General features: G+C 54.9%; 58 protein-coding genes, 2 tRNA genes and 1 pseudogene (2 of these 61 only partly in view). 27 read left to right on the top strand and 34 right to left on the bottom strand.

The annotated features are described in order from the left end of the window. Positions 1-438, top strand: partial view of a ribonuclease T gene (rnt, locus tag AC2FAK_RS07780; protein WP_013096924.1) — the 3' portion only. Its footprint begins 213 nt before the window's first position; 438 of the gene's 651 nt are visible here — the last part of the coding sequence; its start codon lies off the left edge, out of view; it ends in the stop codon at positions 436-438. Between the two features lie 44 nt (positions 439-482). Here the strand turns inward: rnt and grxD are convergent, their stop codons facing one another. Beyond that, positions 483-830 carry a monothiol glutaredoxin 4 gene (gene grxD, locus AC2FAK_RS07775; RefSeq protein WP_003832760.1) on the bottom strand — a complete coding sequence of 116 codons (348 nt, stop codon included), beginning with the start codon at positions 828-830 and terminating at the stop codon, positions 483-485. Between the two features lie 338 nt (positions 831-1,168). Between grxD and AC2FAK_RS07770 the strand changes: the two genes are divergently transcribed. Together AC2FAK_RS07770 and sodB are read left to right on the top strand one after the other, a co-directional pair. Then, complete coding sequence (locus tag AC2FAK_RS07770; RefSeq protein ID WP_029882772.1) at positions 1,169-1,942, top strand: C40 family peptidase; 774 nt, start codon at positions 1,169-1,171, stop codon at positions 1,940-1,942. Positions 1,943-2,064: 122 nt separating this feature from the next. Continuing rightward, positions 2,065-2,646, top strand: a complete 582-nt coding sequence (gene sodB, locus AC2FAK_RS07765; protein WP_013096926.1) for a superoxide dismutase [Fe] — start codon at positions 2,065-2,067, stop codon at positions 2,644-2,646. 35 nt (positions 2,647-2,681) lie between these two features. On the opposite strand, the gene AC2FAK_RS07760 is transcribed toward sodB, so the two are convergent. Both AC2FAK_RS07760 and cydH read right to left on the bottom strand, forming a co-directional pair. After that, on the bottom strand, positions 2,682-3,848 hold the full coding sequence (locus AC2FAK_RS07760; protein WP_023621710.1) for an MFS transporter: 1,167 nt from the start codon (positions 3,846-3,848) through the stop codon (positions 2,682-2,684). Positions 3,849-4,011: 163 nt separating this feature from the next. After that, entirely contained in the window at positions 4,012-4,101 is a 90-nt protein-coding gene (gene cydH, locus AC2FAK_RS07755; RefSeq protein ID WP_020688313.1) for a cytochrome bd-I oxidase subunit CydH, read from the bottom strand. 297 nt (positions 4,102-4,398) lie between these two features. Between cydH and purR the strand changes: the two genes are divergently transcribed. Continuing rightward, positions 4,399-5,424 carry an HTH-type transcriptional repressor PurR gene (gene purR, locus AC2FAK_RS07750; RefSeq protein ID WP_013096929.1) on the top strand — a complete coding sequence of 342 codons (1,026 nt, stop codon included), beginning with the start codon at positions 4,399-4,401 and terminating at the stop codon, positions 5,422-5,424. 16 nt (positions 5,425-5,440) lie between these two features. Here the strand turns inward: purR and punR are convergent, their stop codons facing one another. Beyond that, positions 5,441-6,352: a DNA-binding transcriptional activator PunR gene (gene punR / locus AC2FAK_RS07745; protein WP_013096930.1), complete on the bottom strand. Its 912-nt coding sequence runs from the start codon at positions 6,350-6,352 to the stop codon at positions 5,441-5,443. A gap of 115 nt (positions 6,353-6,467) precedes the next feature. Between punR and punC the strand changes: the two genes are divergently transcribed. Together punC and cfa are read left to right on the top strand one after the other, a co-directional pair. Beyond that, positions 6,468-7,667, top strand: coding sequence for a purine nucleoside transporter PunC (gene punC, locus AC2FAK_RS07740; RefSeq protein ID WP_095454804.1), 1,200 nt, complete (start codon positions 6,468-6,470; stop codon positions 7,665-7,667). A 297-nt stretch (positions 7,668-7,964) separates the two neighbouring features. Beyond that, positions 7,965-9,113, top strand: a complete 1,149-nt coding sequence (gene cfa / locus AC2FAK_RS07735) for a cyclopropane fatty acyl phospholipid synthase (RefSeq protein ID WP_013096932.1) — start codon at positions 7,965-7,967, stop codon at positions 9,111-9,113. A gap of 32 nt (positions 9,114-9,145) precedes the next feature. Here the strand turns inward: cfa and AC2FAK_RS07730 are convergent, their stop codons facing one another. After that, entirely contained in the window at positions 9,146-9,787 is a 642-nt protein-coding gene (locus AC2FAK_RS07730) for a riboflavin synthase (protein ID WP_040023023.1), read from the bottom strand. A gap of 226 nt (positions 9,788-10,013) precedes the next feature. On the opposite strand from AC2FAK_RS07730, the gene mdtK reads away from it, so the two are divergent. The 4 genes from mdtK to AC2FAK_RS07710 all read left to right on the top strand — a co-directional run bounded on the left by mdtK (position 10,014) and on the right by AC2FAK_RS07710 (position 13,414). Next, entirely contained in the window at positions 10,014-11,387 is a 1,374-nt protein-coding gene (gene mdtK / locus AC2FAK_RS07725) for an MdtK family multidrug efflux MATE transporter (protein WP_013096934.1), read from the top strand. 153 nt (positions 11,388-11,540) lie between these two features. Then, a tRNA-Val gene (locus tag AC2FAK_RS07720) sits at positions 11,541-11,617 on the top strand. A gap of 4 nt (positions 11,618-11,621) precedes the next feature. Continuing rightward, positions 11,622-11,698, top strand: a tRNA-Val gene (locus AC2FAK_RS07715). Positions 11,699-11,818: 120 nt separating this feature from the next. Then, the gene (locus AC2FAK_RS07710; protein WP_095454805.1) at positions 11,819-13,414 is read left to right on the top strand and encodes an FAD-NAD(P)-binding protein; all 1,596 of its coding nucleotides are present in this window, start codon (positions 11,819-11,821) and stop codon (positions 13,412-13,414) included. 25 nt (positions 13,415-13,439) lie between these two features. Here AC2FAK_RS07710 and AC2FAK_RS07705 read toward each other — a convergent pair whose 3' ends face one another. Beyond that, the gene (locus tag AC2FAK_RS07705; RefSeq protein ID WP_013096936.1) at positions 13,440-14,075 is read right to left on the bottom strand and encodes a carbonic anhydrase; all 636 of its coding nucleotides are present in this window, start codon (positions 14,073-14,075) and stop codon (positions 13,440-13,442) included. 72 nt (positions 14,076-14,147) lie between these two features. Beyond that, positions 14,148-14,929 (bottom strand): annotated as a pseudogene (locus tag AC2FAK_RS07700) (MBL fold metallo-hydrolase). Positions 14,930-15,054: 125 nt separating this feature from the next. Here AC2FAK_RS07700 and AC2FAK_RS07695 point away from each other — a divergent pair. Beyond that, a complete protein-coding gene (locus AC2FAK_RS07695; protein ID WP_013096938.1) occupies positions 15,055-15,195 on the top strand; it encodes a hypothetical protein in 141 nt (46 codons plus the stop codon). 37 nt (positions 15,196-15,232) lie between these two features. On the opposite strand, the gene AC2FAK_RS07690 is transcribed toward AC2FAK_RS07695, so the two are convergent. The 5 genes from AC2FAK_RS07690 to AC2FAK_RS07670 all read right to left on the bottom strand — a co-directional run bounded on the left by AC2FAK_RS07690 (position 15,233) and on the right by AC2FAK_RS07670 (position 19,526). Then, positions 15,233-15,712, bottom strand: a complete 480-nt coding sequence (locus tag AC2FAK_RS07690) for a GlcG/HbpS family heme-binding protein (RefSeq protein ID WP_095454806.1) — start codon at positions 15,710-15,712, stop codon at positions 15,233-15,235. 90 nt (positions 15,713-15,802) lie between these two features. After that, positions 15,803-16,414: a response regulator transcription factor gene (locus AC2FAK_RS07685; protein ID WP_094084173.1), complete on the bottom strand. Its 612-nt coding sequence runs from the start codon at positions 16,412-16,414 to the stop codon at positions 15,803-15,805. Beyond that, entirely contained in the window at positions 16,407-17,735 is a 1,329-nt protein-coding gene (locus AC2FAK_RS07680) for a sensor histidine kinase (protein ID WP_095454807.1), read from the bottom strand. Before AC2FAK_RS07680 ends, AC2FAK_RS07685 begins: the two co-directional genes overlap by 8 nt. Before the next feature lie 72 nt (positions 17,736-17,807). Beyond that, complete coding sequence (locus AC2FAK_RS07675; RefSeq protein WP_095454808.1) at positions 17,808-19,214, bottom strand: DUF1996 domain-containing protein; 1,407 nt, start codon at positions 19,212-19,214, stop codon at positions 17,808-17,810. Positions 19,215-19,358: 144 nt separating this feature from the next. Next, on the bottom strand, positions 19,359-19,526 hold the full coding sequence (locus AC2FAK_RS07670; RefSeq protein ID WP_038419198.1) for a hypothetical protein: 168 nt from the start codon (positions 19,524-19,526) through the stop codon (positions 19,359-19,361). 244 nt (positions 19,527-19,770) lie between these two features. Here AC2FAK_RS07670 and AC2FAK_RS07665 point away from each other — a divergent pair, with 244 nt between their 5' ends. From AC2FAK_RS07665 to AC2FAK_RS07650, 4 genes are read left to right on the top strand one after another with little or no spacing between them, the layout of a single operon-like run. Then, complete coding sequence (locus AC2FAK_RS07665) at positions 19,771-20,589, top strand: ABC transporter substrate-binding protein (RefSeq protein ID WP_095454855.1); 819 nt, start codon at positions 19,771-19,773, stop codon at positions 20,587-20,589. A gap of 1 nt (position 20,590) precedes the next feature. Next, positions 20,591-21,406 (top strand): amino acid ABC transporter ATP-binding protein, encoded by an 816-nt coding sequence (locus AC2FAK_RS07660; RefSeq protein ID WP_095454809.1) that lies wholly within the window; start codon positions 20,591-20,593, stop codon positions 21,404-21,406. After that, positions 21,406-22,182, top strand: a complete 777-nt coding sequence (locus tag AC2FAK_RS07655; protein WP_095454810.1) for an amino acid ABC transporter permease — start codon at positions 21,406-21,408, stop codon at positions 22,180-22,182. The genes AC2FAK_RS07660 and AC2FAK_RS07655 overlap by 1 nt, the downstream gene beginning before the upstream one ends. Next, positions 22,166-22,852, top strand: coding sequence for an amino acid ABC transporter permease (locus tag AC2FAK_RS07650; protein ID WP_058681472.1), 687 nt, complete (start codon positions 22,166-22,168; stop codon positions 22,850-22,852). Before AC2FAK_RS07655 ends, AC2FAK_RS07650 begins: the two co-directional genes overlap by 17 nt. Here AC2FAK_RS07650 and fumD read toward each other — a convergent pair. The 4 genes from fumD to AC2FAK_RS07630 form a co-directional block, all read right to left on the bottom strand. Beyond that, positions 22,833-23,042, bottom strand: a complete 210-nt coding sequence (gene fumD, locus AC2FAK_RS07645) for a fumarate hydratase FumD (RefSeq protein ID WP_013096944.1) — start codon at positions 23,040-23,042, stop codon at positions 22,833-22,835. The two genes, AC2FAK_RS07650 and fumD, sit on opposite strands and share 20 nt — an antisense overlap. A gap of 109 nt (positions 23,043-23,151) precedes the next feature. Then, positions 23,152-23,964: a MetQ/NlpA family ABC transporter substrate-binding protein gene (locus tag AC2FAK_RS07640; protein WP_013096945.1), complete on the bottom strand. Its 813-nt coding sequence runs from the start codon at positions 23,962-23,964 to the stop codon at positions 23,152-23,154. Positions 23,965-23,988: 24 nt separating this feature from the next. Continuing rightward, positions 23,989-24,657, bottom strand: coding sequence for a methionine ABC transporter permease (locus AC2FAK_RS07635; RefSeq protein WP_013096946.1), 669 nt, complete (start codon positions 24,655-24,657; stop codon positions 23,989-23,991). Then, entirely contained in the window at positions 24,650-25,672 is a 1,023-nt protein-coding gene (locus tag AC2FAK_RS07630) for a methionine ABC transporter ATP-binding protein (protein ID WP_020688322.1), read from the bottom strand. The genes AC2FAK_RS07635 and AC2FAK_RS07630 overlap by 8 nt, the downstream gene beginning before the upstream one ends. A 398-nt stretch (positions 25,673-26,070) precedes the next feature. On the opposite strand from AC2FAK_RS07630, the gene AC2FAK_RS07625 reads away from it, so the two are divergent. From AC2FAK_RS07625 to lpp, 5 genes are all read left to right on the top strand, one after another. Further along, positions 26,071-27,441 (top strand): pyridoxal-phosphate dependent enzyme, encoded by a 1,371-nt coding sequence (locus AC2FAK_RS07625; protein WP_048971213.1) that lies wholly within the window; start codon positions 26,071-26,073, stop codon positions 27,439-27,441. Between the two features lie 10 nt (positions 27,442-27,451). Continuing rightward, positions 27,452-28,597 carry a trans-sulfuration enzyme family protein gene (locus tag AC2FAK_RS07620; protein WP_013096949.1) on the top strand — a complete coding sequence of 382 codons (1,146 nt, stop codon included), beginning with the start codon at positions 27,452-27,454 and terminating at the stop codon, positions 28,595-28,597. A gap of 73 nt (positions 28,598-28,670) precedes the next feature. Continuing rightward, positions 28,671-28,967: a protein YnhH gene (ynhH, locus tag AC2FAK_RS07615; RefSeq protein WP_420909240.1), complete on the top strand. Its 297-nt coding sequence runs from the start codon at positions 28,671-28,673 to the stop codon at positions 28,965-28,967. Positions 28,968-28,974: 7 nt separating this feature from the next. After that, a complete protein-coding gene (pykF, locus tag AC2FAK_RS07610) occupies positions 28,975-30,387 on the top strand; it encodes a pyruvate kinase PykF (RefSeq protein WP_013096950.1) in 1,413 nt (470 codons plus the stop codon). 311 nt (positions 30,388-30,698) lie between these two features. Continuing rightward, the gene (gene lpp, locus AC2FAK_RS07605) at positions 30,699-30,935 is read left to right on the top strand and encodes a murein lipoprotein Lpp (RefSeq protein WP_001082307.1); all 237 of its coding nucleotides are present in this window, start codon (positions 30,699-30,701) and stop codon (positions 30,933-30,935) included. Between the two features lie 61 nt (positions 30,936-30,996). Here lpp and ldtE read toward each other — a convergent pair whose 3' ends face one another. The 9 genes from ldtE to AC2FAK_RS07560 all read right to left on the bottom strand — a co-directional run bounded on the left by ldtE (position 30,997) and on the right by AC2FAK_RS07560 (position 40,077). Beyond that, positions 30,997-32,010 carry a L,D-transpeptidase LdtE gene (gene ldtE / locus AC2FAK_RS07600; RefSeq protein WP_023620680.1) on the bottom strand — a complete coding sequence of 338 codons (1,014 nt, stop codon included), beginning with the start codon at positions 32,008-32,010 and terminating at the stop codon, positions 30,997-30,999. A gap of 97 nt (positions 32,011-32,107) precedes the next feature. After that, positions 32,108-32,524, bottom strand: a complete 417-nt coding sequence (gene sufE / locus AC2FAK_RS07595; RefSeq protein WP_013096952.1) for a cysteine desulfuration protein SufE — start codon at positions 32,522-32,524, stop codon at positions 32,108-32,110. Between the two features lie 14 nt (positions 32,525-32,538). Continuing rightward, positions 32,539-33,759 carry a cysteine desulfurase SufS gene (gene sufS / locus AC2FAK_RS07590; protein WP_095454811.1) on the bottom strand — a complete coding sequence of 407 codons (1,221 nt, stop codon included), beginning with the start codon at positions 33,757-33,759 and terminating at the stop codon, positions 32,539-32,541. Then, positions 33,756-35,027 carry a Fe-S cluster assembly protein SufD gene (sufD, locus tag AC2FAK_RS07585; protein WP_095454812.1) on the bottom strand — a complete coding sequence of 424 codons (1,272 nt, stop codon included), beginning with the start codon at positions 35,025-35,027 and terminating at the stop codon, positions 33,756-33,758. The genes sufS and sufD overlap by 4 nt, the downstream gene beginning before the upstream one ends. After that, positions 35,002-35,748, bottom strand: coding sequence for a Fe-S cluster assembly ATPase SufC (sufC, locus tag AC2FAK_RS07580; RefSeq protein ID WP_013096955.1), 747 nt, complete (start codon positions 35,746-35,748; stop codon positions 35,002-35,004). Before sufC ends, sufD begins: the two co-directional genes overlap by 26 nt. A gap of 9 nt (positions 35,749-35,757) precedes the next feature. After that, positions 35,758-37,248 carry a Fe-S cluster assembly protein SufB gene (gene sufB / locus AC2FAK_RS07575; protein WP_013096956.1) on the bottom strand — a complete coding sequence of 497 codons (1,491 nt, stop codon included), beginning with the start codon at positions 37,246-37,248 and terminating at the stop codon, positions 35,758-35,760. An 8-nt stretch (positions 37,249-37,256) separates the two neighbouring features. Next, positions 37,257-37,625: a Fe-S cluster assembly scaffold SufA gene (sufA, locus tag AC2FAK_RS07570; RefSeq protein WP_008500631.1), complete on the bottom strand. Its 369-nt coding sequence runs from the start codon at positions 37,623-37,625 to the stop codon at positions 37,257-37,259. Between the two features lie 312 nt (positions 37,626-37,937). Further along, positions 37,938-38,666, bottom strand: a complete 729-nt coding sequence (locus AC2FAK_RS07565) for a MerR family transcriptional regulator (RefSeq protein WP_013096958.1) — start codon at positions 38,664-38,666, stop codon at positions 37,938-37,940. Positions 38,667-38,856: 190 nt separating this feature from the next. Then, positions 38,857-40,077: a diguanylate phosphodiesterase gene (locus AC2FAK_RS07560; protein ID WP_095454813.1), complete on the bottom strand. Its 1,221-nt coding sequence runs from the start codon at positions 40,075-40,077 to the stop codon at positions 38,857-38,859. 341 nt (positions 40,078-40,418) lie between these two features. Here AC2FAK_RS07560 and ycgZ point away from each other — a divergent pair, with 341 nt between their 5' ends. From ycgZ to fdhF, 4 genes are all read left to right on the top strand, one after another. Then, positions 40,419-40,658 carry a regulatory protein YcgZ gene (ycgZ, locus tag AC2FAK_RS07555; RefSeq protein WP_013096960.1) on the top strand — a complete coding sequence of 80 codons (240 nt, stop codon included), beginning with the start codon at positions 40,419-40,421 and terminating at the stop codon, positions 40,656-40,658. Positions 40,659-40,662: 4 nt separating this feature from the next. After that, positions 40,663-40,983 carry a hypothetical protein gene (locus AC2FAK_RS07550; protein WP_095454814.1) on the top strand — a complete coding sequence of 107 codons (321 nt, stop codon included), beginning with the start codon at positions 40,663-40,665 and terminating at the stop codon, positions 40,981-40,983. Positions 40,984-41,012: 29 nt separating this feature from the next. Then, positions 41,013-41,291: a biofilm development regulator YmgB/AriR family protein gene (locus AC2FAK_RS07545; RefSeq protein WP_013096961.1), complete on the top strand. Its 279-nt coding sequence runs from the start codon at positions 41,013-41,015 to the stop codon at positions 41,289-41,291. A 175-nt stretch (positions 41,292-41,466) separates the two neighbouring features. After that, a complete protein-coding gene (gene fdhF, locus AC2FAK_RS07540) occupies positions 41,467-43,617 on the top strand; it encodes a formate dehydrogenase subunit alpha (RefSeq protein ID WP_095454815.1) in 2,151 nt (716 codons plus the stop codon). A 171-nt stretch (positions 43,618-43,788) separates the two neighbouring features. Here fdhF and AC2FAK_RS07535 read toward each other — a convergent pair whose 3' ends face one another. Genes AC2FAK_RS07535 through AC2FAK_RS07510 form a run of 6 tightly spaced genes read right to left on the bottom strand, consistent with a single transcriptional unit; the run spans position 43,789 to position 49,805 of the window. Beyond that, the gene (locus tag AC2FAK_RS07535; RefSeq protein WP_013096964.1) at positions 43,789-44,433 is read right to left on the bottom strand and encodes a helix-turn-helix transcriptional regulator; all 645 of its coding nucleotides are present in this window, start codon (positions 44,431-44,433) and stop codon (positions 43,789-43,791) included. A 51-nt stretch (positions 44,434-44,484) separates the two neighbouring features. Further along, the gene (locus AC2FAK_RS07530; RefSeq protein WP_072203700.1) at positions 44,485-44,973 is read right to left on the bottom strand and encodes a fimbrial protein; all 489 of its coding nucleotides are present in this window, start codon (positions 44,971-44,973) and stop codon (positions 44,485-44,487) included. Positions 44,974-45,008: 35 nt separating this feature from the next. Further along, positions 45,009-45,956 carry a spore coat protein U domain-containing protein gene (locus tag AC2FAK_RS07525; protein ID WP_013096966.1) on the bottom strand — a complete coding sequence of 316 codons (948 nt, stop codon included), beginning with the start codon at positions 45,954-45,956 and terminating at the stop codon, positions 45,009-45,011. 1 nt (position 45,957) lies between these two features. Then, positions 45,958-48,495, bottom strand: a complete 2,538-nt coding sequence (locus AC2FAK_RS07520; protein WP_095454816.1) for a fimbria/pilus outer membrane usher protein — start codon at positions 48,493-48,495, stop codon at positions 45,958-45,960. Between the two features lie 44 nt (positions 48,496-48,539). After that, entirely contained in the window at positions 48,540-49,217 is a 678-nt protein-coding gene (locus AC2FAK_RS07515) for a fimbrial biogenesis chaperone (RefSeq protein WP_062934312.1), read from the bottom strand. Positions 49,218-49,274: 57 nt separating this feature from the next. Then, positions 49,275-49,805 carry a fimbrial protein gene (locus AC2FAK_RS07510; RefSeq protein ID WP_095454817.1) on the bottom strand — a complete coding sequence of 177 codons (531 nt, stop codon included), beginning with the start codon at positions 49,803-49,805 and terminating at the stop codon, positions 49,275-49,277. Positions 49,806-50,161: 356 nt separating this feature from the next. Here AC2FAK_RS07510 and AC2FAK_RS07505 point away from each other — a divergent pair, with 356 nt between their 5' ends. Together AC2FAK_RS07505 and AC2FAK_RS07500 are read left to right on the top strand one after the other, a co-directional pair. Beyond that, positions 50,162-50,821, top strand: coding sequence for a helix-turn-helix domain-containing protein (locus AC2FAK_RS07505; protein ID WP_013096970.1), 660 nt, complete (start codon positions 50,162-50,164; stop codon positions 50,819-50,821). 66 nt (positions 50,822-50,887) lie between these two features. Next, positions 50,888-51,517, top strand: a complete 630-nt coding sequence (locus AC2FAK_RS07500) for a helix-turn-helix domain-containing protein (protein ID WP_023620691.1) — start codon at positions 50,888-50,890, stop codon at positions 51,515-51,517. Between the two features lie 44 nt (positions 51,518-51,561). On the opposite strand, the gene AC2FAK_RS07495 is transcribed toward AC2FAK_RS07500, so the two are convergent. From AC2FAK_RS07495 to ydiJ, 3 genes are all read right to left on the bottom strand, one after another. Beyond that, positions 51,562-51,756: a YdiH family protein gene (locus AC2FAK_RS07495; protein ID WP_013096972.1), complete on the bottom strand. Its 195-nt coding sequence runs from the start codon at positions 51,754-51,756 to the stop codon at positions 51,562-51,564. 85 nt (positions 51,757-51,841) lie between these two features. Beyond that, complete coding sequence (gene menI / locus AC2FAK_RS07490) at positions 51,842-52,252, bottom strand: 1,4-dihydroxy-2-naphthoyl-CoA hydrolase (RefSeq protein WP_023620692.1); 411 nt, start codon at positions 52,250-52,252, stop codon at positions 51,842-51,844. Further along, positions 52,249-55,305: a D-2-hydroxyglutarate dehydrogenase YdiJ gene (gene ydiJ / locus AC2FAK_RS07485; RefSeq protein ID WP_095454818.1), complete on the bottom strand. Its 3,057-nt coding sequence runs from the start codon at positions 55,303-55,305 to the stop codon at positions 52,249-52,251. The genes menI and ydiJ overlap by 4 nt, the downstream gene beginning before the upstream one ends. 199 nt (positions 55,306-55,504) lie before the next feature. Between ydiJ and ydiK the strand changes: the two genes are divergently transcribed. After that, positions 55,505-55,532 carry the beginning of an AI-2E family transporter YdiK gene (gene ydiK / locus AC2FAK_RS07480; RefSeq protein WP_013096976.1) on the top strand. Its footprint extends 1,088 nt past the window's final position, so 28 of the gene's 1,116 nt are visible here — the first part of the coding sequence; it begins with the start codon at positions 55,505-55,507; its stop codon lies off the right edge, out of view.

Genomic DNA, 55,532 nt, shown 5'->3' with positions numbered 1-55,532 from the left:
CCAGAGGCGCTGGCGTTTAATGGCATCGATCCGCATAACCCGCTGCGCGGTGCGGTGAGCGAATATGATGCGCTGCACGCCATTTTCAAAATGGTGCGTAAAGGCATGAAAGAGAGCAACTGCAGCCGCGCCATTATGGTGGCGCATAACGCCACGTTCGATCACAGCTTTACGATGGCCGCCGCCGAGCGAGCCTCTCTTAAGCGTAACCCCTTCCACCCGTTTGTGACCTTTGACACCGCCGCACTGAGTGGCCTGGCGCTGGGACAAACGGTCCTGTCAAAAGCCTGTATTACGGCCGGGATTGAGTTTGACGGCACGCAGGCGCACTCCGCGCTGTATGATACGGAGCGCACCGCAGAGCTGTTCTGTGAAATAGTCAACCGCTGGAAGCGTCTGGGCGGCTGGCCGCTGGCGATGGGCGACAGCGAAGAATAAAAAAAAGCGACCTCTTAAGGTCGCTTTTTTATTTGCGCAGAAAATTACTCTGCGTCCGGCTCTTCGGTTTTGTACTTCGCCGCCGTCTCTTTGATCAGCTGCTGCAGTTCGCCGCGCTGATACATTTCAATCAGGATATCGCAACCGCCAACCAGTTCACCGTCGACCCACAGCTGCGGGAACGTCGGCCAGTTCGCGTATTTTGGCAGCTCAGCGCGGATGTCCGGGTTTTGCAGGATATCAACGTAAGCAAAACGTTCACCACAGGCAGACAGCGCCTGAACCGCTTGCGCGGAGAAGCCACAGCTTGGCAGCTTCGGAGAACCTTTCATATACAGCAGAATTGGGTTTTCAGCGATCTGGCGCTGGATTTTTTCAATAGTGGTGCTCATGTCTTGCTTCCTTTAACTTCTGTTACGGCATTAGTCTGACATTGTAGCGGTTCAGACTGGCATCGGAAAATAACATTTTTGTCACGTATAGCTATTTTATCGCGAGTGGCGAAAAGTTGCATTGTAAATGGTGCTTAACCCTGCGGCAGGCAGGGTTTTGCTTAGGGCGTGAACAATTGTGCGACAAATCGATGAATTTTTTTGCACTTGCTAACGAAACAGGTTTTTAGATTGAAAAATGCTATTAACTTCTCGGGTTTTTATGGATTAGAATCGACGGGCTTTGTAAATCACACGCGGGTATTATTGATGACCTGCATTTATCAGGGGACTGCCCAGTGGCGCGGATAAATAAAATCTCGATCACGCTCTGTGCTTTACTGTTTACATCACTCTCTTTCACGCCAGCGGCAAACGCCTCTCAACAGGCGCGGCACTCTGCTGTGCAAAAAACGCATCTGGCAAAAACCACAGAACGTAAAAAAAAGACTACCAGTAAGAACGAAAAGAAAAAAACAACCGCTCAAACGAAAAAGACCGCCTCCAGCAAATCGAAATCAACATCTTCCCGCACTGCCCTCGCATCGAAACGTAAAGCCTCAAAAACTGCTGCCAACCTCGTAACGGAAAAATGCACCACGCGCAAAGGGCATAAAGCCAAATGCACGAAAGTGACAAAAATTGCCGACGCGCATAAGGTTCGGGTACAGAAAGCGCAAAAAACGGCGATGAATAAGCTGATGGGGCAAATTGGGAAACCGTATCGCTGGGGTGGCACCTCTCCCCGCACCGGTTTTGACTGCAGCGGGCTGGTGTATTACGCCTATAAAGATCTGGTGAAATTCCGCATTCCGCGCACCGCCAATGAAATGTACCACCTGCGCGACGCCGCCCCCGTTAACCGTGGCGAGCTGCAAAATGGCGATCTGGTCTTCTTCCGCACCCAGGGTCGCGGTACGGCTGATCACGTCGGCGTGTATGTGGGTAACGGGAAGTTTATTCAGTCCCCACGAAGCGGTCAGGACATTCAGATCACCTCGCTTAGCGAAGACTACTGGGTGCGTCACTACGTCGGCGCACGCCGCGTCATGACGCCGAAAACCATCCGCTAAACCCTGCCCTGCCGTCACCACGGCAGGGTAAGTTCCTCTTTTGCATACCCTTTCAATTTGCTATCCTGTCCTTGTTGTCTGTGTGGTTATTGGCAACGCAAAATACAATAAGGAGAGAAGCAATGTCGTTCGAATTACCTGCACTACCGTATGCAAAAGACGCCCTGGCACCGCACATTTCTGCGGAAACCCTGGAATATCATTACGGCAAACATCACCAGACCTATGTCACCAACCTGAACAACCTGATCAAGGGCACCGATTTTGAAGGCAAAACGCTGGAAGAGATCGTCCGCAGTTCAGACGGTGGCGTATTCAACAACGCTGCTCAGGTGTGGAACCACACCTTCTACTGGCACTGCCTGGCACCAAATGCTGGTGGCGAGCCGACCGGTGAACTGGCTACTGCGATTAACGCCGCCTTTGGCAGCTTTGCGGAGTTCAAAGCGAAATTTACCGATGCCGCAATCAAAAACTTCGGTTCTGGCTGGACATGGCTGGTAAAAGAGGCCGATGGCAAACTGGCTATCGTCTCCACGTCTAACGCGGGTACACCACTGACCACCAGCGCGACACCGCTGATGACCGTGGATGTCTGGGAACACGCGTACTACATTGATTACCGTAACGCGCGTCCTAACTACCTGGAGCACTTCTGGGCACTGGTTAACTGGGACTTTGTGGCGAAGAACTTCGCCGCGTAAGAGAGACGCAGAAGGGTTTCCCCTTCTGCGTTTTTTTATTCGGCAGCACAGGCCGCTTCAGGCTGTTTACGACCCGACATCATCACTAACAGCAGGCCAAGCGCGGCAATAATGGCCCCCATCACCGGCACAAAGCTGTATCCCAGACCACCCGAAATCACAGCACCGCCCGCTGCGGCACCGAGCGCATTGCCCAGGTTGAACGCACCAATATTCACCGACGATGAAAGACCCGGCGCCTCATGCGCGACGCGCATTACGCGCATCTGCAGCGGCGGAACCACGGCAAAAGTGGCCGCACCCCAGACGACCATCGCAATGGCCGCGCCAAACTCATTACGCGCCAGCCAGGGAATGGCAATCATGATGACAATCAGCAGGGTCAGAAAACCCTTCAGCGTTCCGCTCACGGAGCGGTCAGCAAATTTCCCGCCCAGATAGTTACCAATCGAGAAGCCCACGCCAATCAGCACCAGCATCGCGGTGATAAAGATCGGCGTCGCGTGAGTGATGTCATGCAGCACCGGCGAAATATAGGTGTAAAGGGTAAACATCGCCCCGGCACCCAGCACGGTGGTGAGCAGCGCCGAGAGCACCTGCGGACGCATCAGTACCGACAGCTCTTTACGTACCTCAGGACGCTCACCAGCGCTGCCTTTCGGCAGAGAGAAGAACAACGCCACCATCGCGACAACGCCCAGTACGGCGGTTGCGAGGAACGACATACGCCAGCCAATGACCTCACCCAGCCAGGTGGCCGCAGGAACGCCGCCAATGTTGGCGATGGTCAGGCCCATAAACATGGTTGCCACGGCACTCGCCTGCTTGTGTTTGGGCACCACGCTTGCCGCCACCACCGACCCCAGCCCAAAGAAAGCGCCGTGGTTAAGGCTTGTCAGAATGCGTGACAGCATCAGCGTGGTGTAATCCGGCGAAATGGCGGAGAGCACGTTGCCAAGGGTAAAGATAGCCATCAGGAAAATCAGCGCATTGCGGCGCGCTCGGTGGGAAAGCAACAGCGTCATCAGCGGTGCCCCTACCATCACACCAATGGCATAGGCGCTGATTAACATCCCGGCTGCAGGGATAGAGACGTCCACACCGCGGGCGATAACCGGTAAGAGTCCCATAGGGGAAAATTCAGTGGTGCCAATCCCAAAAGCGCCAATCGCCAGGGCCAGCAGGGGAAAATTGATTTTCATGCGTCAACTCCGGATGCCGTGTCATGTGGTGACACAGAACAAAGAAGCCGAAAGCATGACATCAATCACAAAAAATGAGAAGTTAACAAATTGGCAAAAGATTTTTGCCGGAGATGTAACAATCAGGACGAGCGGGAGAGAGCGAACGCCCCCTCCGCGTAAATCAGTGCAGTGCAGCCGTCAGACCTGCAGCAACAATCAGCGCCAGCACAATAACGGTGGTGAACAGCGAAAACTTCAGATCGGAACTCATCAATTTTTCTCCTTTTAATCCCCCCACGAAAAGTGAGCTTGCTCATTTTTACACAATTTACGTCAAAAATCTTCCAGGATTTAAACGGATAACCACTTTAGCTCTTCCCCTTTTCATCAAGATAGGACAAAATTCCACGCTAAATTTATTAGCGTACCGGCCATTGACCCCCTCCTGACGTCCCGTGTCGTTTTCCTGGCGTGCCGCAATTCAAAATTGCGTGATAAGGGTGAGAGAAGGCAAACGTTTACCTTCAAGGTTTTCAGGAGTTTAGGATATGGTCTGGAGTGACATTTAATGGCAACAATTAAAGACGTAGCAAAACGCGCAAACGTTTCCACTACAACCGTATCACATGTAATTAACAAAACCCGCTTCGTGGCGGAAGAGACGCGCAACGCCGTCTGGGCGGCAATCAAAGAGCTGCACTACTCGCCGAGTGCCGTTGCGCGTAGCCTTAAAGTTAATCACACCAAATCCATTGGTTTGCTGGCGACCAGCAGTGAAGCGGCCTATTTTGCCGAAATCATCGAAGCGGTTGAGAAAAACTGCTTCCAGAAAGGCTATACCCTTATCCTCGGCAACGCGTGGAACAATATTGAAAAACAGCGCGCCTATCTGTCGATGATGGCGCAAAAACGCGTGGATGGCCTTCTGGTGATGTGTTCCGAATACCCGGAATCTGTCCTTTCCATGCTGGAAGAGTATCGTCATATCCCAATGGTGGTGATGGACTGGGGCGAAGCGCGCGCCGACTTTACCGACTCCGTCATCGATAACGCCTTCGAAGGCGGTTATATGGCGGGTCGCTATCTGATTGAACGCGGTCACCGTGAAATAGGCGTGATCCCGGGGCCGCTTGAGCGCAACACCGGTGCTGGCCGTCTGGCCGGGTTTATGAAGGCGATGGAAGAAGCGCTGATCACCGTGCCGGAAAACTGGATCGTGCAGGGCGACTTTGAGCCGGAGTCTGGCTACCGCGCCATGCAGCAGATCGTTTCTCAGCCGCATCGTCCAACGGCGGTGTTCTGCGGCGGGGACATCATGGCGATGGGGGCCCTGTGTGCAGCCGATGAGCTGGGCCTGCGCGTGCCGCAGGATATTTCCGTGATCGGCTATGACAACGTGCGCAACGCGCGCTTCTTCACGCCTGCGCTGACCACCATCCACCAGCCGAAGGACTCCCTCGGTGAAACGGCCTTCAATATGCTGATGGACAGGATCGTCAACAAACGTGAAGAGTCGCAGTCCATTGAAGTTCACCCGCGCCTTATCGAGCGCCGTTCCGTTGCGGATGGTCCATTCCGCGACTACCGTCGTTAATCTCGTGTGGAGCCAGCTAAGCTGGCTCCCGTAGCCATTCCCGGTTAAGCGTTTCGCTGTCTCCCAGATAATCCAGTAGCCATGCCATGGCGGGCGACACATCATTTTGTTGCCACGTCAGGCAGCAGGCCGCATCCGGGAACGGATTCTCCAGCGTCAGCTCGACCCATTCACCGGTATCGATTCTCGGCTTAGCGAAATGGACGGGAACCATCGCGACGCACAGCCCGGCGCTGAGGCAGGTCGCGGAGGATTCCCAGTCCGGCGCTACCACCCGCCGCTGGTTATCAAGAAGCCAGGTAATACGTTTTGGCAACGAGCGCGAGGTATCCTCCAGCACCAGCGACGGCCAGTTGCGCAGCGTGTCGTCACTCAGCGGTCCCTCCAGGGCAGCCAGCGGATGATCGTGTGCCACGACGCATTTCCAGCTCAACATGCCCATATCGCGAAACGCATAGCGCCCCCCGACGGGGATCGCCTGGGTTGCGCCAATCGCCATCTCTGCCCTGCCGTCCGCCAGCGCGTCCCAGACCCCGTTGAATACCTCCTGCGAGACACGAAGTTCAACGTCTGAAAAATGGCGATAGAAATCCACGATCATCTGCCGGGTACGCTCCGGCTTAACGATATTGTCCACGGCGATGGAAAGATGTCCGCGCCAGCCGTTGGCGATCTGCTGGCACTGTTCGCGAGTGATCTGCATTTTTTTGATAACAGAACGCCCTTCTTTCAAAAACCACGCGCCAGCAGGCGTTAATTCCACATCGCGATGCCGCCGTTCGAACAGCGGAACCGCCAGCCACTCTTCAAGCTGCCGCACCGTGTAGCTGATAGCCGAAGGGACGCGGTGCAACTCCTGTGCCGCACCGCTAAAGCTGCCGTTACGCGCGACAGCATCCACCACTTCAAGAGAATAATCTGACCACATTTTCTGCCTGCAAAAAATTTGAATGCAACCGCCAAATATTAGCGTTTCACAACCCGCTTTGCACTCCCTACACTCTGCGCCAGTGTCTACCTGCCTCCTCAAGGAGAATAAAACAATGCAACCCAGGAATGGATTTTTAGTCTGGCTCGGCGGTTTGAGCGTGCTGGGCTTTTTGGCCACCGATATGTACCTGCCCGCGTTTGCGGCGATGCAGGAAGATCTGCAAACGCCAGCCGCGGCCATCAGCGCCAGCCTGAGTTTGTTCCTCGCCGGTTTTGCCATCGCACAGCTGCTCTGGGGCCCGCTCTCCGATCGCTTCGGGCGTAAACCGGTGCTGTTACTGGGCCTGGCCATTTTTGCCGCAGGCTGCCTGGGAATGTTATGGGTACGCGATGCGACCTGGCTGCTGGTGCTGCGCTTTGTTCAGGCCGTCGGCGTCTGTGCCGCGGCGGTAACCTGGCAGGCTCTCGTGACCGACTACTACCCGGCCAACCGTACCAACCGCATTTTCGCCACCATTATGCCGCTGGTTGGCCTGTCACCCGCCCTCGCTCCCCTGCTGGGCAGCTGGATCCTCGCGCACTTTGACTGGCAGGCCATTTTTGCCACGCTGTTTGCCATCACCCTGGTACTGATGCTGCCAGCGTTTGCCCTCAAGCCCGCGCATCAAAAAGAGGTGCATGCTGACGCCAAACCGATCACGTTCCTCTCCCTGCTGAGCGCCAAAGCGTATCGTGGTAACGTCCTGGTCTATGCCGCCTGCTCGGCGAGCTTCTTCGCCTGGCTCACCGGCTCGCCGTTTATTCTGCACGATATGGGGTACAGCCCGGCCGCCATTGGCCTGAGCTATGTCCCGCAGACCATCGCCTTCCTGCTGGGCGGATACGGCTGCCGTGCGGCGCTGCATAAATGGGAAGGCCAGCAGATGCTGCCCTGGCTGCTGGCGCTGTTTGCCTTGAGCGTGGGCGCGACCTGGGCCGTTGGGTTTATTCCAGGCGTCGGTCTGGCGGAAATTTTGATTCCGTTCTGCGTGATGGCGGTGGCTAACGGTGCCATTTATCCTATCGTGGTCGCACAGGCGTTACGTCCTTTCCCGCAGGCGACAGGACGCGCCGCGGCGCTGCAAAATACCCTGCAGCTCGGCCTGTGCTTCCTGGCAAGCCTGGTGGTGTCAGCGCTGATTGCCACCCCGCTGTTAACTACCACCAGCGTGATGCTGGTCACCGTTGCGCTGGCAGGCTTAGGCTATCGCATGCAGTCATCAGCGCATCGTGAGCAGAATGAAGAGGTTCAGAGAGAAACATCACATGCCTGATTACGCGGGGAATTATGCTTAAAGCAATTAATTAGCCAGCTAACAATTTTCTGTTGAATCACCAAATTTTAGGCCTATACTAAATTTGGTTCGATTAATTACGATAAATATTAAGTGTTAACGGGAGCCGGAGTGCTCCCGTTTTACCATGGAAGGCATTTCGGCAAGGGATATCTCCCTTCCTCTGTTCTACGTCGGATACTAGCCTCGCGGTATTTACCGTGAGATTTCTCACAAACCATAAAAAGCGTCTACGCTGTTTGAAGGTTCTGATCACAGTAAGGTGATGGAGAAGCTATGAGTTCATCGTGTATAGAAGAAGTCAGCGTTCCGGACGATAACTGGTCCCGGATCGTCAGTGAACTGTTAGGTCGTGCAGGCATCACTATCAACGGATCTTCACCCTCCGATCCGCAGGTCAAACATCCCGATTTTTTTAAACGCGTGCTGCGCGAGGGATCGTTAGGGCTGGGCGAAAGCTATATGGATGGCTGGTGGGATTGCGAGCGGCTGGATATTTTCTTTGCCAGCGTGTTGCGCGCCGGTCTGGAGAACCAGCTCCCCCGCAATATAAAAGATACGTTGCGCGTCGCCTCCGCCCGTTTGTTCAATCTGCAAAGCAAAAAGCGGGCGTGGATCGTGGGCAAAGAGCACTACGACCTCGGTAACGATTTGTTCAGCCGCATGCTGGATCCCTTCATGCAATACTCCTGCGCCTACTGGAAAAAGGCGACAACCCTCGAAGAAGCCCAGCAGGATAAACTGCGTCTGATTAGCGAGAAACTGCAGCTGCAGCCCGGCATGCGTGTGCTGGATATCGGCTGTGGCTGGGGCGGTCTGGCGTATTTTATGGCGAAGCACTACGGCGTCAGCGTGGTCGGCGTAACCATTTCAGCCGAACAGCAAAAAATGGCCCGGGAGCGCTGCCAGGGTCTCGACGTTGATATCCGTCTGCAGGATTACCGCGACCTCAACGAGCAGTTTGATCGCATTGTTTCCGTGGGCATGTTTGAGCACGTGGGGCCGAAAAATTACGACACCTATTTTGAGGTGGTGGATCGTAATTTAAAACCCGACGGCATTTTCCTGCTGCACACCATAGGCTCTAAGCGCACGGACAATAACGTTGACCCGTGGATCAATAAATACATCTTTCCGAATGGCTGTTTGCCTTCCGTTCGCCAGATTGCCAACGCCAGCGAAAGCCACTTCATTATGGAAGACTGGCATAACTTTGGCGCGGATTACGACACCACGCTTATGGCGTGGCATGAACGTTTCCAGCAAGCGTGGCCTGAGATTGCAGACAACTATTCTGAACGATTTAAACGGATGTTCAGCTATTATCTGAATGCCTGCGCAGGTGCGTTCCGCGCGCGTGATATTCAGCTCTGGCAGGTGGTCTTCAGTCGCGGGATTGAACATGGCTTACGTGTGCCGCGCTAAAAAATAACCCCGGATATCCGGGGTTATTTTTTTTATTCTTCTTCGGTGGCCTTTATTATGGCCGCCTCTTTCGCCGCCAGCACACGCTCGACGGTATCCACCACCGCCTGGGTTTGCGGATCGATTTCGATATTCACACGCTGCCCCAGTTTTTTCGCCCCCAGCGTCGTACGCTGTAGCGTTTCCGGAATTAAATGCACGCAAAAACGCGTCGGCGTCACTTCTCCGACCGTCAGGCTAATCCCATCAATACCAATAAATCCTTTATACAGGATGTATTTCATTAATGACGGATCCTGCACTTTAAACCAGATTTGACGGTTATTTTCAGAGGTGACAATTTTCGCCACTTCGGCGGTGGTCATGATATGGCCCGACATCAGGTGGCCGCCAATTTCATCGCTGAACTTCGCCGCACGCTCTACGTTTACGGTATCGCCCACCACCAGTTCGCCCAGGTTGGTGATACGCAGCGTTTCTTTCATTAAATCAAAGCTAATCTGGTTGCCATGAATTTCGGTCACCGTCAGGCAGCAGCCGTTATGCGCAACCGAGGCACCGGTTTCGATGCCATCCAGCATATATTCTGGCAGCTCAACGACGTGGGTACGGAAATTAGGTTTTTCATCAATGGACACCACTTTAGCGGTGCCCTGCACAATACCAGTAAACATGCTTACAACTCCTGTATTTTCCGGACGGTGGTGACACCGTTTAATCCCACCACAATAACAGTTGGAAATACAGGTTGCCAGAGCAGCGCATTTTCTGGCGATTTTTTCACTAGATTAATAGCTAAAGCCCGCTACAATAGCTGGCACCCCCTCTGCTTTTTCTTCTTGCTGCCAGTTACGGCGGCTTTTTTAGTCTCTCATATAACTACAAAATAAAGGTGTTCACGTGCAGAAGTACATGAATGAAGCGCGGCAGTTATTGGCACTGGCTATCCCGGTGATCATCGCGCAGGTGGCCCAGACCGCAATGGGATTTGTGGATACGGTGATGGCCGGTGGCTACAGCGCCACCGATATGGCCGCCGTGGCAATCGGAACCTCTATCTGGCTTCCGGCCATTCTCTTCGGTCACGGCCTGCTGCTGGCACTCACGCCGGTTATCGCCCAGCTGAATGGTTCCGGCCGACGTGAACGTATCGCCCATCAGGTGCGCCAGGGCTTTTGGCTGGCTGGATTTGTCTCCGTACTGATTATGATCGTGCTCTGGAACGCCGGGCATATCATTCGCGCCATGCATAATATCGACCCGGCTCTGGCAGACAAAGCCGTGGGGTATCTGCGCGCCCTGCTCTGGGGTGTACCGGGTTATCTCTTCTTCCAGGTGGCGCGTAACCAGTGCGAAGGCCTGGCAAAAACCAAGCCGGGGATGGTCATGGGCTTTATCGGTTTACTGGTCAACATTCCGGTGAACTATATCTTTATTTACGGCCATTTTGGTATGCCGGAGCTTGGCGGCGTAGGCTGCGGCGTGGCAACAGCGGCGGTGTACTGGGTGATGTTCTTTAGCATACTCACCTTTGTTAAACACGCCCGCTCCCTGCGTGATATCCGTAATGAGCGTTCATTCAGCACGCCGGACTGGCACATTATGATGCGTCTGGTCCAGCTGGGGCTGCCCATTGCGCTGGCACTGTTCTTCGAAGTGACTCTGTTTGCCGTGGTCGCCCTGCTGGTCTCGCCGCTGGGCATTGTGAACGTGGCCGGACACCAGATTGCGCTGAACTTCAGCTCGCTGATGTTCGTCCTGCCGATGTCGCTGGCGGCCGCGGTCACCATCCGCGTCGGCTTTCGTCTGGGGCAAGGTTCAACCCTTGATGCACAAACGGCTGCACGCACCGGGCTCGGCGTGGGTGTCTGTATGGCGGTCTGCACCGCGCTTTTCACCGTCGCACTGCGGGAGCAAATTGCCCTGCTCTACAATGACAACCCGGAAGTGGTGATGCTGGCATCGCATCTGATGCTGCTGGCAGCGGTATACCAGATCTCTGACTCCATCCAGGTGATCGGCAGCGGCGTACTGCGTGGTTATAAAGATACCCGCTCCATCTTCTTTATTACCTTCATCGCCTACTGGGTGTTGGGTCTGCCGAGCGGTTACATTCTCGCGCTCACCGATCTGGTGGTGGATCGTATGGGGCCCGCGGGGTTCTGGATCGGCTTTATCATCGGTCTGACCTCTGCGGCTATCATGATGATGCTGCGTATGCGCTTCCTGCAGCGTCAGCCATCCACGGTAATTTTGCAACGCGCCGCACGTTAAATACACAGTAGCCGCCTGCTGGCGGCTACTTTCTCTTCACTTTGCGCGGTAATGAAGCAATCGCGTGAAATCAGAGAGAAAAATGCATTTTGCCTCTTGCCACTGCGGTGCTGTGCCGCTAATATTCGTCCCCGTTGTCACCGACAACACGTTGCGTTCATAGCTCAGTTGGTTAGAGCACCACCTTGACATGGTGGGGGTCGTTGGTTCGAGTCCAATTGAACGCACCATTCTGCGTCCGTAGCTCAGTTGGTTAGAGCACCACCTTGACATGGTGGGGGTCGGTGGTTCGAGTCCACTCGGACGCACCATTTCAGTCCTGAAATGGTGCAAATCCTCTTCTTGTAGTCTGAATAATCCCAATCGTCTGATTTTTTACGCTTTCTCCTGCTACGCTTTTCATATGACAAAAAAAAGCAGGAACAGTGTCGATGAAAAAAATCGCCATTATCGGCTCCGGCCCCACAGGGATTTATACCTTTTACGCGCTCCTGAAGCATAAAACGCCACTGGCCGTTTCCATTTTCGAAAAAGCCGAGGAAGCGGGCGTGGGCATGCCCTACCGAATTGATGAAAACTCGCGTCTGATGCTGGCGAATATTGCCAGCATTGAAATCCCACCCGTTTTTATGACCTACCTCGACTGGTTAAAAGAGCAGAGTGCAGCCCATCTCGCCCGCTATCACGTCGATAAAGCTTCCCTGCACGACCGGCAGTTTCTGCCCCGAATCCTGCTGGGGGAATATTTTCGCGACAGTTTTCTCAGGGTGGTCAAAGAGGCCCGCAGGCTCGGATTTCAGGTCGATATCCATGAATCCGCCGAGGTGACGGATATCGCCACCGACAAAGACGGCGTTACGCTTTCGGTAAATAACAGCCGCTTACCTGAACGCTTCAACCTTGCCGTCATCGCCACCGGCCACGTCTGGCCTGATGAGGATGAGGCCACGCGCACCTTCTTCCCAAGCCCCTGGTCCGGGTTGATGGACGCCGATATCCCAGCCTGTCGAGTGGGGATTATGGGGACCTCATTAAGCGGACTGGACGCCGCCATGGCGGTTGTTATGCAGCATGGCGCCTTTGTTGATGACAAATTCGTTCTGGATAAAGGCAGCGAGGCGTTAAAAATAGTTCTCATGTCCCGGACAGGCATTCTGCCTGAGGCCGATTTTTACTGCCCTGTTCCTTACGAGCCGCTGTCGGTATTAACTGAATTTGTCGTTGAGAATGAAATCGCCAAAGGGTCTGACGGCCTGCTGGATCGTATTTTTACCCTGATGGTAAAAGAGCTGGAACTCGCCGACCCGACATGGTGTGAGAAAATCGGGCTGCACGCCCTGGATGCGGACACCCTTCGCGATGCCTGGTTTGAGGACCGCAAACAGCACGGCCCGTTTAGCTGGGCAGAAACCAATCTAAATGAGGTCGAACGTAACAAACGTGAGCGGCGAACGGTGCCCTGGCGCTACACCGTGCTTCGGTTGCACGAGGTGGTTCAGGAGATCGTGCCGCATCTTAATGAACAGGACCAGGAACGCTTCAAACAGGGGCTGGCAAGGGTGTTTATCGACAACTACGCCGCCATTCCACCGCAGTCTATCCGTCGGCTGCTTGCGCTGCGCGAGGCCGGGATCATCAGCGTTGTCGCATTAGGTGATGATTACACGCTGGATGTCGGTCGTGCCCAGACGGCGATCGCGACTGAAGACAACACCTATCTCTTTGACGTGTTTATTGATGCCCGCGGGCAAAAACCGCTGAAAACAGAGGATCTGCCTTTCCCGACACTGCGCAAACAGCTGCAGGCGACAGGCGACGAGATCCCTGATATTGGCGAGGATTACACGCTTAAAGCACCAGAAACGGTGCGCGGGAGAATCGCGTTTGGCGCGATACCGTGGCTGATGCACGATCATCCCTTCGTTCAGGGACTGGCCGAGTGTGCGGAGATTGCCGGGTCGATGGCGAAAGCGGCAGAGAAACCCGCTTCAGGGTTACGCAGGAGATTGCCGTATTTCGATAGCTGACAGGGCTTCCATGCCCTGATCGTCATTATTCGAAGAACACTTCCGGGTTCTCTGACAGAGAAACGAAGGTTTTCGTCGCTTTATCCAGCGCACGAATTTCACCGCTCTCAATGTCATACACCCAGCCGTGCAGGCGAAGGGCGTTATTGCGCAGACCCACAGCAACGGATGGATGGGTTTTGATGTTGCTCAGCTGCGCAAAGACGTTCTCCTGCACCATTGCATTCACTTTGTCGATCGGCTGATCCCAGCTTTTCTTCTCCACCACCGCTTTAGCGGCATCAGAATAACGCAACCAGTGGGAGACGGCAGGCATCGGCTCGAGGTTCGCGTTATCCGCAATCGCCTTCATCGCCCCACAGTTGGAGTGACCGCAAATCACAATATCCGTCACGCCCAGCGCCACAACGGCATATTCGATGGTTGCGGAGACACCGCCCGGCTCTGGCCCGAACGGCGGCACAATGTTGCCAGCATTTCGAATGACAAAGAGCTGTCCTGGCTCTTGCTGAGTGACCAGTTCTGGTACCAGACGGCTGTCGGAGCATGAGATGAACAGCGCTTTGGGATTCTGGCTGGACGCTAAACTGCGGAAGAGCTCTTTACGTTGCGGGAAAATCTCTTTTTGAAAGTTGAGGAAACCTTCAATGATATGTTGCATAGCAATTTCTCTTTTATCTGTTGTAGTTTAGGTATGATCGGGATCACACTCGTGAAGTTTACCCATCGTGCTTTACCTGAGACAAGCAATATATTTCTGGCCCGACCGCTGCACAATCTCGTCCGCGTTTGCCGGGATGTTTTGTCCCTCAAAGGCACCGTACAGACGGGCAAACTTTTTGCCTTCCAGAAGACCGGTAATCCGCTCAACGGTACGGGCTGGCAGCGGCAGCATATTCGGGTAGCTCCACATAAACGAAACGGCGTCTTTTCCGGGCGTGACCTGAAGAATATCCCCCGCCAGCAATACGCCTTCGCCCTCCTGCCAGTGCAGCACCGTACCGCCTGCAAAATGCCCCCCAGACGCAACAAGGTGACCGACGGAAATAGTTCCAGCGTATCCCCTTCCCAGAACTGAATGGCAGGACTGCCGCGCATGACCCACTCTCTGTCGCTGGCGTGCAGGTACACCGGTGCATTAAATGCCGCAGCCCATGTCTGCATGGTGGTGTAATAGTGTGGGTGCGAGATCGCAATCGCGCTGATGCCGCCGAGCGCGGTAATGAGCGTTTTGGTTGCCGGGTCGAGGTTGGCAATACAGTCCCAGAGAATATTGCCGTGTGGGGTACGCAAAAGCAGCGCGCGCTGGTTAATCGCAAAGGCAGGCACCGTTTTGATACTCAACAGCTGTGGCTCCAGCTGCTGCCATTTGTTGCTGTGGGTGGAAGTCACGGTAGCAAAGTCAATCCACGCCTGGCCGCTGTGCGGAACATACTGGCGTTCATCCTCGCAAATCGGGCATGTTTCCGGCGTGGTGTCATACGCAGTACCGCAGGTTTTGCAGAGTGTCATCATGTGCATTCCTCAGCCATAAAGCAGAGAGTATGGCAGGGATTGTCCATATGTGCTGCGAGGTACATTGCTGGCCTTTTTTGCCCTATACTGTGCCAGTATCAAAAACTGAACAAAGCAGGTGCCACATGGAAATTGATCTCGAAAACCTGGTCTTTAACGGACTGGATGAAGCAGAAGAGCGTAATGCGGAACGTCTGGACGACGCAGATAAAAAAGCCCAGGCGATAGTTGCAGATGACGACTGCGGCGATGCCTGCAAGATCTGATGAAAAAGCACCGGTTAACCCGGTGCTTTTTTTTATGTTACTTTTTCAGCCCGTCAATGGCCGCCTGCGCGCAGGCTTCATCAAGATGACCGCCCGGCGCACCGCCGATGCCAATCGCCCCAATCACCTCATCGTCCTCTTTCACCGGCAGGCCGCCCGCCAGCAGCAGGAAGCCCGGAATATCACGCATGTTTTGCGCGCCGGCGTTGCTCTGCGCCGCTTCCATCACTTTGCCTGAGGCATTCTTTGCGCTGAGCGCCGTCCAGGCTTTCATTTCGCTGGCTTTAACCGTATGAGGACCGGCATTGTCCGTACGCTGCACGGCTTTCACCACGCCCGCACGGTCAACCACGGTGACCGTCACCTGATAATTCTTTGCCGTACACGCCTGAATGGCGGACGTGGCCAGCGCATTCGCCTGCGCCAGCGAGAGACTCTTTTGGTTTAACGTATCGGCTTGTGCCGTCAGACTTACGCTACCTGCGGCCAGTGCCGCAACCATCATTAATTTTTTCATCGCACTTCCTCGCGTGTTGGGATACGTGGCAGAGCGTACCCCGCCGGGCGATGAAACATAATTCGGTTGAATACGCACTCAACCTGGTAGTTATACGGATTGCAATTTATCGTATTCGCGTATTGCCTGAACCAGACTGCCAACGCCAAGCTTGGTAAACGCCGCCGCGCGGTGCGCTTCCACCGTCCGTGGCGAGAGATTCAGCCGGGCGGCCACCTCTTTGTTGCTGAGCCCTTTCATCAACTCCCCCAGCACCTCATGCTCCCGCGCGGTTAATTGTGCGAAGCGCGCTTTCACCCGGGAGGTTTCCTGCCAGCCGGCAAACCGGCGCTGACTATCCTCAAAGGCTAACCCTACCGTTTCGATAAGCTTATCGGCATCCAGCGGCTTGGTGAAAAACTCAAACACGCCGTTACGAAATGCCCGACGACAGGCATCTACGGTCCCGTGCCCGGTCATGATGATCACCGGCAGCAGGGGCCAGGGCCATTTCCCCTCCTCAAGCCAGGTGAGCCCGCCTTTGCCCGGCATCCGCATATCCAGCAGCATGCAGCCTACCAGCTCTGTGTCCCGTGCATGGGCCGCGGTAAAGGCATCAACGCTTTCAAACGTCCTGACCGGCCACCCCATGCCCGAAAGCAAAAACGCCATCGACTCTCTGATGGATTCATCATCATCAATCAGCCAGATTGTGTTATCCAACCGTAGCCTCCTTTCCGTTTGCCAGTTGTAGCCGGATCTCTGCCCCGCCCTGCGGTGCATTGCCCAGCGTAATCGATCCATTCATACGCGTCATCAATGATTCCGTTAAGGTCATTCCCAGGCCTATGCCCTCTTCCCGGCCGCTGTAAAACGGCATAAAGGCATTTTGTAACGCCTCCAGGCTAAAGCCTGGCCCGCCGTCCGTCACGGTAATCTGAATGCCGCTTTCGGTTTTGTGGCTTTCAATCTTTACCCAGCCAGCAGGACTCGCCTGTTGGGCCTGAATCGCATTGCTGAGCAGATTATGCAGCACCTGCTCCAGCCAGAGCGGGTCGGCCAGCACGGTGGTGGCCCCGGGGGCAAACGCATGGCTGACCGAGATATGCTCAGCCCTGCGCTCATGCTCAAGTAAGTTCACCACCTGCAGCCAGCATGCTGCCAGATCGGTTTCCCGCAGGGTGACTTTCTCCTTCACAACGTGCTCGCGAAAACGGGTTAATAATGCGCTAATACGCTGCGTTTGCGTCAGCGCAGCCGACAGCGCCTGCGACACGGCCTGGCCGTTTTCCTGCTGTAACTGACGCTGTGCGCCCTGGATCCACGTCTGGACGGCGGTCAGCGGCTGGTTTATCTCATGTACAATACCGGCGGTGATCTCCCCCAGGGTATTGAGCCTGGCGTGCTGGTAATAGCGCGCCCTTTGCTCGGCGTCTTTACGTGCTTTACGCTGCCAGAGCACCACGCTTACCAGCGCAATCACTATCCCCCAGCCGATAAACAACAAGGGGTAAACAGACCAGCGGACGCCAAACCAGTCCGGCCGGGAATCCGCTTCGAGCGTAAAAGGTTGCGTATGTTGCGGGAAGGTGCGTTGCCAGTGCCAGAATGCGTCAGAGGGCCGTTCTTCCCCGGTCGGTATGAAGCGGATCCCCAGATGGGTAAACGGATGATGCGCATTCAGAATCGGGCCGAGATCCACCCGCACGCGGATCTGACGCCAGGGGTTATAAAGCCAGTACTGCATCTCGTGGGCAGGCTCCACCCGCGCCGCATCCAGTGGGCGTCCCGTCGTTTTTTCCAGCGCGAGCAGATGGGGGAATTTTTTGCGCAGGGCGGCAATGTCTTCATCGCCATTCAGAAGCGGTAAGACCGATTCATTTTGCGTCAGGACCGCGCTTAATTCGGAAAATAACGCCGAGAACTCACGGTCTCGCTCCCAGAACTGACGGCGAATTTGTTCGGCGTAGAGCAGTACGCCGCTGAGTGTGCACGCTATCGCCCAAAGAACGATAGCGCGTTTCATCATGCTGTTGGTGGTCATTGCGTTAACAGGGACAGTGGCGAATGCCGAGACCTTACCAGCTAACCCTGTTAAGAACAAAAAAACGTAGGGTCAGACCTCCGGCGTATGTTTAAAGCCAGTCAGCATGAGCATTAACCCGTCTGGTGATGAGGCTGGTTCAAACTGATAATGATTCCCCTGGCGATCGCCACCGATATACCACGAGATCTCGGTTTTCCCTTCCGCCAGCGCCTTACGCACGGCTTTATCCACGTCGACCATCCGGTATTCACGAACATGGTTCAGATAAAGCACGGCATCGGAACGGTAATTACAGGCCGGACGCGACGACCACTTCACGGTCGCAGGATCCCAGTCATTACTGGCCGGATAAAAGAAAATCTGATCGGCCCCATTGTTTTCTACCTTCCCACCGAAAATACGGACGCGGTATTTAAACAAGGACGGATCCTGCCCGGCGGGCAGCGGCGGGATATGGAATTTTACCAGGCTCAGCGTCTCGCTGTTTTTTGTGCGTCCACCGTTCTGCCAGTTATCTTCTACCAGTAACACCTGCGGTGAAGGCTGAGAGATGTTCGGTTCAAGACTGCTGAGCCAGACATTGGCCTTCGCCATAGAATAACCATAGGGCACGGTTGAACCACAATCCATACCGCGGTTCATGCAGCGTTCGGTCATAAAGCGGGCGGCATCGTCCGTCCAGCCGTTCATGAAATCGGCATGCGCCGTGTAGAGGCTACCCCAGCGTTCTTCACGTTCAGCCCCCTGCATCACCGGATCGAGCGACAGTTGCGCCTGACGGGTGTCCAGGCGGGTAATACCATGCAGCACGTAAGCCACATTCATATTAACCGTTGGAATTTTTACCGGGAACGCGCTCGGGCACTGGCCGTTAACGTCATACGCCGCATTGGCCAGACCGTGGTCGGGCTTCAGATTCACACCGTCCCAGCAGTTCGGAAATTGAATGCCAATATTAAACTGGACGGCATCGTTAGCTTTACGCAGCCCGCACACCTCCCCGATTTTGCTGCTATAGCCATTCCCGTTCGCGCATAAAAAGCTGATATGGGGGTTGGGCGTGCTGCCGTGATGATCCCCGGCGAGCAGCGACAGCCCGGCCGGGAACGGGTGCAAGGGATAGGCATCAACCTTCGAGGCCTGATAATAGGTTTTTTGATAGGCCGGTTTGACCACCGTTCCGTCGGGTAATCTCAGAGAAGGCGCCCAGTAGGCAGAGCCGTCGGCCTTGTTATCACAGGTCGTCTCTTCGTGCTGGCGCAAGGTTTCCCGGGTTGAAAAGGCATCGGTATGGGTATTGCCAAAGAAATCGTGCCACATGGCCTGGTTGGGCATACCAAACATCATGATGGCGTCATCGCCGAGGGTGTGGGAGTAACTGCAGACCACATGCGCCTGTGGCCCGGCATGGGCTGCCTGCATGGCAATCAGTAACGCTGTGGTTAAAAGGGCGGGCGTGAATACAGTCCGTTTCATCTTCATCTCCATCTGTGAAAGGAGATATTGGTAACAAAACGGTTTGCGTTAACCGAGGATTTCCCAGCGTATTTTTCCGCTCATCCACGCTTTACAGCATCGAGGCACAGCTCATTCCAGTACATTTCGCGCGTGCGGCGCAGTTCAGCGTGACGTTTTATCATGGAACCACTCCGGGTCAATGTTGGCCACGTCCACGCCATACAGACTGGCGACAGGCAGTATCGACTCAAGAACACGTTGCGCGCTGTTCTCCGCATTCGCGGGCCGGGCCGCAAAAAACCGCCGTAACGTGCTTATCCACTTTTTCATCGTCTGTACCCCTCTCGCTTTACCTGCCTACAGTTAAACACCCAAATTCCACGCCGGTGAAATACCAATATCCACTGTTGATATGCAGATTCTGCAAATGCCACCACATTGCGTCACCTGCGTGTAACACACTGTTCAATAATGTTTTTTTGTTTAAAGCAAAGAACAATTTCTTATTTGGCGATAGCTTTCGCTTATGGGAGCGTAACGGAACAAAACAAACACGACGGGATGACGTATGACGATGGCAGCAAATAAAAAAGGGTTCATTGCGCTGGGTTTACTGGCAACAGGTAGCCTGCTTTCTACACAAGTTCAGGCCGATCGGCTGGCGGATATTAGAGCCGCAGGTGTGGTAAAAGTGGCGACCTTTGATGCCAACCCGCCGTTTGGTTCAGTTGATGCCAACACGCATGAGATTGTGGGCTACGACGTGGATTTTGCCAGAGCGCTGGCAAAATCGCTGGGCGTGAAGCTGGAGCTGGTCGCCACCAACCCGGCGAATCGCATTCCCCTGCTCCAGTCCGGGAAAGCGGATTTAATTGTAGCGGATATCACCATCACCCCGGAGCGGGCGCAGGTGATTGATTTCTCGACGCCGTATTTTGTCACTGGTCAGCAATTCCTGGTGCCGGCAAAATCCGCCGATAAGCTGGACGCTTACAGCCACGCACGCATTGGCGCGGTAAAAGGTACCACCGGCGAACAGGCGCTGCACCAGCGGTTCCCGCAATCCCGCGTGCTCTCCTACGACGATATTCCGCTGGCGCTGACGGCGCTTCGCAACGGTAACGTGCAAGCGATCACCCAGGACAGCACCATTCTGGCCGGTCTGCTGGCGCAGGCCCCGGATAAAGCGAACTTCAAAATTCTGCCCGACCTGCTCAGCAAAGAAGAGATTGGTGTGGGTGTCAAAAAGGGGGAACCGGCACTACTGAAAGCCGTCAATGATGAGCTGGTGAACCTGGAGAAAAACGGCCAGGCAGCAAAAATCTACGATCTCTGGTTTGGTCCAAACACCCCGTCTCCACAGCCACGCGCCTTTACCATAGAAGCGAAGTAAGATGCTCTCAGGTTTATTTTCCCACTCCGCGGCCAGTGCCGCGGATTTTTCACGTCTGAAACAGGCCAGCGTCGAGTTCCGCAATGTCGGCAAACGTTACGGTGATCATCAGGTTTTAAACGGCATTAATCTCACCATTACGCCTGGCGAAGTGGTCGCCATCCTGGGACCTTCGGGTTCAGGTAAATCCACCCTGATCCGTCTAATCAACCAGCTTGAGACGCTAAGCGGCGGCGAGATCCTGATTGACAACAAACCCACCGGGCGACTTTCGCGCCTTGCGCTGCGCCAGTTACGCAGTCGCGTCGGATTTGTGTTCCAGCAGTTCAATCTCTACACCCATCTCACCGCCAGCCAAAACATCACCCTGGCGCTGGAGCATGTTCACGGCTGGAAGCCCCTGCCAGCTCAGGCGCGTGCGCTGACGCTGCTGGAGAACGTGGGCATGCTGGAGAAGGCAGACCATTTCCCAGCGGAACTCTCCGGTGGCCAACAGCAGCGAGTGGCGATTGCACGCGCGCTGGCCTCCTCGCCGCAAATTATTCTCTTCGACGAACCAACGTCCGCGCTCGACCCCGAAATGATTGGCGAAGTGTTACTGGTCATGAAAGCGCTGGCTCATAGCGGAATCACTATGATTGTGGTTACGCATGAGATGCAGTTTGCCCGGGAAATTGCCGACCGGATTGTTTTTATCGACGGCGGACAGATCCTGGAAACCGCCCCGCCGGAGCAATTTTTCCGCCACCCGTCGCACCCGCGCGCGCGGCGTTTTCTGCAAAAGGTTTTGAACCCGCTGCATCAGGAGCCGTTGTAATGCCCGCGCTCGACTGGCAGGGGGTGCTCACCGGACAGCCCCTGCAATGGATTGTATCCGGTTTTCTCACCACCCTATGGGTGACGCTCGCCGGGGCGATACTGGCAAGCCTGCTTGCGCTGCTTTTTCTGCTCCTGCGCCTCTCAGGCGGGCGCCTCGGCAACATGGTGGTCAGTTGCTGGGTGTCGCTGTTTCGCAATACCCCGCTGCTGGTACAGCTGCTGTTCTGGTATTTTGCCGCCTGGAACGGCCTGCCGCAGGCATTCCGGGATACAGTGAATGCGGATCACCGCTGGTCGATTCTCCCCGGCGACGTCTGGTGGTTCACCCCCGAGTTTTTGTGCTCGGCCTGGGGGCTGGGCGTGTTTATCTCGGCTTTTCTCATTGAAGAAGTGGCGTCCGGGTTGCGCGCCGTTCCGGGCGGGCAACGGGAGGCGGCGCTCTCCCAGGGCTTCTCCGCGTGGCATCTGTTTCGTTACATCCTGCTGCCGCAGGGGCTGGCGAACGCCTGGCAGCCCATTGTGGGGCAGTACCTTAACCTGATGAAACTCTCCTCGCTTGCCAGCGGTATTGGCTTTGCCGAACTGACCTGTCAGGTCCGGCAGATTGAGAGCTTTAACGCGCACGCGCTGGAGGCGTTTACCGTCGGCACTCTGCTCTATCTGTTCACCGGCGTGGTGATGGGCATGGCGCTGGTGCACCTCGGACCCGCTCCAAAACGTCAACGCCAGAAGACGACACTCACAGGGAGTGAAAAACATGATTGCCGGACTTAACGTGATTATCGATAACCTGGACTATCTGCTGTGGGGACGCGCGGCTACGGGTGAACCCGGCGGAGTCTTGCTCTCATTACTGATGGCCGCAGGCGCGGCGCTCCTTGCGCTGCCGGGCGGCGTAGTCCTTGCCTGTCTGGCCTGGCGCTATTCCGGGAGGATACGTAAGACGCTGTTTCTGTGGGCGGAGCTTATCCGGGGTATCCCGTTAATCTTTGTGATCTTCTGGATGTGGTATCTGCTGCCGCTTATTATCGGCGGCGATCTGCCAGGAGCGCTGACCGTGACGCTGGCGCTGGCGTGGTTTACGGCGGCATCGGTGATGCACTCAGTATTCGCGGGCATTCACGCGTTGCCGTCGGGTCAGTACGAGGCGGCCTTAACGCAAGGATTCAGCACACAACAAATCCTGTGGCGCATCCTGCTGCCGCAGGCAATGCGTAATATCCTGCCCTCTTTGGTGGGGATTTTTATCAGCCTGCTTAAAGACACGTCGCTGGCGTTCATTGTGAACGTGCCTGAACTGACCACGGTGGCGGGGCAAGTGAACAACCGGGTGCAAATTTACCCGGCGGCCATCTTTATTTTCACGGGTGTCGTTTATTACCTTCTCTGCTGTTCCCTGGAACAGCTTGCAAAGCGCTGGCGCATCAACCGGCCAGCGCTTTAACCACCGTTTCCATCGCCTGGGTAGTTAACTCGCTCCGTTTTACGCGCTGGTTCGCCAGCGCCGTACGCAGCACCCCGGCAATCACGATATGCTTGGGCTCCTGCCCTAAGTCACGCATCTCCAGAACGACCTTCCCTACCACCCGACACATCTCCTGGTACAGCTCTTCGTCTTTGGTCACATTGCCCATAGCGATCCACTCCGTTGCCCTAAACCGTCAGCTTAAATGATCCCTCGCCCGGATACAAAAAAGAAGCCCGGCGAGAAACTCAACGGGCTTCCTAAGCTAAATCAATTAATTAGTTATTTACCGGTATCACCGCACCTTTGTACTTGGTGCGGATCCAGTCCTGAATCTCTTTGGAGTGCAGCACGTTCACCAGCGCAACGATATCTTTCTTCTTCTCGTCACCGCGATGCACGGTAATGATATTGGCATACGGGTTGTTTTCACCGCTCTCAACCGCAATCGGGTCGTGAACCGGATCCAGACCGGCGTCAATCGCGTAGTTGGCGTTGATCACGACCGCCGCGCCTTCATCGTTGTTGTACATCTGCGGCAGCAGAGACGCTTCCACGTTAGGAGTGAACTGCAGCTTTTTCGGGTTCTCCACGATGTCGCTGATGCGCGCGGTCACTTTGTCGATGCCAGGCTTCAGCTTGATCACCCCTTCTTTTTCGAAGATAGAGAGAATACGCCCCTCTTCAGAAACGGCATCACGCATGATGATTTTGCCGCCTTCCGGCAGGTCTTTCAGCGACTTGTATTTTTTGGAGTAGATGCCGATGGGCTCGATGTGGATCGCGCCTGCGCTGACAAAATCATAGTCCTTATCGCCTTCATGATCTTTCAGCACGCTGTTCAGATAAGGGATGTGCTGGAAGTAGTTCGCGTCAATGTCATGACCCGCCAGGGCAGTGTTGGGCAGAATGTAGTCCTGGAACGGTTTGATCTCCAGGTCGATACCCTGCTTCGCCAGAATCGGCTTCGCCTGCTCAAGAATTTCAGCATGTGGCGTATTGGACGCGCCCACAGTGAGGGTGTCAGCCCAGGAGGCAAAGCTCAGGGCGCTGAGGGTTGCTGCGGCGATCAGTGTCAGTGTCTTTTTCATGATGATGGTTCCTGTGTGTATTTATTAGCGTTTATCTAACAGTGAGGTAATGATGTCGCCGCAGAACTGGATAACGAAAACGATGATCAAAATGGTCACCGTTGCCACCAGCGTGACGTCACCATGGTTGCGCTGGAATCCTTCCAGATAAGCCAGATTTCCCAACCCACCGGCGCCAATCACTCCGGCCATTGCGCTGTAGCTCACCAGCGCAATCAGCGTCACCGTAATACCTGAAACCAGTGCGGGTGATGATTCCGGCAGTAAAACCCGAAACACTAAGGTGCTCAGTCGTGCCCCCATTGAGCGCGTTGCTTCTATGACCCCTTTGTCCACTTCACGCAGGGCGATCTCCACCAGACGGGCGTAGAACGGTGCGGCGCCCACAATCAGGGCAGGCAGTGCCGCGTTAGCTCCCAGGATGGTGCCAACAACGGTCTTGGTGAACGGGATCAGCAAAACAATCAGAATGATGAACGGGATAGAGCGGAACACGTTCACCACAATTGAAATGACGCTATAGACCGTGCGGTTGTGGAACAATCCGCCGCGGGCGGTTAAAAACAGCGCCAGACCCAGTACGATCCCCAGCACAAAGGTCGCCACACCGGAGAGCGCGGTCATGTACAGCGTCTCAAGCGTTGCCGCCCAGAGCTGATCCCACTTCAGATGCGGAAAGAGATTCTCAGCCATGTTTAATCACCTCGCCTTCAATATCGCTGTGCTTCAGGTCGGCGAGGATATTGTTCAGTTGTTCATCGGATGCCACCACGTGTACCCACAGTTGGCCAAACACGCCGTGCGCCGTCTGGGTCATTTTTCCGTGCAGAATGTTAAACGGCAGGCCGTAGCGCAGCGTCAATTCACCCACAATCGGTTTATGTGTGCTGTGACCGGTGAAGGTCAGACGGATGACCGTCCCTTCCAGATCGTTTGCCAGCTCGGTATTAAAGGTCTCTTCCTCGGCGTACTGACTCACCTGGCGGACAAACTGCTGCGTAATCGGCTGCTGCGGATGGGTAAAAACGCTCAGCACGTCGCCCTCTTCCACCACTTTACCGTTCTCCATCACCGCCACCCGGTCACAGATTTTGCGCACCACGTGCATCTCGTGGGTAATGAGGACGATGGTCAGCCTGAACCGACGATTAATGTCCAGCAGCAGATCGAGGATCTGATCGGTGGTCTGTGGGTCGAGCGCAGAGGTGGCTTCGTCACAGAGCAGCACGTCCGGGTTGTTCGCCAGCGCACGCGCAATGCCCACGCGCTGCTTTTGCCCGCCGCTCAGCTGCGACGGATACGCATTTTCGCGGCCTTTCAGCCCGACCAGTTCCACCAGCTCGGCCACGCGGGCCTGAATCCTGGCCTTTGGCACCCCGGCAATCTGCATCGAAAAGGCAATGTTTTCCGCTACCGTTCGCGACCACAGCAGATTGAAGTGCTGGAACACCATGCTGATCTTCAGACGCGCCTGTCGCAGCGCTTCCCCCTTTGCGGCAGAAATGTCCTGACCGTTAATGGTCACGCTGCCGCTGCTCGGTTTTTCCAGGCCATTTAACAGGCGGATAAGCGTACTTTTCCCCGCGCCGCTGTAGCCAATAATGCCGTATATCTGCCCCTGCTCAATCGTCAGATTGACGTTATCAACGGCCGTGAGCGCCACCTTGCCGTTGTCAAAGACCTTCGAAATATTGCTGAGAACAATCATTCTTAATCGTTATCCGTCCGCCCTAGCGGTTTAGAAGTATGGATGTCCAAACGATAGTAATCAGCCGTTACTTGCTTTTAAATGAACAAAAAAGCATGTGTTATAACCAGCGGGAATAAACACTGCCTGTCGCGGGCGGGACCCGTTTAGACCAATTTCAGCAATGTTTATCTGCACGATGCATATGTCAGGGGCGACCCACGCCAAAAACGCGCATTTTTTCAACATATTCTGTTGATATAGCCATCCTCACATCCGGAGCACTTTACGTCTTGCTATCCTGACATCCAAAAACACCATTTATATTCTTTTCTGTTCTAAAAAGCAGAGATTCGTTCTTTCTTGCGAAATTTTCACCGCCCTATCATCCCGTCATGACCTCCTGAAAGGAAAAACCCATGACGATTTACCACTCCGTCACTGAACTGATTGGCCAAACACCGGTTATCCAGTTGCATAAACTGGACACTGGCCTCTGCTCGCTGTTTCTGAAACTGGAGAACCAGAACCCGGGTGGCTCTATAAAGGACCGCGTGGCGCTGTCGATGATTAATGAAGCGGAGCGCACCGGCCAGCTGCAGCCGGGCGGCACGATTATTGAGGCCACGGCGGGGAATACCGGCCTGGGGCTGGCCCTGATCGCCGCCCAGAAAGGCTATTCGCTGATCCTGGTGGTACCGGACAAAATGAGCCGCGAGAAAATCTTCCACCTTCGCGCGCTAGGTGCCCAGGTGGTACTGACGCGTTCGGACGTCAATAAGGGCCATCCCGCCTATTACCAGGATTATGCCCGGCGTCTGGCGAGTGAACTGCCCGGCGCGTTTTACATCGACCAGTTCAATAACGAAGCCAATCCGCTGGCGCACCGTACCACCACCGCGCCGGAACTGTTTGAACAGCTTAACGGCAGGATCGACGCCATCGTGGTGGGCGTGGGGTCAGGCGGCACGCTGGGTGGCCTGCAGGCGTGGTTCGCCGAACACTCTCCGCACACGGAGTTTGTCCTCGCAGACCCGGCAGGATCGGTTCTGGCCGACCAGGTGGAAACCGGACGCTACCGCGATGCGGGCTCCTGGCTGGTTGAGGGAATTGGCGAAGACTTTATTCCGCCACTGGCCCACATTGACGGGGTGAATCGCGCCTTGCGCATCACCGACCGCGACGCGTTCGCCACGGCGCGCGAGCTGCTGAAAACGGAAGGCATTCTGGCTGGCTCCTCCAGCGGAACTCTGCTGGCAGCCGCGCTGAAGTATTGCCAGGCACAGACCACGCCGAAACGCGTGGTGACCTTCGCCTGCGACAGCGGCAACAAATACCTCTCAAAGATGTTCAACGATGACTGGATGCGCCAGCAGGGGCTGATGTCTCGCCCGCAGGCAGGCGATCTCTCCGACTACATTGCGCTGCGCCACGACGAGGGCGCCACCGTCACCGCCGCCCCGGACGACACGCTTTCCACCGTACTGGCACGCATGCGCCTGTATGACATCTCGCAGCTGCCGGTGCTGGAGAACGGCAAGGTGGTAGGCATTATTGATGAGTGGGATCTGCTGCGCCACATTGGCGGCGACGGGGCTCGCTTTGCCCTCCCCGTCACGGCGGCCATGACGCAACAGGTGGAGATTCTTGATAAGCACGCGCCGGAAAGCGCCCTGCACGCCATCTTCGACCGCGGTCTGGTGGCGGTGATTAATGACAATGACCGTTTTCTGGGTCTGATCACCCGCAGCGATCTCCTCACCGCCTGGCGCAACCGTCTACAGCAATAAGGAAACAAGAATGAAAAATCTCGCCACGCTCAGCGTACACAGCGGCCAGGTTAACGATCAACACGGCGCGGTCATGCCGCCCATTTACGCCACCTCGACGTTTGCGCAACCGTCGCCGGGGGAGCATACCGGCTACGAATATTCCCGAAGCGGCAATCCTACCCGCCATGCGCTGGAAACCGCCATCGCCGAACTGGAAGGCGGCACGCGCGGCTATGCTTTTGCCTCCGGTCTGGCCGCCATTTCCACCGTACTGGAGCTGCTGGATAAAGACAGCCATATCGTCGCCATTGATGACGTGTATGGCGGCACCTACCGTCTGATTGAAAACGTGCGCAAGCGCAGCACCGGGCTGCGGGTCAGCTGGGTAAAGCCCGACGATCTGGCCGCGCTGGAAGCCGCCATTGGTCCCCAAACGCGCATGATCTGGGTGGAGACGCCGACTAACCCGCTGCTGAAACTGGCCGACCTGGCAGCCATCGGGGCCATTGCCCGCCGCCATAAGGTGATAAGCGTGGCGGATAACACCTTCGCCTCCCCGGTCATTCACCGTCCGCTGGAGCTGGGTTTTGATATCGTGGTGCACTCCGCCACCAAATACCTGAACGGCCATTCCGACGTGGTAGCCGGGCTGGCCGTGGTGGGCGATAACCCGGCGCTGGCGGAACGGTTGGGTTATCTGCAAAACGCCATCGGCGGCGTGCTCGATCCCTTCAGCAGTTTTCTGACGCTGCGCGGAATGCGTACCCTGGCTCTGCGGATGGAAAAGCACAGCAGCAACGCGCTGGCGATTGCGCAATGGCTTGCGCAGCAGCCGCAGGTCGAAAAGGTGTTCTATCCGGGGCTGGATTCGCACCCGCACTATCAGCTCGCCCGCAGGCAAATGGCGCTGCCGGGCGGGATGATTTCCGTCGTGGTGAAAGGCGATGCGCAACGTGCGACGGAGGTGATCCGCAAGCTGAAGCTGTTCACCCTCGCAGAAAGTCTCGGCGGTGTGGAAAGCCTGGTGAGTCAGCCCTACAGCATGACTCACGCCTCTATTCCGCGCGAGCAGCGTCTGGCTAACGGCATTGTGCCGCAGCTGATCCGCCTGTCCGTGGGGATCGAAGAGGCAGACGATCTGATTGCCGATCTGAGTCAGGCGCTGGAAAAATAAGCAAAAGGCGGCAGACCTCGCGCCTGCCGCCATAAGATGTCATTATGCCTTAACGCATTGATAACAATATTATGTGAAACTGCACAGATTATTTCTGAAACACCGTTTCCATTTTCCTTTTATCTTAAAATCAGCGTATAATGCGCGCCAAATCCCTGGTGAATGGTTTCAGCGCTTGGAATACAAAAAACAACGTACAACTTCTCCTCTCCTTCGTTGGGCTGTCACTCAGGCACACTTTCTTCTGCACGCTCATTTGATGTCTCCTATCCTTAGTGCGTGTCATATACTCTTTTGCAACACAGGTTTGACTCTGCGGCGGTGCGCCCCCGGAGCGAGATTTCCATATCCTTCCCAACTTAAAGACTAAGACTGTCATGAAAAAGACGAAAATTGTTTGTACCATCGGCCCGAAAACCGAATCTGAAGAGATGCTGACCAAAATGCTGGACGCCGGCATGAACGTTATGCGTCTGAACTTCTCTCACGGTGACTACGCTGAACATGGTCAGCGTATCCAGAACTTGCGCAACGTCATGAGCAAGACTGGTAAAAAAGCCGCCATCCTGCTGGATACCAAAGGTCCTGAAATCCGCACCATCAAACTGGAAGGCGGTAACGACGTCTCCCTGAAAGCGGGCCAGACCTTCACCTTCACCACTGACAAGTCTGTGGTCGGTAACAGCGAAATCGTTGCGGTAACCTATGAAGGCTTCACCAGCGATCTGTCTGTGGGTAACACCGTGCTGGTAGACGATGGTCTGATCGGAATGGAAGTCACCGCCATCGAAGGCAACAAAGTCATCTGTAAAGTGCTGAACAACGGCGACCTGGGCGAAAACAAAGGCGTTAACCTGCCAGGCGTTTCCATCGCGCTGCCAGCACTGGCTGAAAAAGACAAGCAAGACCTGATCTTCGGCTGCGAGCAAGGCGTTGATTTCGTTGCTGCCTCCTTCATCCGTAAACGTTCCGACGTGGTTGAAATCCGTGAGCACCTGAAAGCACACGGCGGCGAGAAGATCCAGATCATCTCCAAAATCGAAAACCAGGAAGGCCTGAACAACTTCGACGAAATCCTCGAAGCGTCTGACGGTATCATGGTTGCGCGTGGCGACCTGGGTGTTGAAATCCCGGTAGAAGAGGTGATCTTCGCGCAGAAGATGATGATCGAGAAATGTGTCCGCGCACGTAAAGTGGTTATCACTGCCACCCAGATGCTGGACTCCATGATCAAAAACCCACGTCCAACCCGCGCTGAAGCAGGCGACGTGGCGAACGCCATCCTCGACGGTACTGATGCCGTCATGCTGTCTGGCGAATCCGCAAAAGGTAAATATCCGCTGGAAGCGGTGTCCATTATGGCCACCATCTGCGAGCGTACTGACCGCGTGATGACCAGCCGTCTGGACTTCAACAACGACAGCCGCAAACTGCGCATCACTGAAGCGGTCTGCCGCGGTGCGGTAGAAACGGCTGAGAAGCTGGAAGCGCCACTGATCGTGGTTGCAACCCAGGGCGGTAAATCTGCGCGTGCCGTACGTAAATACTTCCCGGATGCTACCATCCTGGCGCTGACCACCAATGAAACCACTGCGCGTCAGCTGGTGCTGAGCAAAGGTGTTGTTGCGCACCTGGTAAAAGAGATCGCCTCTACCGACGATTTCTACATTCAGGGTAAAGAACTGGCGCTGGAAAGCGGCCTGGCACAGAAAGGCGACGTGGTGGTAATGGTATCGGGTGCACTGGTACCGAGTGGTACAACCAATACCGCATCTGTTCACGTGCTGTAATAATGTTCAAACGAATTAGTTTTTGATAAAAAGCGTCCTTCGGGGCGCTTTTTTTATTCGTGGTATTAGCCAACTCTATTCAAAAAGCAAATCGGGTTTTTCTATTTAATCGCGATTTATGTAAGATGAATCCGATGAAAAATGCCTTTTTTAACATAGCTTTTTCGACAAAAATGCCGAATTCGTTGCTTCTTTGAGCGAACGATCAAAAATAGGCGTATTCCCATCAAAAAAATATTCTCAACCCAAAAAAGTTTGTGTAATACTTGTAACGCTACATGGAGATTAACTCAATCTAGAGGGTATTAATAATGAATCGTACTAAACTGGTACTGGGCGCGGTAATCCTGGGTTCTACTCTGCTGGCAGGTTGCTCCAGCAACGCTAAAATCGATCAGCTGTCTTCTGACGTTCAGACTCTGAACGCTAAAGTTGACCAGCTGAGCAACGACGTGAACGCAATGCGTTCCGACGTTCAGGCTGCTAAAGACGACGCAGCTCGCGCTAACCAGCGTCTGGACAACCAGGCTACTAAATACCGTAAGTAATAGTACCTGTTAATAAAATGGCGCACATTGTGCGCCATTTTTTTTGCCTGCGTCAAACCCCCTACTGCGTCACCTTCTCGCCATCCTCTTCCGTTACCGCAGCAGAGACACGGCTGTTCTGCACGGACTGCACGTTGTTGCTGGCCGACGGGCCGTTAGCCGCCGATACGGCGACCGGGATCCCCGCCCGGCGCGACAAGGCTTTATCAATAAGCGCTTTGTCGCTTCCTGCCTGAGAAACAAACGAGGCAAAGTCAGCGGAATGGGTAATAGGTGTAATCTGCGGGTTTTCCCCCTCCACCTGCGCCAGCGGACGATGTACTTCAATATAGCGTTTGCCATCCGGCTCGACGGAGAACTTCACCGGCTCATTGATAATCTGTACCCGCGTGCCGACCCGCACCTGTTCGAACAGGGCTTTAATGTCCGGGGCATTCATGCGCATACAACCTGAACTCACCCGCAGACCAACGCTGTCCGGCGCACTGGTACCGTGGATGAGATATTCCCCATTGCCCACGCCTAAACGCAGTGCAAAGCGTCCCAGCGGGTTATTTGGCCCGGCGGGTACGACCGGCGGCAATTTAATGCCCTGCTCCAGAGAGCGCGCTCTGATGCCCGGCGTCGGGGTCCAGGTTGGATTAGGGATCTTCTGACTCACGCGGGTCGTCGTGACCGGCGTCTCCAGCCCCAGCTGTCCAATCCCCAGCGGGAAAACCTGAACAATATTTCCCCCCGGCGGATAGTAGTAAAGCCGTAACTCGGCCAGGTTCACCACAATACCTTCGCGTGGCGTGTCCGGAAGCAGCATCTGGGATGGAATGGTAATCACCGTTCCCGGCGCAGGGTTTACCGGCGCAATGGTGTTATTGGTTTCAAGGATGAGCTGTGCCGCAGTATTAAACCGACGTGCGATGGTCTGAAGTTTGGTATCCCCTTCCTGTATTGTGTAGGTTTGATTTTGCCCAATCAGACGGCTGCCTGCGGGCGGTAACGGATAATCCATCGCACTGGCCGAATTAAGAGCGCCGAGCGAACCAAGGAGTAAGAGTGTTATTAGAGACGCGCGCTTCATGCTGAGATTCCTTATTCACTGACAGAACGCCAGAAAGCTGAAAAACCAGCGAGGCGGGAACCACCTCGCGAAACAGAATGAATGCTGTCCTGTAAGTCTAGCTAATGATTGCAGCTTTGGCGCGGATGGCGCGAATCATCGCTTCCAGCCCCTGGGAGCGGGACGGGGTGAGGTGTTGGGTCAGGGCCATTTTTTCAAACCACGGGCGCACATCAAAGGCGACAATATCCTGCGCGGACATCTGGTGGTAGAGAATAAAGACCACGGCGATAAGCCCTTTCACAATCGCGGCATCGCTGTCGCCGTGCAATTCAATCGTACCGTCGCCCTTTTGCTCCATCACAATCCACACCTGGCTCTGGCAGCCCTGAATAATATTATCCGGGTTATGCGCCGCTTCACTGAGCGGCGGCAAACGCTGCCCCAGCTCAATAATATAGAGATACTTTTCTTCCCAGTTTGCGCAACGTCCGAAGTTACGCAGTAATTTATCTTTGTCCGGCAACTCTGCCATTGTTCGCTTCTCCGTTAGCCCAGCAACTGGTGAATGCGTTTTAGCCCCACCACCAGCCTGTCGACCTCTTCCGTTGTGTTGTACATCACCAGCGACGCGCGGCACATTGCCGGGACCTGATAAAATGCCATCAGCGGCATGGCACAGTGGTGCCCCGTACGCACGGCCACGCCATAGTTATCGAGGAAACTGCCCACGTCATAGGCATGGTGTTTTCCCAGATTGAACGCAATCACGCCCTGCCGGTTGGCCGGGCCATACAGGGTCAACTCGGGCACGCTGGCAAGCTCCTGCAGCGCGTAGTGCATCAGCATCTGCTCATACTCCTGGATGGCCTCAAGGCCAATGGAGGAGACATAAGAGAGAGCAGCCCCAAGCCCGATAATCCCGCCGGTGTTGGGCGTACCAGCCTCAAAACGCCACGGCGCGCGCGCGTAGGTGGTCCCTTCCGACAGGCTGACGGTGGCGATCATCGAGCCGCCCCCTTCCCACGGCGGCATGGCCTGCAAAATATCGTCTTTCACATACAACACGCCGATCCCGGTTGGGCCATAAAGCTTATGCCCGGAGAAGACGTAAAAATCGCAGTCCAGCGCCTGAACATCCACCGCGTGATGCATCACCGCCTGAGCGCCGTCAATCAGGACCTTCGCGCCCGCCCGGTGGGCTTTTTCGACGATCTCTGCTACCGGGTTTTCGGTGCCCAGCACGTTAGAGACCTGGGTTATCGCCACCAGCCGCGTGCGGTCGTCCAGCAGGACATCAAGGTGCTCAAGCTGAAGCGTGCCGTCCTGATTCAACGGGATCACCCGTAGCGCAGCACCCACACGCTCACAGAGCATCTGCCACGGCACGATATTGGCGTGGTGTTCCATCTCGGTGATGATGATGTTATCGCCCGCGTGGACCTGCGCACTGCCCCAGCTGTTGGCGACAAGGTTGATCCCTTCCGTCGTGCCGCGCACAAACACCAGTTCTTCCGGTGAGCGCGCATTCAGAAAAGCGGCCACCTGGGTGCGGACGTTCTCCATACGCTGGGTCGCCTCTGCGCTCAGCGTATGAATACCGCGATGCACGGCGGCGTAACCGTGGCGGTAGAATTCGGCTTCTGCATCCACAACCTGATTCGGTTTTTGCGCGCTGGCAGCGCTGTCGAGATAGGCCAGCGGCAGTCCATTCACTTCACGGGTCAGAACCGGGAAATCGGCCCGTACTTTCTCTACGGGAAAACTCATGCTTCGCCTCCAGGCAGACGCTGACCAATACGGGCCAGCACCTGCTGTTTTAACAGGCCATCGTCCAGCGCCTCCGTCAGCTCTGCGGCAAAGGCGTAGATAATCATTTTCTGCGCCGCCTGCTGGTCAATACCGCGCGAACGCAGATAAAACATCTGTTCATCGTCAATGCGCCCGACCGTGGCGCCGTGGCTGCATTTGACGTCGTCGGCATAGATCTCCAGCTGCGGCTTGGTGTCCACTTCTGCCAGGCGCCCCAGCAGCAGGTTGTTGTTGGTCATCTGCCCGTCGGTCTTAATAGCGTGTTGCGCCACATTGATCAGACCGTTAAACACCGCGCGGCCTTTGTCGCTGACAATGGTTTTGTGCAGCTGGCGGCTGTTACAGTAGCCTTTGTTGTGCTCAAGCCAGGTCCGCGTATCGCACACTTCCGATTTGACCGGCATCGCCAGGCTGTTGATGCGCAGGGTGGTGTTCTCGCCGTTAAGCTGCGTACTGGTATTGTGACGCAGTACCGCGCCCCCCAGCAGGAAGCTGTGGCTGTATGCCGCTGCATCTTGTCCAAGCAGGATATCGTTATGCGCAAAATGGTGACTCTGCGGGTTCTCGAATGCCAGCTTGATATGGTGCAGCTGAGCGTTGGCGGCGACATTCATCGTCAGGCGCGCCCCGGTAAAGTGGCGGGTATCGTTGAGGCTGACGTAATGTTCAATGATCGTGGCTTCCGCGCCCTCCGCCAGCTCCAGATGGTGGCGATAGTGCGCAGTATTGATTTCATCGCCGTCCAGGCTCTGGGTGATGTGCATCAGCAGTAGCGGTTTCGCCGGGCGCTGGTTTCGCTTCACGTGAATCTGCGTCACACTCTGCGCCAGGCTCTCGGTAAGGTGCAAAAAGACCTCCGGCTGCACGGGTGCCGTCAGGCTCTGGCGCTCATCATTAATGGCGATCGTATAACCGCTCTCGTCGGTGCTGTCGCTCAGATCAGGACGGAACTGGCCGTCGACAAACACCAGGCGCAGGGCATCCACTTTCAGCGCCAGTGCATCGCGCTGCGTCGGTGTGATATCCGCCCGTTGCGAGACAAATTCAGCGTTCAGCAGGCCCTCAAGCGGCGTGTACTTCCAGTTCTCATGTTTACGCGTGGGTAAACCGAGGCGCAGCATCTGTTGCAGGTGCTGTTGTGCCTGCTCAGAACGCCTTCCGCCCTGCGCTTCAAACAGGCGGTGCCACTGCTGGAGCGCATTACTGCTGTTCGGTAAGCCAGCCATAACCCTGCTCCTCCAGTTGTTTGACCAGCGTGAAATCACCGGATTTCACAATGCGCCCCTGGTAAAGCACGTGGACGTAATCCGGTTTGATGTAGTCAAGAATACGCTGATAGTGGGTAACGATAATGAATGACCGTTTGCCGTCGCGCAGAGAATTCACCCCGTCGGCGACAATCTTGAGGGCATCGATATCCAGACCGGAATCGGTCTCATCCAGAATGCACAGTTCAGGTTCAAGCACCGCCATCTGCAGAATGTCGTTGCGCTTCTTCTCGCCGCCGGAGAAGCCGACGTTCACCGAGCGGGTCAGCAGATCTTCCGGCATTTTCAGCAGCTTGATCTTCTCTTCCATCAGGTCCTGAAAATCAAAACGATCCAGCGCCTCCAGGCCACGGTATTTGCGTACCGCGTTGAGCGCCGTTTGCAGGAAGAACTGATTACTGACGCCCGGAATTTCGACCGGATACTGGAAAGCCATAAAAATGCCCTCCCCCGCGCGCTCTTCCGGCGACATCTCCAGCAAATCTTTACCGTTAAACTCCACCGAGCCGTTGGTCACTTCGTAATCTTCGCGTCCCGCCAGCGTCGCTGAAAGCGTACTTTTCCCGGAGCCATTCGGCCCCATAATGGCGTGGACTTCACCCGGCTTGACGTCAAAATTGAGGCCACGCAGGATGGCTTTGTCTTCCACGCTAACCTGTAAATCTTTAATACTTAACATGTGCTTTCCTTAACCGACGCTGTGTTCAAGACTAATGGCGAGGAGTTTCTGGGCTTCAACGGCAAATTCCAGCGGCAGTTCAGAGAACACGTCCTTACAGAAGCCGTTGACAATCATCGAGATGGCATCTTCTTCACTGATCCCGCGCTGCAGGCAGTAGAAAAGCTGATCTTCCCCGATACGCGACGTTGTCGCCTCATGCTCAAGCTGGGCGCTGTTGTTGCGACACTCCACGTACGGGAAGGTATGCGCGCCGCAGTCTGCGCCAATCAGCATGGAGTCACACTGGGTAAAGTTTCGCGCGTTGGTGGCCGTAGGCATGATTTTCACCAGCCCGCGATAGCTGTTCTGGCTGTGTCCGGCGGAGATACCTTTTGAGATGATGGTCGATTTGGTGTTTTTACCAATGTGGATCATCTTGGTGCCGGTATCCGCCTGCTGATGACCGCTGGTCAGCGCAACGGAATAAAACTCGCCGATGGAGTTATCCCCGCGCAAAATACAGCTCGGGTACTTCCAGGTAATGGCCGAGCCGGTTTCAGACTGGGTCCAGGACATCTTGCTGTTTTCGCCTTCGCACAGCGCACGCTTGGTGACGAAGTTGAGGATACCGCCGGTATTACCATCGCCCGGGAACCAGTTCTGCACCGTGGAGTATTTCACTTCGGCGTCTTTATGGATGATGACTTCAACCACCGCGGCGTGGAGCTGGTAGCTGTCGCGCACCGGCGCGGAACACCCTTCGATGTAGCTGACGTAGCTGCCTTCGTCCGCCACCAGAATGGTGCGCTCGAACTGGCCGGTCTTTTCCGCGTTGATGCGGAAATAGGTCGACAGCTCCATTGGACAACGTACCCCTTTCGGCACGTAGATGAAGGTGCCGTCTGAGGCGACCGCTGCGTTGAGCGCCGCGAAGAAGTTGTCGTTAGACGGCACCACGGTGCCAATGTACTTTTTCACCAGTTCCGGGTGATCGTGGATCGCTTCGCCGAAAGAGCAGAAAATGATCCCCTGTTCCGCCAGCTTCTCACGGTAGGTGGTTGCCACCGAGACAGAGTCAAAAATGGCGTCCACCGCCACCTCTTTCCCCTCGCGAACCGGCACGCCAAGCTGGTTAAACGCCTCTTCCACCTCTTTACTCAGGAAGCTATTATCCGCCCCGGTTTGCTGTACCGCGCCGGGCTGCGAGGCGCAGGTGTCGTCACAGCTGCCGCAGGAAGGTGCAGAGTAGTAGCTGTAATCCTGATAATTCAGCTTATCGTAGTGGGCTTTCAGCCAGTGCGGCTCTTCCATCTCCAGCCAGGCCCGGTAAGCGCTCAGGCGGAATTCGAGCATCCACTCCGGCTCGTTACGTTTGGCTGAAATTGCGCGCACGACATCTTCGTTGATGCCCTTCGCCAGTTCATCAGTTTGCAGCTGGGTGAAGAACCCCTCTTTATAGTTGAGGTGTCCGCCGCTCCAGGTATTTACTTCACTCGTTGCTTCAGTATTACGAGACATAGTACCGCCTATACCCCAAAGCTTTCGCCGCAGCCACATTCGTTCTGGGCTTTCGGGTTATGAAATTTGAATAACTGGTTTAAACCTTCACGCACGTAGTCCACTTCGGTGCCGTCGATAAACGGCATCGCCTGAAGCGCGACATACAGTTTTGCGCCATCCGTTTCAAACACCAGATCATCTTTTTCGGGTTCGGTAACGGTGTCGAGCACATAACCAAACCCCGCGCAGCCGGTCTGCTTGACCCCTAAACGCACGCCGAGGATCTCTGGCTTTTTCGCCACCAGCTCATGAATATGTGCCGCCGCCGCTGGCGTGAGCGTTAAACCGCGCCAGGCGAAATCGGCAGGGTTAAAGGTTTCTGAATGCAGTTCCATAGGTCCACCTCATCTGATAAGCCATCAGGGCATAACACCATGTTAGTGATAACGATTATCACTTCAACCCTCTGACAGCAGGGGCATTAGGCTTAATCGCCCTTTTTGCCTGGTTTTATTAAGCATAGACCCTGTGAGAGGATGCTGGCGGGATGGATTTAATTGTTCAATGCATTGATTAATAATGCATTTCTCTGCATTGTTCGTCTGATTAAAAGGAAAAGCAAAATATGCATCGGAAATGCCTATTTTTGAGATAGCTTTTGCGCAGGACAGGACAGAAAGAAAAAAGGCCCTCAAGGCCTCTGATGATTAATGATGAAAGGCGACGGAAAAACCCTGTTCACGCCAGTGATCGAGCTGTTCCTGCTGACGGGGCGTGGGCGATTTTCCCGTCCATACAAAGAGTTTCTGCCCGGGGAAGAGTTCGGGACGCGGTGAATCAATCGGCTCTGCCAGCACGTCGATATGCCAGCCCTTATTGGCTAAGCGCGCGGCTTCAAGCCACAGATGAGTGCGGTCGTCGCACTCCCAACCGATGAGCAACGCATCTTTACCGGCTTTTTTACGCGATTCTGCCAGGCTTGCCACGGCGAATTCGATCAGCACACCATCAAACAGGCTCGCCATGTGGCGCACCGTATTTTGATCCTGATTCATGCGCTGCCTTACGGGGGTAATAATGTTGTCGATCAGCGCATCCATGGCGTGATCGCGGCGAAACTCGCCAATTTTTGCGCGCAGTTTTGCCGGGCTGGCATAGCGCAAAACGGTCATCATCTCTTCCTGGAAAGCGGCCCAGTTACCCTGGGTCATCACTTCCTTGTTTTCCAGCAAGGCTTTTACTTTCCCCACCGAAACGCCTGATTTCATCAGACGTTTGATCTCTTCAATGCGCAGGATATCCTCGTCGTCGAACTGACGATGACCCCCTTCACTGCGCTGCGGCTTCAACAAACCATAACGGCGCTGCCAGGCACGCAGCGTAACGGGGTTGATACCGCATCGTTCGGCGACTTCGCCGATACTGTAATAGGCCATTAACTCCCTCACGCTCAATACTTCCATACCCAACCACAGCAACCTTATCAGATTGTACAAGCTATTTGTATAACTAAGACCTCAGTTTGAAACAGGTGAATGGTGAGGACACCATCCACGCCGTTAACTCTATTGTTGTCTAAATTCCGCCTTACGTACAGTTAACTCTGCCAAAGGTTGTACAGCTTTATCACAATCCAGACTTTTTCTCGGGCCACGAAATTGCCGGAATGCCGCCATGTCGGGGGCTGGCAAACAGATGCCCCTGGAACTGGGAAATTCCCGCAGATTCCAGCCACATCCACTCCTCAGCCTTCTCTACGCCAACGGCGCAGAACTGAATTTCCAGCGAGGAACAGCACTTGATAATCGCCTGAATGATGGCCTGACGCGGACCACTTTTATGCACATCCAGCACCAGATCGCGATTAATCTTAATTCTGTCCGGCTGGAACTGGGCCAGCAACTGCAGCCCGGCAAAACCGGCCCCGAAGTGATCGATCGTCACGCTGATACCGGCACTTTTTAACTGCCGGACCGAATGGGTAAACTCATCGAAGCGCGAGATGGCTTCACTTTCGGTGAATTCCACCACAATTTGCTCCGGCACAAAGCCGTTCGCGTCGATAGCGGTGAGCAGGAAATCGACGGCATGCGGGACATTGACCAGCGTCATGGGCAACAGGTTAATCGACAGCGTCTGATTCTGTAGCCCCAGCGCACTGGCCATGGAGAGCGCAACCTGTTTGCTGTGCAAATCTGCTGCGTAGACCTCTTCGCGCGGAAGAGCCGCAAAATAGGCCCGTGGCGAGTCGCCGGATGGCGTGCGCAGCAGTGCTTCCCAGGAGACCACCTCCTGCATAAAGGGATCCACAATCGGCTGAAATGCAAAGCTGCAGTCCGCCCCTTTTGCTACCACCGGCGGTTGTGCGGATAACGGCGTCTCCTCAGGGATAAAATCCCAGGCATCGGCGGGAGGCAATTCAAAATAGTTGGCCTTCTCCGTTGCCTCAACGAACGTGCGGAAGAACTGCAGCGGACGATCGTTATAGGTCAGCTGATAGCGGCTCGTGCCCTTATTAAGCACCTGCTGAAGAACATCTTCCCGGTCGAAGTGGCGCAAATCAAAGAGCTCCATTCCAACATTGCCAAAACGCCGGGAAGGTCCGTGATCGCGCATCAGTTCCACCACATTGTGGTGACGCGGATCGCGGCAGATCTGCTCATAAATGGCGGTCACGTTTTCGACTGGCCCTTCGAGCAACTGAAAAAAATGCGTGCCGTTAAACAACAGGATCCCCGTGACGTCGGATTGTCGGTTTTTACTATCTGCAGCAGCGACCATGGTTTCCAGCGCTTTCACCGGAACGTCATCGCAGATATGGCTGCGGTATATGATGGTTGTCAGCATGCTTTTCCTGGAGGGGTTAGGGGTTTGGCCACGAAAACGCGTGGATAGAGTTCTGTTATAGCATATTAATTGTCAGGCAAATAATTTACGTCTCAATGATTTAGGACGTTTATGACCCGAGTTTTCGATGTTGTACAACTTAACCACGACGCTTCAAGTTGTACAATATATTCTGTTACGATACCGTTACAAACCCCACCAATAACCCACTGAAATGTAAAAAGTTTATAAAATATATCATAAAATATTTAAAAATCTGTACATTTTTAATGTACAGATTTGGGATTTGTGTATACCTTAAATGTAACGTTAGTGATTACTAAATTTTACAGGAGCGAAACATGCAACAGAACGGTTACGTCGCAGATTCTGCCGCCGCGATTGCGCAGTACTTCGAAAAAGCCGCGCTTCCAACGCAACAGGAAACGCTGGGTGAAGTCGTGGTTGAAATTCTTAGCGACGGGCGAAACCTCAACCGCAAGTCGCTCTGCACCAAACTCTTAAGTCGCCTCGAAAAGGCCGAAGGGCCGGAAGAGGAACAGCATTACCACATGCTGCTTGGTTTGCTCTTCGAACGGTAACGTTATGAATCGCAGTGACGCTGAAAGACTCACAGACCATCTTATCGGTGAAGCCGTGCTTTCCCTCCTGAAAGAACGGGGGCCACTGACGACCGATTCTCTGGTACAGCGTCTGCGTAAAATGCAAATACATGAAAAGGATCCCCGGCGGCGGGAGACACTGGCGAGGGTGATAGCCGACATCGGCTCAAAAAACAGCGCCTTTATACGTCGCAGAACCGCGCAAGGACGATCAATCAGAGAGGGATCTCTCAAGGATAACAGAGACAATGTAGTGCCGTTATTTGGTGATGGAAAACCGTCCAATCCCAGGAAAATACATTGACTGCAATTTAACAGCTACGGTGAGAACAAATGAGACAGAATATTCAGCCACAACCCGAATACCATTCGGCTTTTCTGGACAGCGCTTTGTCGGAGTATTTCCGCCACGCTGGCGATCGTTTTGCTGAAGAATCCGCGATTTTTTCTACTGCAGTACGTTGTGTCCTGGCCACGGAAGGTCACCTTACCAACAAAGCGATCATTCTCTGGCTGATCCAGACGCTGGAAGCGACGGATGACGTGGTTCAGGCCGACGTCATTCGTAAAACGCTGGAAATTGTTGTGGGTTACACAATGGACGACCTTTAAAATCAGCTAACGTGTCATCGTCATAACTGTCGACCAGCCTGACGATGACACCCCTCCCCCTTCATGACACCCTGTGAAACACGCATCGTAAAGATGGCACACTTCCTGCTTACTCCTCTTTACGGGATCGGGCTCTCCGGTCATCTTGCTTCATTTTTTAACAGGTCTGTTATTGATGAAAAAAATCGCCAGCGTCTGCCCTTACTGTGGTGCAGGCTGTAAATTAAACCTCGTTGTTGAAAATAACCGTATTATCCGTGCCGAAGCCGCAGACGGCGTAACCAATCAGGGCACCTTGTGCCTGAAAGGCTTTTACGGCTGGGACTTCCTTAACGATACCCGCTTGCTCACCCCTCGCCTGACGCAACCGATGATCCGCTACCACAAAGGCGAACCCTTTACCCCGGTCACCTGGGACGAGGCCATTTGTTATACCGCCCACAAGCTTAAAAACATTAAAGCGCAGTTCGGCCCGCGGTCCATCATGACCACCGGCTCTTCCCGGGGGACGGGCAATGAAACCAACTATGTGATGCAGAAATTCGCCCGTGCGGTACTCCATACCAACAACGTGGACTGCTGCGCACGCGTCTGCCACGGGCCTTCCGTGGCGGGTTTGCAGGAAACGCTGGGCAACGGCGCGATGAGTAATTCCATTAACGACATTGAACACTCAAAATGCCTGCTGGTTTTCGGATACAACTGCGCCGATTCCCATCCTATTGTCGCCCGCCGCGTGCTGAAAGCCCGTGAGAACGGTGCGAAAATTATCGTCTGCGATCCGCGTCGGATTGAAACAGCCCGCATTGCCGACCAACATCTGCAACTGAAAAACGGCAGCAATATGGCACTGGTTAACGCCTTTGGCTATGTGCTGCTGGAAGAGGAGTTGTACGACAAAAACTACGTCGCACGCTTCACGGAGGGGCTTGAGGCCTACCGGCAGACGGTGAAAGAGTACGCGCCAGAGAAGGTCGAACATCTGACCGGCATTCCCGCCCACGATGTCCGCCAGGCGATGCGCACTTTCGCAGCGGCACCTTCAGCGACCGTGATGTGGGGAATGGGCGTCACACAGTTTGGTCAGGCCGTAGATGTGGTAAAAGGCCTTTCGAGTCTGGCGCTGTTAACCGGTAACCTTGGTCGCCCTGCCGTCGGCGTCGGTCCCGTTCGCGGACAAAATAACGTGCAGGGAGCGTGTGACATGGGCGTATTGCCCAATATGTTCCCCGGCTATCAGGACGTGACGGACCCGGCTGTCAGGCAGAAGTTCGCCGATGCCTGGGGAATTGACGTTACGGTAATGGACGATCGCGTCGGCACGCGTATTACCGAGGTGCCGCATCTCGCCCTGGAAGGTAAAGTCAAAGCCTATTACATCATGGGGGAAGACCCGCTGCAGACCGAGGCCGACCTGGGCCTGGTGCGCAGCGGCTTTGAGGCGCTCGACTTTGTGGTGGTACAGGACATCTTCATGACCAAAACGGCGGAAGTGGCGGATGTTCTGTTACCCGCCACCTCCTGGGGCGAACACGGGGGCGTCTTTACCTGTGCCGATCGCGGCTTCCAGCGTTTCGGCAAGGCCATTGAGGCCAGCGGCAACGTAAAACGCGACTGGGAGATCATCAGCCTGCTGGCGACAGAAATGGGCTATCCGATGCATTACACCTCAAACCAGCAGATCTGGGATGAGATGCGCGCGCTGTGTCCGCTGTTCTACGGCGTAACATACGAAAAAATGGGCGAAATGGGCCATGTCCAGTGGCCATGCCCAACGCTCGATCACCCCGGCACACCGTACCTGTACAAAGATAATCACTTCGACACGCCAACCGGCAAAGGGCAACTGTTTGCCGCGCCCTGGCGAGCGCCCGCTGAAACACCTGACGAAGACTATCCTCTGGTGCTCTGCACGGTGCGCGAAGTGGGACATTACTCCTGTCGTTCCATGACCGGGAACTGCGCTGCGCTGCAAAGCCTGGCCGACGAACCGGGTCGGGTGCAACTGAACCCGGCGGATGCGGAAAAACGCGGTATTACTGACGGGCAACTGGTCTGGGTGCGTTCGCGCCGCGGTAAAGTGATTACCCGCGCCAGCCTCAGCGAACGCATCAACCCCGGGGCTGTATATATGACCTATCAGTGGTGGATTGGTGCCTGCAACGAACTGACGCAGGATAACCTCGATCCCATCTCCAAAACGCCGGAAACGAAGTATTGTGCGGTTGATCTGGACGCCATTGAGGATCAACGCTGGGCTGAGGACTTTGCGGCATCAGCGTACCAGTCCATGAAGTCTCGGCTGATCAGTGCGGTGAATGTCTGAGAAAATGCCGGGTGGCGCTGCGCTTACCCGGCCTACGTTACGGGCGTTTATCCAATCAACAGCAGGCAGGATAAATCATCGCCGCCATGGTTTTTGCCGGGGAAATAGCGGCTAATACCATGACGCGCGCGCTATGCTAAAGGCGCATAACGGCGCACAAATTCAGGTAATTTACAGTATCAAAGAGAATGCGAGATAGTCACCGAGCCGGTTTGGGTAACTGTTCCTTTGCACCATTCGGCGAATAAGGGCAATCAGTTCAAAATCGGTTCGCAGATTAAACTTTTGCATCATTACATACTTTTGCGTAAAAACGGTTTTATCGCTGATCTTCAGCGCATGCGCGATCTGCACTACCGATAATCCCCGGTAAAAATTGGCCATGATGCGTTTTTGCTGGGGTGATAATATTTTATGCTGACACTCTGCGCAGCTTTTTTGCTTCCAGCTGTTCCCCGCCAGCTCTGCGCGGTACCAGGCAATGAACAGCACCTGGCTTATCCGATCAAGCGAAGCACGACGCGAAATAAAAATAATATCGTTAAAGCAGGAGGGTAAGGCAGAAAAATGATATTCATCTTCTACCAATCCTATCACAATCCCTTTCTGGCGCGCCTGTAATTCGGGAAAACAGACCAGCGCTTCCCCCATACAAAACGAGAGAACGATAATATCGGCGGCACTGACGTTATCACGGCTAAGCTCCGCCTCGAAATGAATCTGCTGCTTAAAATTACGCAAAAAGAATTCCACAAAGAAACACTGCAGCCCATGGTGAAAAAATTGGTCTGTCTCTTGAATCAGAATATTCAACATAGCAAATACCGATGTGGGTCAGTCAATAAGCGTTATTAACGCGCGGGATTGTTAATTGTATTGCATGGTCATCACAACAACTGCGCTGACACTGCCCGGCGTCGCGCCACCGGTTACAGATTTTACCGAAGCCTGCATGGCCATGGTCGCCGTTCTGTCCGGCGCAATATTTTGCGTTATGCTGGACCCGGTCCCCTTCAGCGTACCCGTTGCGGCCTCACGCATGGCTATCGCCACGTTTGTCGCCGAGCCGCTGTTCATGTAGTAGTCCGTACCGGCCGCCGGATCGGGGGTGCCGGTGAACGAGACCGTGACGCTTCGGGTCCCCGCCGGGCACTGGGTAAATTGCAAATTAAACGGCACCGGATCGGATGTCGATCCCGGCGTCGCCATATTAGTCGCCTGTATATTTCCAAGATTAATATCCAGGTTTGCGCTCCCGCCATTAAATACGCAGGGCGAGGCGATGATATTTCCCGTCACGCCCAGATTAACGCTATCAGCTGCAATGACGTTCCAGCTGAATGCAAGGAGGAGCATCCCTCTCCTGAAGGGTAATTTCATCATTTCACCTGTTACTGGTAGGTCAAATTAAGGGTGGCGGAGGCATTTGCCGAGCCGGACTCAACGGATGTTAATGTCTGGAAATAGCGTGCCGTTAACGGGAGCGTCTCCTGCCCGCCTGCTGACTGTTTTAATAAAAGACGGCTGTTTAACGTCAGCGGCGAGCCATTATAAAGAAGCTGTACGCCAACGCCTTTTGCGGTGCCGCTGTTTCCCTGCCCTGTTAATGCCATTACGCTGGTATTCGCACTGTCCGGGTTCTGTATTCCGCTCAGGGAAACCGAAATATTGGTGCCAGCGCTGCAGTTCAACCCGAGATTTTGCGTATTCTGCGCAACCGCTGGCGTGGTGCCCACCACTGAGCCAAATGCTGCGGCCGAAATATCGCCAATCGGGAACGTCAGCTGCGGCGTGGTGATGGTGCAGGCCAGCGCGTTGATTGTGCCGCCGGTCAGCTGCACGGTTAACCCGTCGCGGTAGATACCGTCGCTGCCCTGCAGCGTCACCGCCCCTATGGGGCCTGGCGTTAAGGCGCCGGACGATACCGGGCCGGTCACCACCAGCTCGACCCAGCCCCCGTACCAGACCACATACGAGGTCTGCGCACTATACGAGAACGTATTGCTCGGGTTCTCAAAATAGGCATTTGATGAAAGCCGAATACCAATCCCGCTAACGTTGGTGTTGTACACATGATTGCCGTAGCTGCTCAGCGCGGCATTGTTGTATCGCATGCTAAAACCCAGCATAAGCGGATTAGTACACCCGCTAAGGTAGGTGCCGGTATTGCTCGCCGCGCCGGAAAAAATCACCGTGCCGACAGGCGCATCGCGCTGAACATTGATTGTGCCCACCGACAGCGTAGAGAGCTGAGGCGTAATGGTGGTGCAGGTCCCTGCCCGGGCGATATGCCATGCGCAAAGACAGCACAGCAGTAATAACATGTTGATCCGTTTCATCTTAATGCTCCTGGCGACACGAGACGCTGATGTCCGTGATGCCGCCGTATTGCGCTCCCTTCGGCAGGCTAAAATCTGCCCGACACTGCTGGTGAGGTTGATGTCCCCATGTTGCCAGGACCGTGCCCTGGTCGCGCAGGCCGGTTAAATAGACCTGGCCGCGATCGCCCACGATAAAGCTGCTCTTGTCATCATCCGCCAGGGTAACAACCGCGCCAAACGGCACGAACTGCTCAGGCGTCGTCAACGTCATCAGCACCCGACGTCCGACTTTGGACAAATAATCGGCTTTTACCACCGCGCCGCGCGTAGGCGTGACCGTGCGGGTGTTGATCTCCAGCTCCACATCGTCAGGCATATTTTCCGGATCGAGAGTGAGATCGTTTTTGCGGTATACGGAGAGGTTATTCACCACCGTATAGCCCCGGAAATCCGTTCGCACGCCGGACTGATTGCGGATATTCACGCCGTGCGCGCCCGGGGCTTTGATTACCGCGTTGGTTTCCCCCAGCGGCTGAGACAGCGTCACGCCATCAGCATGCGCGAGGATCCCCCCCTGCAAACCATAGCTAAGGCGCTCGCTATGTTTGTCGTACCCATAGCCCGCCGTAACTTCCCCGTACGTGCCTTTATAGTCGCCGTTGAGCGTACCGGTATAGCCCACGCCATCCGAACCAAAACCCTGCTGGATATTCCAGCTCAGGGCGCTATTGTCGAGGGCCACCCCGTTCATGCCGATACTGTGCGTCGTGCCACTGTTCTTACTGGCGTTCAGGCCATAGTTAGCCCAAGTCTGCGGCAGAAATTTATCCAGCGGTACGCTAACGGTCAGCGCCAGAAGCTGGTCGTTAGCGTAGGTCTTTGTACTTCCACTGCCGGACGACGGGCTGCCATTTTTGCTGTATGTCCAGCTCACGCCATAGCTGATGTTGTGCCAGTCATTGTTGTAGCCGACACTCCACGACGCCATGGGTCTGTCAGCGTTCCAGTAATCTTCCCGCGCGGCGCTGAGCGTCAGCGCGCCCCGGTCACCGCCCAGCGTCTGGCTCATGGTGAGCTCCAGGCGGTTACGCCGTCTGTCCTGAAGTGCGCCGCTGTTCCCCCAGGAGTCCAGCACGTCCTGGAGTCCGTAATAGCCGCGCGTTGAATAACGGTACCCCGCAATCGAAAAGTTGGTGCCGGTATTAATAACGTTCTTGCTGTAACGCGCTCGCCAGGACTGCCCCTGCGTTTTTGCAGTATTGGCTGGCGTTGACCAGGCCTGGGTGACATCGACGGAAAGCGCGCCGAAATCCCCCATGTTTTTACCGGCTCCGACCGCAAGCGACTGATATTTGCTGGCACCCTGCCCCCCGCCATAGATCGTGATGCCCTTCTGAAGCCCATAAATCGCGGCGATCTGCCCGAACGGGGTTTTCTCCACGCTGCTGTTGTAGGCGCGATACTGTCCACCGGTGAGGGCATATTTCAGTCGCCCTTCGCGCTGCAATACCGGTACCGAGGCATACGGCAGCGTGAAATGCTGCTCGCTGCCATCGGCCTCTTTGATGGTCACGTCTAAATCGCCCGCGCCGCCGGTGGGATACATATCGTTAATTTCAAATGCGCCCGGCGCCACGTAGCTTTGGTAGATCTGATAGCCATTCTGGCGAATCACCACCTGAGCATTGGTGCGCGCGATCCCGCGGACCACTGGGGCATAGCCTTTCAGGGAGTCCGGTAACATGTCATCATCCGAGGCCAGCTGAACCCCGCGAAAAGGCACGCTGTCAAAGACATCCGCCGGGGCGGAACTGTCCCCAAGGGTAAGCTGCGCTTTCAGGGGAATAACGGCACGTTGCAGATAGCTGTAGACCGTGTCCCATCGATCTTTCCCCGCGCCATCCCGTGACCAGGTGGTGTAGTTGCGTAGACGCCACGGGCCAATATTTATCCCCGGACGCAGGTTCGCATACTGGCTGTTGCTGCTGACCCCCTCACCCGCTTTCGCCCGGCTGTTCGCGCCGCTGAGGCTGTAATTGAGCATGGCTGCCGTTATCCCCTCATCCCACATCTCCGGCGGCACATAGCCTCTTGCCGGCAGATCGATGGCGGCCTGCGGAATACTCAACACCAGACGCTGGGCACCAAACTGGAAATCGGCACTGGCCTGGGGAATCGCCTGAAGATTGACGCATTCACCGTGTCCTGCACTGAGCGCAGGAAATAATGCCGTTTTCACCCCCCAGCGTTTTAATTGCGCAAGACTCAGACAAGGCTGCAATGACGCATCGCCGTTGTCGGCTTTGCTCGCGGTAAACTGAATATCCCCCGTCTCCAGAAACGCGTCGTCGACAATAATATCGACATGGTAGATCCCCGGTGCCTGCGAGCCTGATTCAAAGGCCGACAAATCGGCTTTATCCATGCCTGGATTATCCAGCTCAATTAATTCGGAGTTAAAGGCAACACTGGCGTAGAGCGAGGTTGAGGATCCGCCAAACGCTAAGGCGATAAACATCGCCAGGCGTGCGGGTTTCATCGTGTTATTTACCGTCATTGCGAATTACCGGGTTAATGCAGGCGTTGCCGTTTGCGAAAGGATCACAAACTGGCTTGATGTAATACGCCGGGACTGCCATAGTCGTTGATAATTTTAAACGTGAGTGAATTTCCCCTTGCCTCATTGGGTAATACAAACCGGGCTGAGGCGCCGGGTAACACGTAGGTCACATCGTCCAGCTTTTTCCCCCCCAGCGTAATTTCATTAAAATTGACGACATATTGCGTGGGGTTGTTGACCTGAATTTCATTCCCGGCGCGTTGCCAGGTTAATTTATTAGCCTGTTCTTCTGGCGTAGACGCCCGCAAACTTTCTGGCCGGTAGATCAGTTTGATGCGCGTTTTCACTGCTATTTGCAGGGCGTTCGTCTGTTTTGATGCTGAAGGGATCGCTTTAATATTCAGCCAAAATAAACTTTCCTGCTGCTGAGGCAGTGCACCCGCCATCACAATTCGCTCGACGTTTTTTTGCCCGCCATCCAGTCGGTATAACGGTGGTGTAATAATAAAAGGCGCTTTACCTGAATTACCTTCCGGCAAATCTATCCATGACTGAATTAAATAAGGCGTCGCGTCAGGATTATTAATGCTTATTGACGCCTCTTTTTTTGTCCCATCGAAAATGATACGGGTGCCGCCAATAATCACTCCGGCCTGCGCTGTGCTCAGCGTCAGTGCTGACAGCGCTACGGCCAGTCCGGTTGTGTTGATAAAACGCATTGTAAACCTCATACCACAAAGGGGCCGGGTTGGCCCCCTGCACATTGCTGCAAACGATTAGTTGTAAACCACGGAGAAGTTAGCGACAGAATTCGCCGGACCGGCGGTGACAGTCGCTGCGGTGGAAATATACTGAGCGTAGAAACTCAGGGTATTATCCGCGGTGCTGCTCAGCACATAGCTATAGCTGTTGCTGCCGTGAAGCGGCAGATCCGCCTTATCCGCACTCATCAGGTTGATTGCCACTCCGGTCGCCGCTCCCGCCGCGGACGAATCAATCGCCAGCAGGCTGGAATTGGTGGCATCTGGCGTACCATCAAAGCGAACCTTCGCGTTGGTCACCGTCACCGGGCAATTTTTCAACACGATATTAAATTGCGTGGCTGCGGTTCTGGCCCCGGCGGTTGGAAACTCGGTCTTATAATAATCACCTAATACCACCACCTGGTTCTGCGAAGCCACATCAACGTCACAGGCGGAATCCAGAATATTTCCGTTAAAATTAACGGTACCTGCCGCGGCGAAAGCGTGGGTTGCTGTCAGGGCGGAACCCACTGCCAGCAGGGTTATCATCATTTTATTTTTCATCATCAAATCCTGTATCACTTTATTTATTACTGAAATCCAGATTACATAATTCGGGCTTCATCAGCCGATGACCGAAATTTATACAACTCTTTTTCGGCACACAATCTATTTTGAGGTCTAGCTGTAGACTTCTCTTTAACAAAATAAATACATTTCAGTTTTGAAATTTCTTAAGCCTTTCTATTTTCAGTCTACTTTTAGACCCCTAATTTACGTCCTTAGAATTCATATAATTAGGCTCGTCATTTACTGCGGTCTATTTTTGGACCCGTCTTAAATATTCCACGACCCGCTGTTTTTTAAGATAATTCTCTATATCGATCAAATAATGATCGCGTCCGTGAGTGAGGTATCTGATGAACACCCGAATGGCTCCCAGTCTCGATAATGAAAAAGCTACCGTGCTTACGGCTAAACCCTATAAACACATCGAGAAATTAATTGATCATCTTCTTCCGCTGGCAGAGAGGCGCATACTGTCCCGGGGGGAAGTGCTCCACTATTATGCAAACGACGTGCGTCAGTGTTTTTTATTGCTCCAGGGCAGCGTGGCGTTGCACCGTCGGGGAGATGGCATCGTCTTAAATTCTGAATCCGCGCCGTTTATTCTTGGCGTGAGTAGCCAGTTCTCCTCAGAGCACCTGTATGTCAGGGCGCTGGAGACCTCCGAACTCGCCGGGGTTTCGCTGGAGCGTTTTAACGGCGTGATTGCGCAACACAATTTGTGGGAGCCGTTTTCGCATCTGCTGATCTATACCGCCTCCCGGGTCTATGAGCACTGCTCGCGGATCTCGCAGATGTCGGCCTATGACATCATCCGTTTTCAGCTGGTTGAATTGATGCAGGAGCCCGAAGCAATACGGCTGAACACCACGGCGGCCGCCTATATACAAAGTCGCACCTGGCTTTCGCGTAGCGGGATAATGCGGATCCTGGCCGAACTGCGCACCGGGAAGTACATTACGATGGAGCGCGGCGTGCTGCTTGATGTCCACCATCTGCCGCGGAAATACTGATTCAGGTGATGTCGGTAATAAGGAGTAACGCTATAATCAGAAAGACGATTCTTTCAGGTTCAGGTTATGTCCTCCACAGAAAAACCCCATCGTGGTTCTCCCTATGCGCAAGCGCTGATTACGCACTTACAACCTTATTCTTCTGTCCGTCATCTCGATCGCGGGGAGCAGCTGGATCTGGTGGTTAATGGCCGGGGAATGAGTTATTTGATTCTGGAAGGGACCGTTGCCATTTACCGACGCAGCGACAATCTGATGCTGTCGACCGCGAAAAGCCCGGCGTTATTTGGAGTGGCTAATATTAATGACATCTTTTTTGACGACTACCTGAAAACGGTGACCCCCTGCAAGATTGGAACGCTGACCGCAGAGCAGCTCCACGTCATTATTCAGGAGAAGGCGCTGTGGGGGTTGATATCAAACCACCTGATGTTTATGTACAACCGGCTCTATAACACCGTCATGCCAAAGGGTGCCCCGACGGCCTATGAGATGATCCGCCAGCAGCTGATGTTATTAATGAATGAAGATGAATCTTATCGCCGGGAGATAACCGCAGAACGCTACATTCGTGACAAAACCCAGCTTTCCCGCAGCGGCGTGATGCGTATCCTGGCCGATCTAAAAACGGGGGGCTTTATTGAAATGGAAGATGGCAGGCTGATTAAAATCAATAAACTTCCCGCCCGGTACTGAATTGCAGACACAAAAAAGGCCGCGCTCGCGGCCTTTTCACTCTCTCAATGGACGTGAACGCCCAAGCGCCAGGCAAAATAGATCTCTTCTTTCAGTTCATTCGAAGAGAGCGCCAGCAAATCTGTAAACTCCAGTTCAAGCTGTTTCAGCTTTTTCAGGTACTGCGCCGGAGACAGGTTGCTGTTATCGCGACGTAAATATTCAATTGCCAGTTGCGTTGGGGTTATTTCAGTATCCATGATGTCCTCACTTGTGTACAAATCCTGACCAGTATATCACAACACCCTGGCGAGATTTTGACCAAATGCAAAAACATCAGGAAATTTATACCACCGCCGTGGTCAGCCTGGATGAGCAGCACAGCCGATCCTGCTCATCGAGAATATCAATCTGCCACACCTGATGACGGCTGCCGGCGTGCAGCGCGCGGCAAATACCGCGCACGCGCCCGCTGCGCACCGAGCGAATATGGTTGGCGTTCACCTCAAGCCCGACGACCTTCTGCTCCCCTTCGGTGCAGAGATACCCCGCCACCGACCCAAGGGTTTCGGCCAGCACCACGGACGCACCGCCGTGCAGTAAACCAAACGGCTGGTGCGTACGATGATCGACAGGCATGGTGGCCTCCAGATCGTCTTCGCCGATGCGGATAAACTGGATATCCAGCAACCCGACCATATTCCCCTCGCCCATGGCGTTTAACGCCTGTAGCGTGACGGCACGTTTCCAGATCATCCGATAATCTCCAGTAAAGCCTGTAACGGATGGCGTACCCCGTTACCTTCAACACGTTTCACCTGGCTACGACAGGAGTAGCCCGTTGCCAGGCAGCGGTTTCGCGGCAAGCGCTGCATCGCCTGATGCCATGACAACTCGTAGATACCGAGCGAGTTGGCGTGATTCTTCACTTCATGCCCGTAAGTGCCTGCCATGCCGCAGCAACCGACGCTGACGCTCTCAAGCTTCGCGCCAAAGCGGGCAAAAATAGAGGCCCATTGCGCAGGTGCGCCCGGCAGCGCGGTGACTTCTGTACAGTGGCCAAACAGGTACCACGGCTCACCGCTGACCTCCATGGCGCTGGTCTGCTCGAGGGCCGCCGGCAGCCACTCGTGCACCAGCATAACGTGGAACGCCCCGCGTTTATCGCCCAGCGTCTGCTTATATTCATCGCGATAGCAGAGCACCAGCGCCGGATCGACACCCACCATCGGCATGCCCAGCCCGGCGACCCGGTTAAGGAAATCAGACGTTTTTTGCGCCGTTTTCGCGAAGCGGTTGAGGAAGCCTTTAATGTGTTGCGCCTTACCGTTAGGTGAGAACGGCAGAACCACCGGCTGATACCCCAGTTTTTCCGCCAGACGGACAAAATCGGCCACCACCTGCGCGTCGTAATAGCTGGTAAACGGATCCTGCACCACCAGCACCACCTTCGCTTTTTGCTCAGGACTTAACGCCTCAAGCTGCTCCAGGGTCATGTTTGCCGAGCGATGCCCCACCAGCTGACGCTGCAGCGACGGCACCGAGAGCAGCGGCAGATCCACCATCCCGATATGCTTTTCGGAAAGCTTGCGCACCAGCGGCTGATTGATAAAGAAGTTGAACGTCTTTGGCGCCCGGGCCATCAGCGGGGCATAGCTCTCCACCGTTGCCACCAGATGGTCGCGCATCGGGCGCAGATAGCGCGTGTGGTAGAGCTGCAGGAAGCGCGAGCGGAACTCCGGTACGTCTATCTTAATCGGGCACTGGGTCGAACAGGCTTTACAGGCCAGGCAGCCGGACATGGCCTCTTTCACCTCATGGGAGAAATCATACTCGCCCTTATTCGCATGCCAGCTGTTGCGGGTGCGCTCAATCAGGGAACGCAGGCTGGCCCGTTTTTCCGGCAACTCCTGCTCCAGCTTGAGCGGGTCGATACCGCGATCGGCCAGCAAACGCAGCCATTCGCGTACCAGCGTCGCCCGCCCTTTTGGCGAGTGGATGCGGTTGCTGGTGATTTTCATCGACGGGCACATCGGGCTTTTCACGTCGAAGTTAAAGCACAGGCCGTTGCCGTTACACTCCAGCGCCCCGCGCCAGGACGCGCGCACGGCAATGGGGATTTGTCTGTCGTACGTGCCGCGTTTGACGGCATCCACCTGCAGCATGGGCGCGTCCACGCCTTCCGGCGGGCAAATTTTCCCCGGGTTGAGACGGTTATTGGGATCGAACGCCGCTTTGACCTTGCGCAGCTCGCCGAAGAGCTGTTCACCGAAGAACGCCGGGCTGTACTCGGCGCGGAACCCTTTTCCGTGTTCCCCCCACAGCAGGCCGCCATATTTCGCGGTTAAGGCCACCACCTCATCGGAGATCTGTTTCATCAGGATCTCCTGCTGCGGATCGCACATGTCCAGGGCCGGACGCACATGCAGCACCCCGGCATCAACGTGGCCGAACATGCCATAGCTCAGGCCGTGGCTGTCCAGCAGCGCACGGAATTCAACGATATAATCCGCCAGATGCTCAGGAGGGACGCAGGTATCTTCGGCAAACGGAATCGGCTTCGCGGCGCCTTTGGCATTGCCGAGCAGCCCCACCGCTTTTTTACGCATCGCGTAGATACGCTCAATGCCGGCCAGGTCGTTACAGAGCTGCCAGCCAATGACCCCGCCTTCGCCGTGGGCGATCAGTTCATCAAGCCGCTGACAGAGCGTGGTTACCTGGCTATCGATAAGTTCTGCATCGTCTCCGGCAAATTCAACGATGTTAAGCCCAAGCATCTCTTTGTCCGGCACATCGGTAATCAGCTCCCGCACCGAGTGCCAGACGATATCTTCCCGCGCCAGATTAAGCACCTTCGAGTCAACGGTTTCCACCGACAGCGCCTGCGCCTCCACCATAAACGGGGCATTACGCAGCGCGGAATCAAAGGAGTCATATTTGACGTTCACCAGGCGGCGCACTTTGGGCAGCCGGGTGATATCCAGCCGCGCCTCGGTAATAAACGCCAGCGTTCCTTCGGAGCCGGTCAGCACACGGGTCAAATCAAACTGGGTCAGTTCGTCGTTAAAGACGTGACGCAGGTCGTAACCGGTCAGGAAACGGTTCAGTTTGGGGAATTTGTCGAGGATCAGCTGGCGGTTATCGCGACAGCGTTCCAGCACGGTGCGATAGATGCGCCCGCTTGCGGTGTTCTCTTTACCCAGCGTTTCCGCCAGCTCGACCGGCACAGGCTGGGTATCCAGGATATCGCCGCCCAGCAGCACCGCTCGTACGCCCAGAACGTGATCGGAGGTTTTTCCGTAGACCAGCGAACCCTGCCCGGAGGCATCGGTGTTGATCATCCCGCCGATGGTTGCCCGGTTGCTGGTAGAAAGCTCGGGCGCAAAAAAGTAGCCGTAGGGCTTCAGATACTGGTTGAGCTGATCCTTAATCACGCCCGCTTCAACGCGAACCCATCCCTCTTCAGGATTGATCTCGATGATGCGATTCATATAGCGCGACATATCAATGATGATGCCCTGGTTCAGGGCCTGGCCATTTGTTCCGGTGCCGCCGCCGCGCGGGGTGAACACCAGAGCGCTAAAACGCTCTTGCGTCGCCAGCCGGGCAATCAGCGCCACATCGGCCGTTGAACGTGGAAAGACGACTGCATCGGGAAGAAGCTGGTAAATACTGTTATCGGTCGCCATCGTCAGCCTGTCGGCATAGTTCGTGGCGGTATCACCTGTAAAACCCTGTTGCTCCAGTGCCTTCAAAAAATTAAGCACCAGCTGAACGACGCCAGGTGCTTGAGAAATCTGTGGGATCATGACTGTCGACCCTAATTAGAGTAGTGTGAAATCGTTTGCGTTGTGTCTGGAAAGTTTTATCACATTTTTTTCTTATGTGCTTCGCTGAATTACGGGCAAAATCCGCCTGTCAAAAATCGCTGATATCATTAATGATTAGAGTGACGCGGTTATCCGTTCCCGCCAGCCTCGCTGGTGTTTATTAAGGAAAGTTTCATTTATGGTCAATCTTCGCCAGCCCAGGGATG

The organism is Enterobacter cloacae complex sp. 394F7 (genome assembly GCF_057320385.1).
The sequence above is the reverse complement of the archived record's forward strand: the minus strand, read 5'-3'. Positions and strand labels throughout refer to the sequence as shown.

Coding starts and splice junctions, on each gene's coding strand:
- grxD (WP_003832760.1), bottom strand. CDS start 830: ATGAGCACCACTATTGAAAAAATCCAGCGCCAGATCGCTGAAAACCCA.
- sodB (WP_013096926.1), top strand. CDS start 2,065: ATGTCGTTCGAATTACCTGCACTACCGTATGCAAAAGACGCCCTGGCA.
- AC2FAK_RS07760 (WP_023621710.1), bottom strand. CDS start 3,848: ATGAAAATCAATTTTCCCCTGCTGGCCCTGGCGATTGGCGCTTTTGGG.
- cydH (WP_020688313.1), bottom strand. CDS start 4,101: ATGAGTTCCGATCTGAAGTTTTCGCTGTTCACCACCGTTATTGTGCTG.
- purR (WP_013096929.1), top strand. CDS start 4,399: ATGGCAACAATTAAAGACGTAGCAAAACGCGCAAACGTTTCCACTACA.
- punR (WP_013096930.1), bottom strand. CDS start 6,352: ATGTGGTCAGATTATTCTCTTGAAGTGGTGGATGCTGTCGCGCGTAAC.
- punC (WP_095454804.1), top strand. CDS start 6,468: ATGCAACCCAGGAATGGATTTTTAGTCTGGCTCGGCGGTTTGAGCGTG.
- cfa (WP_013096932.1), top strand. CDS start 7,965: ATGAGTTCATCGTGTATAGAAGAAGTCAGCGTTCCGGACGATAACTGG.
- AC2FAK_RS07730 (WP_040023023.1), bottom strand. CDS start 9,787: ATGTTTACTGGTATTGTGCAGGGCACCGCTAAAGTGGTGTCCATTGAT.
- AC2FAK_RS07710 (WP_095454805.1), top strand. CDS start 11,819: ATGAAAAAAATCGCCATTATCGGCTCCGGCCCCACAGGGATTTATACC.
- AC2FAK_RS07705 (WP_013096936.1), bottom strand. CDS start 14,075: ATGCAACATATCATTGAAGGTTTCCTCAACTTTCAAAAAGAGATTTTC.
- AC2FAK_RS07695 (WP_013096938.1), top strand. CDS start 15,055: ATGGAAATTGATCTCGAAAACCTGGTCTTTAACGGACTGGATGAAGCA.
- AC2FAK_RS07690 (WP_095454806.1), bottom strand. CDS start 15,712: ATGAAAAAATTAATGATGGTTGCGGCACTGGCCGCAGGTAGCGTAAGT.
- AC2FAK_RS07680 (WP_095454807.1), bottom strand. CDS start 17,735: ATGACCACCAACAGCATGATGAAACGCGCTATCGTTCTTTGGGCGATA.
- AC2FAK_RS07675 (WP_095454808.1), bottom strand. CDS start 19,214: ATGAAACGGACTGTATTCACGCCCGCCCTTTTAACCACAGCGTTACTG.
- AC2FAK_RS07670 (WP_038419198.1), bottom strand. CDS start 19,526: ATGAAAAAGTGGATAAGCACGTTACGGCGGTTTTTTGCGGCCCGGCCC.
- AC2FAK_RS07665 (WP_095454855.1), top strand. CDS start 19,771: ATGGCAGCAAATAAAAAAGGGTTCATTGCGCTGGGTTTACTGGCAACA.
- AC2FAK_RS07660 (WP_095454809.1), top strand. CDS start 20,591: ATGCTCTCAGGTTTATTTTCCCACTCCGCGGCCAGTGCCGCGGATTTT.
- AC2FAK_RS07655 (WP_095454810.1), top strand. CDS start 21,406: ATGCCCGCGCTCGACTGGCAGGGGGTGCTCACCGGACAGCCCCTGCAA.
- AC2FAK_RS07650 (WP_058681472.1), top strand. CDS start 22,166: ATGATTGCCGGACTTAACGTGATTATCGATAACCTGGACTATCTGCTG.
- fumD (WP_013096944.1), bottom strand. CDS start 23,042: ATGGGCAATGTGACCAAAGACGAAGAGCTGTACCAGGAGATGTGTCGG.
- AC2FAK_RS07640 (WP_013096945.1), bottom strand. CDS start 23,964: ATGAAAAAGACACTGACACTGATCGCCGCAGCAACCCTCAGCGCCCTG.
- AC2FAK_RS07635 (WP_013096946.1), bottom strand. CDS start 24,657: ATGGCTGAGAATCTCTTTCCGCATCTGAAGTGGGATCAGCTCTGGGCG.
- AC2FAK_RS07630 (WP_020688322.1), bottom strand. CDS start 25,672: ATGATTGTTCTCAGCAATATTTCGAAGGTCTTTGACAACGGCAAGGTG.
- AC2FAK_RS07625 (WP_048971213.1), top strand. CDS start 26,071: ATGACGATTTACCACTCCGTCACTGAACTGATTGGCCAAACACCGGTT.
- AC2FAK_RS07620 (WP_013096949.1), top strand. CDS start 27,452: ATGAAAAATCTCGCCACGCTCAGCGTACACAGCGGCCAGGTTAACGAT.
- pykF (WP_013096950.1), top strand. CDS start 28,975: ATGAAAAAGACGAAAATTGTTTGTACCATCGGCCCGAAAACCGAATCT.
- lpp (WP_001082307.1), top strand. CDS start 30,699: ATGAATCGTACTAAACTGGTACTGGGCGCGGTAATCCTGGGTTCTACT.
- ldtE (WP_023620680.1), bottom strand. CDS start 32,010: ATGAAGCGCGCGTCTCTAATAACACTCTTACTCCTTGGTTCGCTCGGC.
- sufE (WP_013096952.1), bottom strand. CDS start 32,524: ATGGCAGAGTTGCCGGACAAAGATAAATTACTGCGTAACTTCGGACGT.
- sufS (WP_095454811.1), bottom strand. CDS start 33,759: ATGAGTTTTCCCGTAGAGAAAGTACGGGCCGATTTCCCGGTTCTGACC.
- sufD (WP_095454812.1), bottom strand. CDS start 35,027: ATGGCTGGCTTACCGAACAGCAGTAATGCGCTCCAGCAGTGGCACCGC.
- sufC (WP_013096955.1), bottom strand. CDS start 35,748: ATGTTAAGTATTAAAGATTTACAGGTTAGCGTGGAAGACAAAGCCATC.
- sufB (WP_013096956.1), bottom strand. CDS start 37,248: ATGTCTCGTAATACTGAAGCAACGAGTGAAGTAAATACCTGGAGCGGC.
- sufA (WP_008500631.1), bottom strand. CDS start 37,625: ATGGAACTGCATTCAGAAACCTTTAACCCTGCCGATTTCGCCTGGCGC.
- AC2FAK_RS07565 (WP_013096958.1), bottom strand. CDS start 38,666: ATGGCCTATTACAGTATCGGCGAAGTCGCCGAACGATGCGGTATCAAC.
- AC2FAK_RS07560 (WP_095454813.1), bottom strand. CDS start 40,077: ATGCTGACAACCATCATATACCGCAGCCATATCTGCGATGACGTTCCG.
- ycgZ (WP_013096960.1), top strand. CDS start 40,419: ATGCAACAGAACGGTTACGTCGCAGATTCTGCCGCCGCGATTGCGCAG.
- AC2FAK_RS07550 (WP_095454814.1), top strand. CDS start 40,663: ATGAATCGCAGTGACGCTGAAAGACTCACAGACCATCTTATCGGTGAA.
- AC2FAK_RS07545 (WP_013096961.1), top strand. CDS start 41,013: ATGAGACAGAATATTCAGCCACAACCCGAATACCATTCGGCTTTTCTG.
- fdhF (WP_095454815.1), top strand. CDS start 41,467: ATGAAAAAAATCGCCAGCGTCTGCCCTTACTGTGGTGCAGGCTGTAAA.
- AC2FAK_RS07535 (WP_013096964.1), bottom strand. CDS start 44,433: ATGTTGAATATTCTGATTCAAGAGACAGACCAATTTTTTCACCATGGG.
- AC2FAK_RS07530 (WP_072203700.1), bottom strand. CDS start 44,973: ATGCTCCTCCTTGCATTCAGCTGGAACGTCATTGCAGCTGATAGCGTT.
- AC2FAK_RS07525 (WP_013096966.1), bottom strand. CDS start 45,956: ATGAAACGGATCAACATGTTATTACTGCTGTGCTGTCTTTGCGCATGG.
- AC2FAK_RS07520 (WP_095454816.1), bottom strand. CDS start 48,495: ATGACGGTAAATAACACGATGAAACCCGCACGCCTGGCGATGTTTATC.
- AC2FAK_RS07515 (WP_062934312.1), bottom strand. CDS start 49,217: ATGCGTTTTATCAACACAACCGGACTGGCCGTAGCGCTGTCAGCACTG.
- AC2FAK_RS07510 (WP_095454817.1), bottom strand. CDS start 49,805: ATGAAAAATAAAATGATGATAACCCTGCTGGCAGTGGGTTCCGCCCTG.
- AC2FAK_RS07505 (WP_013096970.1), top strand. CDS start 50,162: ATGAACACCCGAATGGCTCCCAGTCTCGATAATGAAAAAGCTACCGTG.
- AC2FAK_RS07500 (WP_023620691.1), top strand. CDS start 50,888: ATGTCCTCCACAGAAAAACCCCATCGTGGTTCTCCCTATGCGCAAGCG.
- AC2FAK_RS07495 (WP_013096972.1), bottom strand. CDS start 51,756: ATGGATACTGAAATAACCCCAACGCAACTGGCAATTGAATATTTACGT.
- menI (WP_023620692.1), bottom strand. CDS start 52,252: ATGATCTGGAAACGTGCCGTCACGCTACAGGCGTTAAACGCCATGGGC.
- ydiJ (WP_095454818.1), bottom strand. CDS start 55,305: ATGATCCCACAGATTTCTCAAGCACCTGGCGTCGTTCAGCTGGTGCTT.